This is a genomic window from Microbulbifer maximicatervae (SeqCode), assembly GCF_056231245.1.
In genome coordinates this window covers 3075054-3132724 of record NZ_CP174334.1, presented here as the reverse complement: position 1 = coordinate 3132724, position 57671 = coordinate 3075054, and the positions used below count along the sequence as shown (strand labels likewise).

Below are 57671 nucleotides of genomic sequence, written 5' to 3'. Positions count from 1 at the left end.
GTCGTCTTTGCTGTGAAATACTGAGCTTTTTGTGGTGTCTGTCAGGTAATCATCGCACTCGCTCAGCCAGTCCAACCTCTGTTCAAGAAACTGTATTGTATTGCGAATTCCCCCGGTGTATTCGGGGTTGAAGTTATGGTTGATATACTTGTCGAGGCTACGCATGCCCGAGCCGACAAATTGTTCAACCACATCGCCACAGTATTTTTCTGACAGATAGGATGGATGAGACTTTGCGCTGCTTAAATTGCTGATGAGCAGTAGAGAGGTAAGCAATAGGGCGCGCTGCATCACTGCATTTGGGTATTTCATATTATTGCCCATAGGTTTTGCTCTTATTAATGACTGTTATTTTATCCGCCTCAGGTTTTTTTGTTGTGCAATTTCCTCTGGCGGGCTGATATCTGTGACAGCAGTCACATGAATATCCAAAGCGAAGTCAAGTGTCAACGGTTATTAAGTAAGAATTGTCAGCTTGAGATGGTTGTTCACAGAAAACTTATTGTCGGGCTGTTTAAAAATTATTCGAAGCATAGCTGAGTGGGAGTTTATTTTGGCTGAGTATGATTTTGATCTGTTTGTTATTGGTGCCGGCTCTGGTGGCGTGCGTGCAAGTAGGATGGCTGCTGCACAAGGAATGAAGGTCGCTGTGGCTGAAGACCGCTATATGGGGGGGACCTGTGTAAATGTAGGTTGTGTTCCCAAAAAATTATTTGTTTATGCGAGTGGCTATTCCGCAGGCTTTTCTGATGCTCGAGCCTATGGCTGGAATAGCGCGGGAGTTGAGTTTGACTGGCCAACGCTGCGGGATAACAACGCAAAAGAAGTTGCTCGACTCAATGGGATTTATCGCAATTTGCTGGATAACTCTGGGGTGGAAACCCTAAATGGCAGAGCCAGCATCAAAGGTCCTCACAGTGTTGTTGTTAACGGCAAAGAAATTACTGCAGAGCGTATTTTGGTGGCGACAGGCGGATGGCCATTTATTCCGAATATTCCGGGACGGGAATTTGCGCTGACTTCCAATGAAGTTTTCTCAATGGAAAACTTTCCCAAGCGAGTTTTGGTTGTTGGTGGGGGTTATATTGCCGTCGAATTTGCAGGCATCTTTGCTGGTCTCGGCGCGAACGTGCACCTCTCTTATCGAAGAGATTTATTTTTGCGAGGATTCGATCGGGATATTCGCACTTTTGTTCGCGATGAGATGCAGAAGAAAAATATCGATCTAAAGTTTAACCACAACGTTGTTTCTATTGAGAAGCTTCAGGATGGCAGCTTGCTCGCTCATGCCGATGATGGTTCCAGTATTAATGTAGATATGGTGCTTTACGCTACTGGGCGCGTAGCAAATGTTGAAGGGTTGGGGCTAGAGGAGCAGGGTGTTGTCTTGCACAAGGATGGCACAATCTCTGTGGACGATAATTTTAGAACTAGTGTGCAGTCAATCTATGCACTGGGAGATGTAACGGGTGAGCCTCAGCTTACTCCTGTTGCCTTGGCGGAGGCTATGGCCTTGGTTAAGCATTGGCGCACTGGAGAGACGGCTGAAATTGACTATAACAACATTCCTACAGCGGTATTCTGTCAACCGAATATCGGAACTGTGGGGTTGTCCGAAGAAGAGGCGCGGGGCTCTGGACTCGACGTCACTATTTATAAGTCGGAATTCAGACCAATGCGTCACACTGTGAGTGGGAATACAGAGCGGACATTGATGAAGCTGGTTGTAGATGCGTCCAACGACAAGGTGATTGGCGTGCATATGGTTGGCGATGACGCAGGGGAGATTATTCAGGGGATGGCCGTAGCACTTAAGGCAGGAGCTACCAAAAGCACCTTTGATTCAACGATTGGAATTCACCCCACCGCTGCTGAGGAGTTTGTAACTATGAGAACTCCAGTTGCAGGTTAGGTGCTGTTGTTACGCTGTAGATATAAGTTGCAGTTGTGAATAATGAAAAAGGCGGCATTTTGCCGCCTTTTTTGTGACTCCCAGTTTTTAGCTGGGTTCTTCTACAACCTCTTGTAGGGCTTGGTGCCGCCGTGTTTTCTTGCGTTCACTACGCTCTTTCAAGCAGCGCTCGGCGGAGGCGAATGTGTCGTTTACCGCTCGGTGTATGGATTCGTTCTCACTACTAATAGTCACGGGATTGCCACTAATCGCAAGCTCTAGTGATGCCTTGAAGTGTCTGCCTTTAGTTTTGTGTTGATGGGGAGCTTCGAGGACTACGCGACTATGTATGATGTCGCCACAATAACGTTCCAGCTTGTTTAACTTCTTGGATACGGTAGTCGCCAGGGCGGCTGACTTGTCGATGTCGCGGAACACAATGTTATCGTTAGGCGCTGATTTCATGGGCACATACCTCCGGTTAAAAGAAACCATGCAGGCCGCTGTTGCGGTTTGCTGTAAAGAAGGTAGGGCGCCCTAGTGGGAGGGTTCGAGGCTGCAGTTGAAGCGCCGAGCTGCCGGAATCGCAACGATTGTTTGCTGACAAAGCAGCTTAGGGTGTTTTACGTCCGGGTCGGGTTTCCGCTGAGTTCAGCGATCTTCTCCCTGGTATCCATAATGCTTCCGCCAAAAAAAAAATCAAGCGCTATCGCAGAAAAATTTCATATAAATTTTGGAGTGGTGTCACTGTGGTGACTCAATATTGTGGATTTGAAGGTTTATTGATCAGCTAGTTGGCTCAGGTGAACGCAAGGTCATTGCTCATAGCTTGCTCCCTGCGTAAAATTGACCATATTGCGCAGTAGCTTCACTCTGTCGTAGATTCAGAGTCGCTGCGCTTCCAAAACACGAAACACATCAATTCGAGAAATGGGTTCACGACGATGGCGGTAAAGCGGTGTTGCTCGCTCCTTTTGGCGGGCTTAGTAGTTATGGGTGGGGCAGTGGCACAAGCACAGACGCCCCTCACGGCGGAGAAGAACCGTCTTGCGCGATTGGAGCAGTCTCTTGAAAATAGGAGTGTTGGGCTCGAGGATGTCGAAAATGAGCTGCTCTCCTATGAATATAAGCTCGAGCAGGCCCAGAAATCTCTCGATGACCTGCGCTTGGAATACGAAGCGAGTCGCCAGGAGCTCAATCAAGCGACCCGGGCTCATGAGTCAACCCCCAATTCAGATACTGAGCGTCGCCTGAAGAAGGCTAAGCATGCCTTCGCTATGGCGGAGAGAGGTGTCGATAGCCGTTCACGTCGTCTCGAGTTTATTAAAGAAAATCATCAGCAGCTTCAACAAAAACTGGCTGAAGAGAAACAGGCAATTGCTGATGCCAAAGCTAAGATTTCTGCCCAGCAGGATAAAATTAGCAAGATGGTTGAGGATATGCTGGCAAAGGCTGAAGCATCCGAGAGAAGGGCGGCTATGGCGCGAGCTGCTGCTACTAATGAGAAACCAAAGCCCCCGCAAATTAAAGCTCAGGTCGAGCCGCCAAAGCGCGAGGAGCCCGCAAAAGTGGAAGCCGTTGCTAAACGTGAGATCGATGCCGACTTATTCGATTATGTAAAGCGGGAAACAGCACGTCTGAGTGATCTCCTGGCTGACGAAGAAGGTAACGATAGAAAAACGTTCCGGGATCTTGAGTTGCGGCCAATTGGGGGGGAAAGAGTGCCCTTTGAGTTTTTGGGGGAAAATCAATATCGCTTGGTAACTACCGTTGAGTCAGGTCGCCAAACTTATAAAATTAACACTTGGAAATTCCGCCGTACAATTCCGGCTGAGGATGATGGGGCTCGCTATGTCTTTATTTTTGATGCGCGTCGTCTGTCTCGACCAAGATTGGTTATGTATCCGGAGTATGTGCTGTCAGAGTTGAATTAATTGTTCAGTGAACAAGTAAATAAAAAAGCGAGCCTTAGGCTCGCTTTTTTGCTTTTGGGGTTCCAGAAAATAGATTTTACCAATGGGGGGGAGTTTTACCGCGACTGTAGAATAGTTGTTAATAGGGGGGTGTAAAGGCTTCCAGCCGGGCTTGGTTGACTTTGGTAGAGAGTAATATTGTTAATTGTTATTGGGTGTTCTAGGTCGACTGGAGAAAATCCGTGAAATTGTTTCCTGTTTCTGCACAGGGTGATATGTGGGCGATAGCACCGATTTTCTGTCGGTATCGATAGGCTCTCTGCGAGGCGTTTGACGGACATATGCAAGGTCGCCAATTGTTTGGTGACTGTGATTTCTGCGGCGATTAGATGAGCATCATTGCCTGGGAAGGTATCAAGTTTAAATAGGCGAGTTTTCGTCTCAGTTGTGTTTCGAGCGATTGAGGTCAGGCCGGTTTTTAGCGGCGGTATTGTTTTTATTGGAACCTGGCCTAAAAAACAAAGAGTGATATGACGATTCTTACAGGCTATCCAGTGGGCGCTGGCTAAAGATGGGACGCTTAGTTTGTTCGTGATGAGGCTCGCTAAGTAATTCAAAAATTCTTGTGTTGTTTTATCCAGCTGGATGCCAATAAAGATTCGACAAGTGGGCTCTTTAGGTTTTTTGTAATTTTTTGGCATAAAATTTATCTGTCACCCTTGAATAAGAAACCTCTGCCCATATCTCTGTAGTACAGGTGGTAGCTTCAATGAAAAGTGCCTCTGAATAGAGTCCGGTCATTTGACGGACGTGGTTTTAAATATTGCTCTGAATTGAGGATATGATAATGCGTAATTTTGATTTCTCTCCACTTTATCGCTCTGCAATTGGTTTTGACCGTATGGCCAGTCTGCTCGATGCAATGACCACAAGCGAGCAAAAGCAGCCTTCCTACCCCCCTTACGATATAGAGCTGACTGGTGAGGATAGCTACAGAATTTCCATGGCTGTCGCTGGCTTTGAGCAGTCTGAACTCGATATTCATGTGGAGCAAAATCGTTTAGTGATTAGCGGTACTAAGCCAGAAAGTAATAGCCAGGGAAATTATTTACACAGGGGTATCGCCGCAAGAAATTTTGAGCGACGCTTTCAGCTTGCCGATCACGTGAAAGTGACCGATGCAAAACTGGCTAATGGGTTGTTGCATATAGAATTGGTACGCGAAATACCCGAAGCGATGAAACCACGAAAAATTTCGATTACAGAAGGTAATGTGCTGCAGCACAGAGAGAATGAGACTAAGTCCACTGCCGCAGTAGCGTAAGTTGTCACTTCATTGCCCGCTGTGCCGCCAAAGTGCGGTACAGCTTTACCATCAGGATAAATTCCGCAGTTATCATCAGTGTGATAACTGCGCGCTCGTTTTTGTGCCGCAGCAATACCATCTGACACCTGAAAAAGAGAGAGCTTATTACGACCTCCATGAGAATTCGATGGAGGATGACGGTTACCATCAATTTCTTAGTCGTTGCGCGCAGCCGTTACTGAAAGAGTTGAATGGAGCCTGTCATGGCCTGGACTTTGGTTGTGGCCCGGCGCCTTTATTGGCCAGAATTATGGCGGAGAGTGGGCACCGGGTGGACCTGTATGATCACTTTTACATACCGGCCAGAAAGGCGCTGCATAGGAGCTACGATTTTATTGTCGCTACAGAAGTGATCGAACATCTTGTGAGGCCGGGAGAGGAGCTTGAAAACCTTTGGCAAAGGCTTCGCACGGGGGGGGTTATGGCCCTGATGACGAAACTGGTTATTTCTGCAGAGCGCTTCGCCAATTGGCACTACATCAGAGACCCTACACATATTTGCTTCTTTAGCGTGAAGACATTTGAATGGTTGGCTCGGTCACTCGGTGCCGAGCTCCAGTTTGTTCACAGCGATGTTATTTTTCTAAGAAAATTAAGTATTGACCCTGAATAGCTTGGCTCGCACCGTGGTGCGGTATTCACTTGGAGTTGTTGCCAGGAATTTTTTAAATAGCGCTGTGAAATGCCCCATATCCTGGTAACCAACTTTTTCAGCAATTTCATTGACCGATAAATTGCTTGATTGTAAAAGTTCGCGCGCCATGTCAACCCTGACATTTTGCAAATACTGCAGCGGTGTCTGTCCTGTAGCAAGTTTGAATCGGCGATTGAACGATCGCACACTCATATCGAAAAGTTGTGCCACTTCGCTAAGGCGTACCTCGGTATTACAATGTTCTTTGAGCCAGGCCTGGGCTTGAACGATATCTTCGTCTGGGTGTAGGTGAACAGATCCTTCTGAGTAGGCTATCTCTTCAAATGGGCGGCGAATTTCGTGAGAGAAATTGCGCTCCACATGACTGGCGATGGCCGGTCCATACAGTTGACGGATCATATGAACCGTTACGTCGGCGAGGGCATTGACGCTGGCCGCACAGAAAAGTTTGTCTGCCTGGGTAATAAAATACTGACGTTTTAACTTTACCTCTGGATAGTCTGAGCTAAATTGATCAAAATAATGCCAGTGGGTGGTTGCAGGTTTTCCGTTAAGGAGGCCCGCTTCGGCCAAAAAGCAAACTCCGGTACCCACAGCACTAATTGCAGCTCCTTGTTTTTCCTGTTGGCGCAGCCATTCCAATATTTTTCCGCCTCGCTTAAGGGCGGGGCGGGGGTTGCGCCACATGGTCGGGATGTAGATTAGGTCGCTATCTGGTGCATCGCTAAGAGCGACGTCCGGTTGAAGGGTAAACCCGCAGCGGGTATTTACTGGTGCCCCATCCAAACTGGCGGTCACCAGTTTTAGGCTGCCCTTGATGCCCTCAACCCTGGCGCGACTCTCCGCACCGCGGAGCATCTCAAGTGGGAGAACGGTACCGGTTGCCAGCATCTGGTCGATAAGTAGAAAAGTTACTGTTCGCATTACACATCTATGCGCACTTGCGCTATTGGCCAAAACACTCAATTTTGCTGGCCAGTATGCCCATAACTGGACAGAATCGCCACCCCCTACACTCGCATCTCTTATTTTTATAGTGTTAAGTGCTTGGCTGGAGGTCAGGATGCAGCGCCTTCCCGTAATCACCGCATTCGGTGGATTCAACCCTGCTGGACGTAGTTCTTTCCATAGGGGGTACTCTCGCCTCGTGCTAGATAAGCTGGGTAAGGAAGAAAGGGATAGCACTCTTTCCGACCTGGCTGCCCTGATGGGCTTGCGTACCGGAGACAACGCTGAAGGCATTTTGGACCCTGCCCTTGAGCAGCAGGTGTTGGATGGTACTTTGGTGCGCGAGCTAGAGAGTCGCTATTACGACTACCGCAAGTGCCATTTCCATCAGTCTGCCCAACTCGCAAACCCCCAGGGCCTGACATTCGAAATTTCCACCCGGCAGCTTCCGCAGCCTGTGCCCGCTCATTGGCACTTGGAGCATATCCAGGGCGGCAGGGTTCGGGTCACCACAGCTGAGCTGTCAGTTTTGTTGGATAGCCACCGCGAGATAAGTGTGGCTGCTGCCGGCCAGCTCCCAACCGGATTTGAACCGGGCACTAAATATAACTCTCGATTTCACCCGAGGGGACTGCAGTTGGCCCTCTTGGGCGCATCAGATGCTGTGCAGTCTTTGGGGGTTGATTGGGATACCGTTGTATCTGCGGCTGGGCCGGGAAATATTTCACTCTATGCTGCCTCGGCAATGAGTCAACTGGACCCATTTGGCAACGGTGGTCTATTGCAGTCCCGCCTGCGAGGTGGTCGCGTAAGCTCTAAACAGTTAGCGCTTGGTCTAAATAGTATGCCAGCGGATTTTGTTAACGCTTATGTGCTCGGAAATGTCGGTTCTACTGGCGCTGTTGCCGGTGCTTGCGCAACCTTCCTGTACAACCTTCGCGCTGGCGTTGAAGATATTCGCTCGGGTAGGGCGCGGGTCGCTGTAATTGGTGCGGCTGAGGCGCCCCTTGTGCCTGAAGTTGTCGATGGCTACTCAACGATGGGTGCTCTTGCCACTACCGAGAATTTACGCAAGCTTTTCCCTGGTGAAATTGATTATCGACGCACCAGTCGCCCGTTCGGTGAGAACTGTGGTTTTACCTTGGGTGAGGGTACCCAGTGGGTCATCTTAATGGATGATACTCTGGCGCTTGAGTTGGGTGCTTCCGTATATGGTTCGGTTGCCGGTGTGTTTACCAATGCTGACGGTACAAAGAAATCGATTTCTGCGCCGGGTCCCGGGAATTACCTGACGATGGCCAGGGCAATGGCGGAGGCGCGGGCAATTGTGGGCGAGGATAGTTTGCGGCGTCGCAGCTTTGTGCAGGCCCATGGCTCCAGTACGCCGCAAAATCGGGTTACTGAGTCCGCTATTTTTGATCGTTTGGCCGGCGCATTTGGCATTGCCGAGTGGCCGATTTGTGCGGTCAAGGCCTTTTTGGGGCATACCGTCGCTTCAGCCAGTGGAGATCAGTTAGTTACAGCGTTAGGTGTATTTGATCGCGGCATACTCCCGGGAGTGACCACCGTTGATCACATCGCCGATGATGTTCATTGTAAGCATCTGGATATTTCCCTTGAGCATACCGATAGGGGCAGGGGTGCGCTTGATTTAGCGTTCTTAAACTCGAAAGGTTTTGGTGGAAATAATGCGACGGCAACAATTTTGTCCCCGCAGATCACAAAATCAATGATGGAAAAGCGTCATGGCAAGTCGGCCATTGTGGCGTCTCAAGCGTTGAACGAGAAGGTTGTAGAGCAGAGCGAAAAGTACAACACCAAGGCTTCTCGTGGTGAGCTTGATGTTATTTATCGATTTGGTGAGGGCATGATCAATGAAAGTGAGATCACTATCTCAGAAGAAGAAATTTGTTTACCCGGAATGCCGCCGGTGAAGCTGCCAAATGGAAATCCCTTTGAAGATATGGTGTGATTGGCTTTTACATAATGCCTCAACTTCGGTGATTTTTACCTGAGGGAGATTGCACAAAAGGAGCTAATGGGGAGCATGGATGATCCTGAAGAGGATGTTGGCGCCCGCTTGAAAATGGTGCGCCACATTTACGGTATCTCACAGAGGGAGTTGGCGAGACGGGCTGGGGTAACCAACGCAACAATTTCTTTTATTGAATTGGGAAAGGTTAGCCCTTCCGTAAGCTCCTTAAAAAAAATATTGGGCGCCATTCCTATGCCGCTAACCGATTTTTTTTCCTTGGAAATATCGGGCGCAAAGCAAATTTTTTTTCGCGGAGATGAAGTGCCTGAGGTCGGTCACGGCTCTGTGTCCTGCCGTTTGTTTGGAGGGGCAAAAGCAAACTGCGGCATGTCGCTATTGTGGAAAGTATTTCCGGCTGGGGATGACACCGGCTTTTCTCTCGAATCTGCTGAGGGGGAGATTGGTGGGGTGGTTGTCAGTGGTGACCTGGAGGTTACGGTTGGCTCCGACTTTGCCCTGCTGAGTGCCGGTGATGGGTATTATTTTGATGCTCAGCGTCCGCACCGCTTTCGAAATACAGGTCGCTGTGACTGTGTAGTTGTCAGCGCAATGATGCCGGCTTATGGGCATCCCGACCTTCAAGAGCCCAATTCCTGAAAGGTGGTTTAGAAAAGAGGGAGTTCGTGCCAAGTGGCTGATAAGGCAGCACGATCCGAGATAGACTAGCCCAGCTTTAATTTCTCTCTGTTCGCAAACTGGCGAATTTCTGTACTTTGGCACTCCTGGTGCCACTCCATTTGTAAGAAATAGTATTCAAACAATCGTTTGAATCTGGCTATACTACGGCTGACCAAATTGGGCCTAAGTGTCACCGCGCTGTGCGGGGCGGCCCTTGGTTGCACAAAAATTCCGACCCCGGGCCCAGGATCGCGGCCCAGAATAAAAGAGGTCAATCAATGTTATTTAGTGGCAAAGCGCTCACGGTACAGATGCTGGACAACGGCATCGCCGAGCTCAAATTCGACCTGCAAGGCGAATCCGTCAATAAATTTAACCGTCAGACGGTTTCTGAATTCTCCCAAGCGCTGGATGCTATCGAAGCAGCGGATGGTGTAAAAGGTGTACTGCTGACCAGCGGTAAAGGCGTCTTCATTGTTGGTGCTGATATCACTGAGTTTGGTGGTGCCTTCTCTGCAGGTGCAGAGGGCGTTGCTGATCTGATGAATCAGAACAACGAAAATATCAACCGCCTGGAAGACCTTCCGGTACCGACTGCGGTAGCAATTAATGGCTACGCGCTTGGCGGTGGTTTTGAGGTATGTCTTGGCTGTGACTTCCGCCTGATGGGCGAAGAGGCCAAAGTTGGCCTTCCGGAAGTTAAGCTGGGTCTGATTCCGGGCTGGGGTGGCACTGTTCGCCTGCCGCGTGTAGTGGGTGTTGATGTTGCTGCTGAGTGGATTGCAGCGGGTAAGGAGCAGAAGCCTGCCGCCGCTCTGGAAGCTCACGCTGTCGATGCGGTTATCCCCACTGCCAAGCTCAAAGATGCAGCGGTCAAGCTGCTTGAGCGCGCTATTAATGGCGAGCTGGACTACAAAGCCATTCGCGAGCTGAAGAAATCTCCAATCCCCTTGAATGATACTGAAGCGCTAATGGCCTTCTTTACCACCAAGGCATTTGTGGGTCAGCAGGCGGGTAAAAACTACCCCTCTCCCGTAGCTGCGGTTGAGTCAATCGAGCAGGGCTACAAGCTGAGCCGTGATGAAGCGCTGAAAATCGAGCAGGAGAAGTTCATTTTCTGCGCGCAGACCGGCACTGCGAAGTCTCTGGTAGGGCTGTTCCTGGCTGACCAGGCAATTGGTAAAGTTGCCAAAGGTTGGGAGAAGAAGGCCGATAAGCCGATTGAGCGTGCGGCAGTATTGGGTGCTGGCATTATGGGTGGCGGTATCGCTTACCAGTCTGCCTACAAAGGCACTCCGATCAAGATGAAGGATATCGACCAGAAGGGTATCGATCTTGGTCTGAATGAGGCGAACAAGCTGCTGTCCAAGTTGGTTGATCGCAAGCGCCTGACCCCCGTCAAAATGGGTGAAGTGCTCAACCGTATCGAGCCTACCTTGAGCTACGATGGCTTCAACGATATCGATGTTGTTGTGGAAGCCGTGGTTGAAAATCCCAAGGTGAAGCACGCAGTATTGAAAGAAGTGGAAACCAAGGTAAGCGAAGACACTGTGATCGCTTCTAACACCTCCACTATTTCTATTAACCAGCTGGCTGAGCCGCTCTCTCGTCCGGAGAACTTCCTCGGTATGCACTTCTTCAACCCAGTGCACAAAATGCCGCTGGTTGAGGTGATTCGCGGAGAGAAAACTTCCGACACAGCTGTAGCTCGCGTTGTTGCCTACGCAAATAAGATGGGCAAGAAGGCTATTGTTGTACGCGACTGTCCTGGATTCCTGGTTAACCGCGTTCTCTTCCCTTACTTTGCCGGTTTCTCCATGCTGGTGCGCGATGGCGCTGACTTCCAGGCCGTTGACAAGGTGATGGAGCGTTGGGGTTGGCCGATGGGCCCCGCTTACCTGATGGACGTTGTCGGTATCGATACCGGTGTTCACGCAGAAAGCGTAATGGCTGAAGGCTTCCCCGATCGCATGGGTAAAACCTTTACCGCTGCTTCCGACGTTATGTATGAAGCGGGTCGTTACGGCCAGAAGAATAACAAAGGCTTCTACAACTACGAGCAGGACAAAAAAGGTCGCCCGAAGAAAGTGGCTACCGAAGAGTCCTACGAGCTGCTTAAGCCGCACGTTGCTGAACGTCGCGAGTTTGAAAAAGACGAAATTATCGAGCGCATGATGGTGCCTATGGCAACCGAGCTGGCTCGCTGCCTGGAAGAGGGTATCGTGGATTCCCCAGCTGAAGCTGATATGGCGCTGATCTACGGCATTGGCTTCCCTCCGTTCCGCGGTGGAATCTTCGCGTGGTTGGACAGCATTGGTCTGGATGAATTCGTGAAGATTGCCGATAAGTACGCCGATCTGGGTGAGTTGTACAAGCCGACCGATCGCATGCGTGAAATGGCCGCAAGTGGCAAAACCTACTACGGCGACAAGTAAGGAGAATAGCGATGAGTTTAAATCCTAGAGATGCCGTAATCGTCGACTACGCGCGTACGGCCATGGGTCGCTCGAAGAGTGGTGTATATCGCCATGTTCGCGCCGATGATATGTCCGCTGAGCTGCTGAAAAAGTTCATGCAGCGCAATGATAAGCTCGATCCCGCCGAGATCGATGACCTGATCTGGGGCTGTGTTATGCAGCGCGATGAGCAGGGCTTTAACGTAGCTCGCTTTATCCTGCTGCGCGCTGGTCTGCCACACACTATCCCGGCGCAAACCGTCAACCGCCTGTGCGGCTCCTCTATGTCCTCCCTGCATACTGCAGCTGCCAACATCCAGGCTGGCGTTGGCGATGTGTACGTTGTGGGTGGTGTTGAGCACATGGGTCACCTGAACATGATGGAGCATGTTAGCCCCAACCCAATGCTGGGTCGCTATATGGCTAAAGCTGCCGGCTCCATGGGTATGACTGCTGAATACTTGGCGATGATGCACGGTATCCAACGTCAGCAGATGGATGAGTTCGGTGCACGCTCTCACCATCGCGCTGCTGAAGCTACCAAGGCTGGCAAGTTCAATCGCGAAATTATCGCTATTGAAGGTCATGACGATGACGGCGTACCTTTCCTGGTTGAGACGGATCAAACCATCCGTCCGGACACCACCGTGGAAGGTCTGGCTCAGCTGAAGCCGGCATTCGATCCGAAGCACGGTCAGGTAACAGCTGGCACCTCCTCTCAGATCACTGACGGTGCCTCTGTGATGCTGGTAATGTCTGCTGAGCGCGCTCAGGCTTTGGGTATGACTCCTATTGCCCGCGTGAAAGAAATGGCGCTGGCTGGCGTTGATCCGTCCATTATGGGTTATGGCCCGGTGCCCTCTACCAAGAAGGCGCTCAAGAGAGCGGGTCTAACTGTTGGCGATATCGACAAGTTTGAGCTGAATGAGGCATTTGCGGCGCAGGCGCTGCCGGTGCTGAAAGACCTGGATCTGCTTGAGCAGATGGATGAGAAGGTCAACCTGTACGGTGGCGCTATTGCCCTGGGCCACCCCTTCGGCTGCTCTGGCGTGCGCATTACTGGCACCCTGCTGAGCGTTATGCAGAATGAGGGCGGCAACCTGGGTGTGTCTACCATGTGTATCGGTCTGGGGCAGGGTATTACCACTGTTGTAGAGCGAGTCTAAGGAAATTAGACCCCGAAAAAAGGCGCCTTTGAGGCGCCTTTTTTTATTTTATGAGAAAAGTGTTCAGTAAAGTGTTGAAGACCCCAAAATGCTGTGGCACAATCTGCACCCCTTGTCGCGATGGGCTCTAAAAAAGTAGCGAAAGCGCTTAAATATCAAAGAGTTAGCGGCAGGTTCGATTTGGGGACGTGGTGAAATTGGTAGACACGCCAGATTTAGGTTCTGGTGCCGAAAGGTGTGGGAGTTCGAGTCTCCCCGTCCCCACCAAATTAAAAGCCTTGAAGTCCGTGTGACTTGCCCTGGAGGGGTGGGTGCGGGCTTCTTGTGTATTTGGCGGCAGCACAAAAGTATTGTTTTGGTGCTGGGCCACGAGGTTGCTGACTAAGTCTCGGTGACCCGGTATTCGTTGGCGCTGCGGCGCGATTACAGAGATAGTCTCACGAGGATAAACATGCAGGTTTCCATCGAAACTACTTCCGGTCTGGAGCGTCGCTTAACGGTCAACTTGCCGGCAGAAATTGTCGACAAAGAAGTGGATAAGCGTCTCCAGCAGGCTGCTAAGACTGTTCGCATCAATGGCTTCCGCAAAGGCAAGGTGCCGATGAAGGTTGTTCGTCAGCGCTTTGGCGCCGGCGTTCGTCAGGAAGTTCTGGGTGAGGTAATGAGCCGTTCTTTCTACGAAGCGGTACAGAAGGAAGAGGTTAAACCTGCCGGCCAGCCTAGCATCGAAGCTAAGCAGACTGCTGCTGGCGAAAATCTGGAGTACGTTGCTACTTTCGAGGTTTACCCTGAAGTTGAACTCGCTGATCTGGCTGAGATCGCTGTAGAGCGTCCTGTTGCAGAAGTTACTGATGCTGACGTGAAGAACATGATCGATGTTCTGCGTAAGCAACAGTCTTCCTGGAAAGATACCAAGCGCAAAGCTCAAAAGGGCGATCGTGTTGTTATCAACTTTGTTGGTCGCAAAGACGGCGAAGAGTTTGAAGGTGGCAAGGCCGAAGGTCACCAGTTGGTACTGGGTTCCGGCCAGATGATCCCTGGCTTCGAAGAAGGCATTCTGGGCATGAAGCCCGGTGAAGAGAAAGACATTGATCTGACCTTCCCGGAAGATTACCAGGCAGAAGAGCTTCGCGGTGCTGCTGTTACCTTTAATATCAAGGTGACTTCTTCCGAGAAGCCTGAACTTCCCGAGCTGAACGAAGAGTTCTTCAAAGCTTACGGTGTTCAGGAAGGTGGCGAAGAGAAGTTCCGTGAGGAAGTTCGCAACAACATGCAGCGTGAGCTGAAAAATGCCGCTCTGAACAAAGTTAAGACCCAGATCATGGATCAGCTGTTCGAGAAGCATCCAGTTGAGCTGCCGTCCGCTCTGGTTGCCAGTGAAGTAACTACCCTGCGTGGTCAAATGGTTCAGCAGTTTGGTGGTCAGATCAAGGCTGAAGATGCCGAGCGCATGTTGCCTGATACTATGTTCGAAGAGCAGGCAAAACGCCGTGTAGTTCTCGGTCTGGTAGTCGGTGAGATTGTTAAGCAGAATGAACTTTCTGTTGATGCCGATCGCGTAAAGGCGAAAGTTGAAGAGCTGGCTTCTACCTACCAGCAGCCGCAAGAAGTGGTTGACTATTACTACAGCAACCGTGAGCTGCTGTCTGGTGTTGAGTCTGTTGTACTGGAAGACCAGGTTGTTGATCACGTACTGGCTTCAGCTAAAGTATCTGAAGTTGACAGCAGCTACGACGAAGTGATTAAGCCGCAAAAACAAGGCTAATCTCTCACTTCATTCAGGTGTAAGGTGGCGTCCGCTCAAGCGTGACGCCCCTACATCTCCTTCCTTTTTACCGGCTGGCTTTCTCTCGCCTGACCGGTTAAGCTCTGAAAACCAAATTTTTCAGCATGGGCATATGATGCCTATTCGCTGGCCTGCCGAATACGCCACAAAAGGAAGCAATGGTACCTATGGCACGAATTGATTTTCCAAAAGCTTCGATAGAGCCCTCAGCATCAGGTTTAGTTCCCATGGTGGTAGAACAAACCGCCAGAGGGGAGCGCTCATTTGATATTTATTCTCGCCTGTTAAAAGAGCGTGTGATCTTCCTGGTCGGGCCTGTAGAAGACCACATGGCCAATCTGGTTGTTGCGCAGCTGCTTTTCCTCGAGGCAGAAAATCCGGATAAGGATATTCACCTCTACATTAATTCACCGGGCGGCTCGGTAACTGCCGGCATGTCTATCTATGACACCATGCAGTTCATTAAGCCTGATGTCAGCACTATGTGCATTGGGCAGGCCTGTAGTATGGGCGCCTTCTTGTTGACTGCCGGTGCTGAAGGCAAACGCTTCGTAACACCAAACTCCCGTGTGATGATTCACCAGCCCAGCGGTGGGGCCCAAGGGCAGGCGAGCGATATCCACATTCACGCCCAGGAAATTCTCAAGATTCGTCATCGTTTGAATGAGCTCATGGCGCATCACTCTGGACGTCCAGTCAGTGATATTGAGAGGGATACAGAGCGCGACAACTTTATGAGCGCCGATGAAGCCAAGGAATATGGCTTGGTCGATGATGTATTGTCTCGCCGACAGGCATTCGATAAGTAGATTTTTCTACATTAAAAGTTTGCCGGAGGCGGATTTCAGCGAAAGTTGGTTTTTTTGACAGGCTGGCTTTCGTTGGGACTTGAAAATCACGCCAAAAGGCAGCATCTTGCTGGGTAAGCTGAATTTAGGGCCCTGGCCGGCCAGTGACGACGGAGTATTTTGATGACCGACAAAAGCAGCGGAGAAGACAGCGGAAAATTGCTGTACTGCTCTTTCTGTGGCAAAAGCCAACAGGAAGTGCGGAAGTTAATCGCTGGGCCGTCAGTCTTTATCTGCGATGAATGTGTCGAGCTGTGTACCGACATTATTCGTGAAGAAGTACAAGAGACTGCGGAGGGGCCTGAAGGGCGCCTGCCGACACCCCGTGAGATTACTGAAATCCTCGATCAGTATGTGATTGGGCAGGAGAGAGCCAAGCGTGTGCTGGCTGTCGCCGTATACAATCACTACAAGCGTCTGCGCACCAAGTCTGGTGTTAAAAGTAAGGATGAAGTAGAGCTCAGCAAGTCTAATATTTTACTGGTAGGCCCAACCGGTAGTGGTAAAACCCTTCTTGCCGAGACCCTGGCTCGCCTGCTCAATGTTCCTTTCACTATTGCCGATGCAACCACCCTGACCGAAGCTGGTTATGTGGGTGAGGATGTTGAGAATATCATCCAGAAGCTTTTGCAGAAGTGTGATTACGATGTAGAAAAAGCCCAGCAGGGTATCGTCTATATCGATGAGATCGACAAAATTTCGCGCAAGTCAGACAACCCTTCAATTACCCGTGATGTGTCCGGTGAAGGTGTGCAGCAAGCACTACTGAAGTTGATTGAAGGCACTGTGGCGTCTGTGCCGCCGCAGGGTGGACGCAAGCATCCGCAGCAGGAATTCTTGCAGGTCGACACCTCCAATATCCTGTTTATTTGTGGCGGCGCTTTTGCGGGGCTGGATAAGGTTATCCGCGATCGCTCGGAGAAGGGTGGAATTGGTTTCAGTGCAGAGGTTAAATCGAAGGATGGCACCAGTAATTTTGGTGAGATCCTGCGCGACCTGGAGCCTGAAGATCTGGTTCGTTACGGACTGATCCCGGAGTTTGTTGGCCGCCTACCGGTGACCGCAACTTTGGAAGAGTTGGACCGTGAGGCTCTGGTGCAGATTCTCACCGAGCCACGCAACGCTTTGACCAAACAGTACGCAAAACTGTTTGAGATGGAAGATGTAGAACTGGATTTCCGCCCCGATGCGTTGGATGCAGTTGCCACCAAGGCAATGGAACGGAAAACAGGCGCCCGTGGCCTGCGCTCTATCATGGAGTCTGTATTGTTGGAGACCATGTATGACATCCCGTCCACAGATAATGTGGTGAAAGTTGTGATTGACGAGGCGGTCATTAAAGGCGAATCAGCCCCGCTGCTGGTTTATGAGAGTGAGTCCCAGCCGCAGAAGGCGGCGCCGGAAGAGTAGCTCAAATCCCACCTCAAAAAGCCCCAATATTGGGGCTTTTTTTATAATTTTTTCTGATTACCCGGGTATCTAACTACCTGTCTGGGTATTCCTGGCTCGAATAGCACTCTTAGCTCGGCACAAATTGGTCGCGAGATTAGACTTGTATTTCGGGCCCTTCCCCCCCATTACTAGCATCTGAAGGGCGGTGGCCCAGGTTAAGCTGTCAATTCCAACAGCAGCATGATGCCGCGCCAAATACCCAGTGATAGGGCCGAGAGGAGTTCTATGGATCAGTCATCCGACACCACACTTGAATATCCGTTGTTGCCATTGCGCGATGTTGTTGTTTACCCCCATATGGTGATCCCGCTTTTTGTCGGCAGGGAAAAGTCCATAGAGGCCCTGGAAGAGGCCATGCGCAGGGATAAGCAGGTATTGCTTGTGGCGCAGCGAAAGGCATCTGAGGATGACCCAGGTGCAGACGATATCTATCGCGTGGGCACTATTGCCAGTGTCTTGCAGTTACTCAAACTCCCCGATGGCACTGTGAAGGTGCTGGTAGAAGGGGGGGAGCGCGTAAATATCCACGAAGTGATGGAGAGGGAGAACCATTTCGAGGCGACCGTTTCGCCGATGGAAACGCAGGAGTTGCCGGAAGGCGAAGCAGATGCCCTTGTGCGCTCTGTGATGTCTCAGTTTGAACAGTACGTTTCTGTAAGTAAGAAAGTCCCCAATGAGGTTATTACCTCTCTGTCGGGAATTGATGAACCTGGCCGCTTGGCAGATACCATTTCTGCGCATATGTCCCTTGAGTTGGCTCAGAAGCAAGAGCTTCTGGAGACTCTCAGTGTTAAAGAGCGTTTGGAGCATTTGCTGGGCCTTATGGATGCTGAAATCGACCTGATCCAGGTGGAAAAACGCATTCGTGGGCGTGTGAAAAAGCAGATGGAGAAAAGCCAACGCGAGTACTATCTCAATGAGCAGATGAAGGCGATTCAAAAAGAATTGGGCGAGATCACCGAAGAGCCCAATGAAATTGAAGAGCTGGAAAACAAAATTGCCGAATCCGGCATGAGTGCGGAGGCAGAGAAGAAAACCCGCGCTGAGCTGGCTAAATTGAAAATGATGTCGCCTATGTCTGCGGAAGCTTCGGTTTTACGCAGTTATATCGACTGGATGTTGAGCCTGCCCTGGAAAAAAGCCAGCCGGGTGAGACACGATTTGGTTAAAGCCGAGGAAATTCTCGAGAAAGAACACTACGGCTTGGAAGAGGTTAAAGAGCGGATTCTGGAATACCTCGCAGTACAGAAGCGAGTGAAGAAAGTGAAAGGGCCGATCTTGTGCTTGGTTGGGCCTCCCGGGGTGGGTAAAACCTCCCTCGGTCAATCTATCGCCCGAGCAACAAATCGTCAGTATGTGCGTATGGCCCTGGGCGGCGTTCGTGATGAAGCTGAGATTCGCGGGCATCGACGCACTTATATTGGCTCATTGCCGGGCAAGCTGATTCAGAAAATTTCGAAAGTTGGAGTGAAGAATCCCCTGTTCCTGCTCGACGAAGTCGACAAAATGGGGATGGATCAGCGCGGCGATCCCGCCTCAGCGCTTCTTGAGGTTTTGGATCCGGAGCAGAATAAAACCTTCAATGATCACTACTTGGAAGTGGATTACGACCTTTCCGATGTGATGTTTGTCTGCACCTCTAACTCAATGAATATTCCAGGCCCGTTGCTGGATCGTATGGAAGTTATTCGAATCCCCGGTTATACCGAGGACGAAAAACTGAATATTGCTCAGCGTTATCTTGTGCCGAAGCAGCGCAAGGCCAACGGCCTTAAAGATGATGAGCTGGATCTCTCTGATGACAGTATCCGAGATATTGTCCGCTACTACACCCGTGAAGCAGGTGTGCGTGGCCTGGACCGGGAGATTGCCAAGATCTGCCGCAAGGTAGTAACGGAGCACGTTCGCAATCCTTCAGAGAAGAAGGCTGTAATACAGCCAGAGCAACTTGAAGAGCTTCTCGGTGTTCGCAAGTTTGATTTTGGCCGCGCAGAAGAAGAGGACAAAATCGGAATTGTTACCGGTCTCGCCTGGACCGAGGTGGGTGGTGAGCTTCTTAACATTGAGGCTTCAGCTGTGCCGGGCAAAGGGCGCATGATCAAAACGGGCTCCCTTGGCGATGTTATGCAGGAGTCTATCCAGGCGGCCTTGACGGTTGTGCGTTCGCGCTCCCAGGCACTGGGAATAGGTCCGGACTTCCACGAGACTCGCGATATTCATATCCACGTGCCTGAAGGTGCCACCCCCAAAGATGGCCCTTCGGCGGGTATTGCCATGTGCACCGCTTTGGTGTCTGTACTGACGGATATTCCCGTTCGCTCAGATGTGGCGATGACTGGAGAAATTACTCTGCGTGGAGAAGTTTTAAGAATTGGTGGTCTTAAAGAAAAGTTATTGGCAGCGCATCGGGGCGGTATAAAAACTGTACTGATTCCTGCTGATAACGAGCGAGACCTGAAGGATATTCCCGATAATATTCTCCAGGACTTGGTAGTTAGGCCCGTTAAGTGGATCGATCAGGTACTTGAGCTGGCGCTCGAACACAAGCCTGAATCCCTGTCTGATGAAGAGTATTCCGCCTTACAGAAAAAGGCAGAGGAGCGCTCGCAGCGAGGAATCCAAACTCACTGACTCTTGTAAAGGGGTGACTTTTGTCGCCCCTTTACAACTTGCAAGGCCAAAACTTCGCCAATCAGGCTATCTACGCTGCTTGAAAAGTGTGCATCTGCCCGGAAACCCGCATGGTTCCTTGACCCGCTTCTGGGCAGTTGGTATAAAACGGGGCTTATTGCCCGGCGCGTAAATTGCCGAAGGCTAAAAAATTTAAAGTATGGGTGTCTTTTGTAGACCACCCGAAGCATATTTAAAAAGAACAGAGGGATTAAGCGTGAATAAGTCCGAACTGATTGAAGCAATTGCCGCATCTGCAGATATTCCAAAAGCAGCAGCTGGCCGTGCTTTGGACGCAATGGTTGATAGCATCACTGATGCCCTGAAAAAAGGTGATCAAGTTGCCCTCGTTGGCTTTGGTACCTTTGCTGTGAAAGAGCGTGCAGCTCGTACTGGTCGCAATCCTCGCACTGGCGATCCCATTGAAATCGCTGCGGCAAAAATTCCTAACTTCAAGGCCGGTAAAGCCCTGAAAGACGCTGTAAACTAAGTTTTCAGCAGGCTTTGAGACTTTGTAAAAGAGTCTGAATGTCAAAGAGGCGTGTCAGTTGGGATGCGCCTTTTTTGTATCTGATAGTAGTTAAAAACAATTAATTTTCGGAGCTGAGCATGCTTCAGTCCATGCGTGACAACCTGAAAGGGACAGCCGCGATTATTGTCGCAGCCTTTTTCGGTTTTATTATGGTCATTGGGGGAATTGATTTCTTCACCGGTGCCAGTGGAGGTGCTGCCGATGCGGTAGCCGAGGTTAATGGCGAAAAAATTACAAACTTGGACTTGCAACGCGCAATTCAAAATCGCCGCAATATGATCATTAGTCAGTACGGCGAAGATGTGCCCGCTGATTTAATCAGCGATGAGCAGTTGCGTGAGCCAGTTTTACGCCAGTTGGTTTCCAGTGCTGTGATGCGCCAAGCTGCTCAGGACAGCGGTATGGTGATGAGCTCTGCGGCGGTCGACAGAGCGATCGTGGGAATTCCGGCTTTTCAGGTGAACGGCAGTTTTGATCCGCAAATGTACCGCGATGCTTTGCGTCGTATGGGGTATAGCCCTGCAGGCTTCCGCCAGATTATGGAAAATGATATGGCGCTGGAGCAGTACGCAAACAGTGTTGTTGAAAGTGCTTTTACTACCCAGGCGGATGCAGAGCAGATTGTTGCGGCCTCTATGGAAGAGCGTGATTTTGATTACGTGGTGATGCCAGTTGAAGGCCTGCTAGCAGAGACTCAGGTTTCGGATGCTGAGATAGAGCAGTATTACCAGGAGAATCAAGGGCAATACCAGCGTCCAGAGCAGGTGGCGGTTGAGTATATTGAGCTAACTCCTGAAGTATTTGCCGGTAACATTGATATTTCTGAAAGCGATGTTCGCGCTCAGTACGAGCAAGAGCTGAAAGGTTTCGCATCGGAACTTCGCCGTCGTGCTGCACATATATTGCTTGAAGAAGCTGACGCAGAAAAGATTGCTGAGATTCAGAGCAAACTGGATGCCGGCGAAGATTTTGCCGAGTTGGCAAAGACTTACTCCCAAGACGTAGGCTCTGCGGAGGAAGGTGGTGAGTTGGGTTACACCACGGGTGATGTATTCCCAGAGGCATTCGAGCAGGCCTTGGCCGCGCTTGAAGTGGGTCAGGTTTCTGCTCCAGTGACCACCGATAGTGGAACTCACTTTATCAAGCTGCTGGAAGTAGAGCAGAGTGAACCGCCGAGCTTTGAAGAGCAAAAAGTGGCGATCGAAAAGCGACTGCGTGCGTCCGTTGCCGAGCGCGAGTTTGTTGATGCCTTGTCCCGTCTCGCCGATCTGGCATACAACGCGGATAACCTGGCTGAGCCCGCTGAAGAGTTGGGTGTTCCCCTGAAGACTGCCGATCTGTTTTCTCGTGAGAGCGCATCTGGCGTGCTTTCTAACGGGCAGGTTATCGAGGCTGCCTTCTCTGTGGAAGTGAAGGAGGATGGCAATACTTCAGATGTGATCAACCTGAACAATGAGCACTCTGTCGTTTTGCGGGTCACCGACTCTAAGCCCGCAGGTACCTACCCTCTGGAAGAGGTTCGCCAGCAAATTGTTGACCGTTTGAAGCGTGATAAGGCCAGTGAGCAGTTGGCTAAGCAAGCGGAAGAGCTGAAAGAGAAACTCGCTACTGGTACTAGTTTTGCGGAACTGGCGGAAGCGCAAGGTTTAACCCTGGAGACCAGTGATAAAACTCGTCGCGGTGGTTTTGCTCAGCGCGGCGAGATTAATGCCAAGGCATTTGCATTGCCTGCACCATCTGCTGGCAAAGATGAAGTGACCAGCTTCGCTACAAATAATGGTGACCTGGTAGTTCTCGATCTGCGCAGCGTGCGCCCGGGCGAACTGTCCAAGCAGAGCAAAGAGCAGCGTCAGGCACTGATGCAGCAATTGGCCTCTGTAAATGGCGGGGCTGAGTTAGCAGCGATCCAGCGCTACTTGTCCGATCAGGCAAAAATCGATCTGGCCTCTTCTGCCGAGTAACGGTTGTTATCAAGCCATAAAAAAACCCGGCAATTGCCGGGTTTTTTTATGGCTAACTCCCTGTAGGGAAGTGGGCGCTTTAAGTGTTGCTGGCACTATCCACAAATAAGGTTAAGCGCTGTCCGGGTTGTAAATACTTGGACTTGTTTATCTTATTCCAGCGGAGAATATCATCGATTTCAATACTGAATTTATTGGCTATCCGATATAGAGAGTCGCCGCTGCGTACCCGGTAAGAAACCTTGCGGGTAGTGCGGTTGTTCTCTGATACTGCGGGGGAGCCGTTGTAAGCCACCAGGGTGCGTCCAGGGCGCAGGGTGTCTCCCGGTGCCATGCTGTTCCAGCTGGCCAGTTGCTTTACGGTCACATCCAGCTTGCGTGAAATCCCCCAAAGGCTGTCGCCAGGGCGTACAGTGTAATTAACTTTCTGGCCCTTGCCGGAAGACTGCTTGCGTTTAACTCGCTGATCGAGTGCGTAGGCATACTGTCCCGCGGGGCCCGATGCGCTGGGGATTAACAGTGTTTTACCGGCGCGAATATTATTGCTGCGCAGTTTGTTTGTCTCGCGTATCGCTCCGACGGTGGTCTGGTAGCGTCGAGCGATAGTGGAAAGGGTGTCGCCTCGGGCAATGGTGTAGCGCTGCCAGCTTACCCTCTCTTCCTTGGGAAGTTGTGCCAGGGCGCTCTCAAACTTTTCCTGGGTCTCTATTGGAATCAGTAGTTGGTGGTTTCCGTTGGGGTCGGTTGCCCAGCGGTTATAGCCTGGGTTCAGTAGGTACAGCTCTTCTATCTCAATTTCTGCAAGTTCCGCAGCTTGGGCCAGATCGATCTGACTGCCTACATCGACACGGGCGTAGTAGGGCTCATTGGAGACATCATGCAGTGGGATTTTGTAATGGTCCGGGCGGGATATAACCTCCGCCAGAGCCAGCAGCTGGGGTACATAGCGCTTGGTTTCCCGCGGCAGTTTGAGATCCCAATAACTGGTGCCAAGCCCGTTGCGACGATTGCGCTCTACGGCTCTGCGAACCGTTCCCTCACCGGCGTTGTAAGCAGCGAGTGCCAGCTCCCAGTCCCCATCAAAGCGATCGTGTAGGTAGTTGAAGTACTTTGCCGCAGCCTGGGTGGATTCATGGACATCGCGGCGTCCGTCATACCACCAGTTTTGCTCGAGCCCGAAAGAGCGCCCGGTGGCCGGGATAAACTGCCACATACCGGAAGCCCGGGCGTGGGAGTAGGCGAAGGGGTCGTATGCACTCTCGACAATGGGGAGCAGCGCTAATTCAAGTGGGAGATTTGCCTGTTCCAGCTGTTCTGCAACATGGAAAATATAGCGACGAGAGCGCTCCGTTACCCGAGCCATATAGCCCTCGTTGCGGGCGAAGTAAGCAATATATTCCTTAACCTTGGGGTCGCTGGTGTGGTGATCCAGGGCGAACCCCTGACGAAGTCTTGCCCAGATGTCTACGGGGGGAGGGACCGCTTCAGAGGGTTCGTGTTTTTTAACAGCTCGGTCACTCGCGACAGAGGTTTCCTCTGCAGGGATATTTTCAGTTTCAGGCGCAGAGGCCTGTTCCGGTAATTGCGAGCAGGCCCCTACCGTAGCGGCTAGTAATGCTACGGCAAAATTCTTGTGAACCATGTGTGATATCCGCGAGTCTTTCTTGTAATTCATCCTGACGCATTTCAGAACAATTATTGGTAAAGCGCCAGGCATTTGGTCAATTACTTTCGATTCTAATTAGGCAAATTAGTTTCGGTCAATATTGACGGTTAAAAAGTATGCGAATTGCTAGTTTATCACCCAGCCTGAGGGGAGTTTAGGTGAAGTTGGGCGTTTAGAAGTTGTCCTTCCAGCCGCGCAAGCTCGCAAAAATATCTACGTTATCGCTTCCGTCATTTAACTCCGGTCTCGAATTGATAGCTGTCTGCCTAACTTCCGGATACTGACAGCGAAGAAATGGGTTGGTGTCTAGCTCAAGGGCGATAGTTGAAGGCAAAGTTGGCTTGTTTTCTACTCTCAAGGCTTTGCACTGAGCAACCCTTGCCTCAATGGCTTGATTGTTAGGCTCTACCGCTTGGGCAAACTTCAGGTTGGCGAGTGTGTACTCGTGTGCAGGATAAACAAAAGTTGCGGCGGGTAATTTACTGAGCTTTTGCAGAGAATGGTACATCTGCTCTGGAGTGCCTTCGAACAACCTGCCGCAGCCAGCGGAAAAAAGAGTGTCACCACAAAAAAGGTGTAATTGTTCACCGCCTGCTGCTGTGGTTTCATTCAAAACCAAAGCTAAGTGGTCTAGAGTGTGCCCCGGAACAGCGTGTACCTTGAAGGGCATGCCAAGGACCTGTAAGGAATCTCCACCGGCAATGGGGTGAGTGACACCAGGTATGTGCTCGGGGCCATAGACAGGGCACTGGTACTGGTGGCAAAGCGTTTCGATGCCACCGGTATGGTCATAGTGGTGATGAGTAATGAGAATGCCGCTGAGCCTGGTCCCCTCTAGGGCCTTTTCTACTGGCACAGCATCACCAGGGTCGACTACCCAGTGCTGGCCATCTTTTTGCAGGTGCCAGATATAGTTGTCATTAAAGGCGGGGATTGGCGTGATGGATAGCATAATCGAATCGTCTTTTCGCTGAATAGCAGAACAATATCATGGAAGGCGTGAGACGGTGTGAATTGTTACCTGAGGACTGGTTTACTTAGAGTAAGGCCCTGGAAACATCGCCCGAGTGTAGAATTGAATAGCTGTTAGATTGATCAATGGAGATATGATGACCGGAAAGAGCAGGCCTGGTAATGATGAGGAGCAATCCCCTCTTGGCAAGGTCTGCCCAGCGCTATCCCATTGGTTTTCCAGTTCGCTGGGAGAGGAGATTCTCTCGCAACAGCTGGCGTTGGCCCAACCCTTAGTGGAGGGCTTTTTCGGTTACCACTTTCTACAGGCCAGTGTGACCCAGTCCGTTGACTTTGGCGCCTCCAGCCGTATCAATCATCGTTTTCGATTGGGGGCAACTTCTGAGCAGGGCGGGGCTGCGATAGTGGAGTTCGAGCAACTGCCCCTCCCCGCCGATTCAATCGATGTAGTACTGCTGCATCACCTTTTGGACTTTTCCAGTCATCCCCACCAAGTATTGAGAGAGGCGGCCAGGGTTTTGATACCCGGTGGTCATATGCTGCTAATCGGGTTTAACCCGTTTTCCTTGCTCGGCTTGTCCCGCCTGCTATTTTCCAGGGGGGCTTACCAGCGCGGAAATCAACTGCGTGCTGCTCGAATTGCCGACTGGATGAATCTGTTGGACTTGCAGGCTGAGAGGGTAGATCGCGGCTTCTTCCGCTTGCCATTACAGCAAAAGGAATTGCTTTCCAAGACGGCTTGGATGGAGCGCCTTGGCTCCCGCTTGCACTTGCCATGGGGGGGCTTTTACATCATAGTCGCCCGCAAAGAAGTGGCACGTGTTCGCACTATTAAAATCAATTGGCGGGCCGAGAGAAAGCCCGCTTTGGTTGCCACCCCGTCGAGCCCTCGCGTTGCAGCACGCGGGAAGCATCAAAAGCGCTGATTTCGCTGAAAATCGGCCCCATATCTAATTTTGGCGTAAGTTTTGAAACAAATTACTATCTATACAGATGGCGCTTGTCGTGGTAATCCTGGTCCCGGCGGTTGGGGTGCCCTGTTGGTGTACGGTGAGCGGGAGAAAGAGTTGTTTGGTGGGGAGGCGCATACCACCAATAATCGTATGGAATTGTTAGCTGCAATCAAAGCTCTGGAGGCTCTTAAACAGCCGTGCAAAGTTGATTTACATACTGACTCACAGTACCTGCGCCAGGGCATTACCGGCTGGATTAACAACTGGAAAAAGAACGGTTGGAAAACGGCGAGTAAGAAGCCTGTCAAAAATGCAGACCTATGGCGGCAGTTGGATGAGAGCGTCTCCCAGCATGATGTGGAGTGGCACTGGGTTAAAGGTCATGCCGGCCACCCAGGCAATGAGCGGGCCGATCAGTTGGCAAATCGCGGCGTCGATGAGCTGGAGTCCTGAGGGGAATATTGCATATGCGTCAAGTGGTTCTCGATACAGAGACAACAGGTCTCGATCCCAAAAGCGGCCATCGTATTATTGAAATTGGTTGCGTAGAGCTGGTTAACCGGAAGTTGACTGGCCGTCACTATCACCAGTACATCAACCCGCAGCGACAAGTGGAAGATGGGGCTATTGAGGTCCATGGAATTACTAATGAATTCCTGGCGGACAAACCCGTATTCGCTCAGGTCGCCGATGAATTTATGACCTTCTGTGAAGGTGCAGAGCTGGTTATTCACAACGCGCCCTTCGATGTCGGTTTTATTGATGCTGAGCTGAGGCTGCTGGGTAATCCGCGCTGGCGCAATGTCAATGCGCATTGTGGGGTTTTGGATACCCTGACAATGGCCCGGGAAAAGCACCCTGGGCAGAAAAACAATCTGGACGCCCTTTGTAAGCGCTACTTTGTCGATAACTCCCAGCGGGATTTGCACGGCGCATTACTGGATGCGGAGATTCTTGCCGACGTCTACCTGATGATGACCGGTGGCCAAACCGATTTGGTGTTGGCACAGGGTGATTCCTCGGAAGGGGAGGAAGGTAAGAAGGCGGAAAATGATGTGGCGGGTGAAGCCATTCGTCGCCTATCGGCAGATCGCGCGCCCCTGCTAGTAGCGCGTGCTACGCCACAGGAAGCTGAAGCGCATCAATCGATGCTAGGTTTGCTGGAGAAATCAGCGGGTAAACACTTCTGGTAGCACATCAATGAAGAGGTGTTCTCTTTAACCTTGATGTTTATTGTGCTTTTCTTTTTCTGAGTGGGTGGGAATTATCAATCCCCACCCATCCAGATAGTCTCTAATACAAGCTCTCTTTAGATCGCGTAGACCACGCAAATCAAAGCAACAATACTCAGTACGATGGTGTAGGGCAGAGCCATGATCACCATGCGGCCATAAGATAGGCGTATGAGAGGTGCCAGGGCCGATGTCAGCAGGAACAAAAATGCAGCTTGTCCATTGGGAGTGGCAACGCTGGGTAGGTTGGTTCCGGTATTGATGGCAATGGCCAGCTTGTCAAAATGTTCTCGGGTAATGTCGCCTGCAGTGAGGGCAGCTTTAACTTCGTTAATATAAACCGTTGCCACAAAAACATTGTCGCTAATCATCGACAAGATACCGTTTGCCATGAATAGCAATCCTGGTTGCTGTTCGGGCTTTTGTGCGAGAACGAAGTTGGTTACAGGCTCGAATAGGTGTTGCTGGTGAATCACTGCAACAATTGCAAAGAAAACCACGAGCAGTGCAGTAAATGGCAGTGCCTCTTCAAACGCGTGGCCGATTCTAGCTTCTTGAACAACGCCGTTAAACGAGGTCAGAAGTACAATAATCATCAGGCCAATGATACCGACTTCGGCAACATGAAATGCCAGGGCAAAAACCAGAACCACAGCGACAATGCCCTGAATCCACAGCTCGGCAACCTGAGCCGAGGTGCGCTTCTTTTCTTCCTCTTTGGAAAAATTAACCAGTACCTCACGTACGGCGCTAGGGAGCTGGGCTCCATAGCCAAACATTTTAATTTTCTCTAAAAAGAAACAAGTAACTAGGCCGGCAAAGAATGTTGGAATGGTTACTGGGGCCATCTGCAGGAAAAACTGTACAAATTCCCACCCGGCTTTCTCAGCGATTAGTAGGTTTTGCGGTTCTCCAACCAAGGTGCAAACACCACCGAGAGCAGTGCCTACGGCGCCATGCATGATCAGGCTGCGAAGGTAGGCTCGAAACTGGTCCAAGTCTTCGCGGTGATACTCCACGACATGCTCATCGTTGGAGTGGTCGTGGTCGTTGTGATGGTGTGGCTGCTGGGAGGCGACCCGGTGATAGACTGAGTAAAAGCCTACGGCAACCGCAATCAGAACAGCAGTTACGGTCAAGGCATCTAAGAATGCTGACAGTACTGCAGATACAGCACAGAAAAGTAGTGACAGCAGAGATTTTGAATTCACATTAATCAAAATTTTAGTGAATACAAATAGAAGCAGGCTCTTCATGAAGTAAATGCCGGCCACCATAAACATTAGCAGCAGAATAACTTCGATATTCTCAACTACCTCGTGGTAGACGGCATCGGTGCTTGTCATACCCATCAATACGGCTTCAATTGCGAGTAGTCCGCCGGGTTGAAGTGGGTAACACTTCAGGGCCATCGCCAGGGTAAAAATGAATTCACCAATAAGGACCCAGCCTGTTACAAAAGGCCCCGATACATACAGTATTAATGGGTTGAGAAGCAAAAAGGCGGCTATGGTCAATTTGTACCAGTCAGGCGCTTCGCCGAGAAAATTTTCGGCAAAGGCGCGACCAAATCCGCCGCCGGATGCCGCAATGGTGTTGTTGTAAGTGTTCATCATTTACTTCCTTGGTTAACCCATTGGTGTGGGTCAAAATGGAATCTTTGGGAATCGGCGGTGTATGCGAAATAGATACCTGAGCTCAATTATCGCTGCGTGCTTCCCCGGGTTTATTGTGCACAGATTGATTGGTTTTTGTTCTTTAACACAAAAAAACGTACAGCTTTAAACTTGAAAGTAGCAAACGCTACTGGGTTTTCTGGAAAATTCAAGTAATTTAGGGGCTTCAGCCCCGCCGCTAGGTTATTTGTCGATTATTCGGTGGAAATTGTTTGGCGAAAGGTGGACTCTTTTATTTATTGGGGTAAATTGCCCTTAATGAGGCCAGAATCATCCTGATCTGGTTGTTTTTTGTTCGATTATAGGAAGAATGCAGCGGTGCAGCCAAAGACTGAATTGCGCAAGATCAATATCACTTCTGTCAATGTAGTGAAGGATGAGCTGGTAGCTACCATCGATAATGCCGCCTCACACTTGGATAAATTTGCCGCGGATACTTCCCAAAAGCAGGCTCTTGAACAGAGTTTGGCTGCACTCAGGCAGGTCAGTGGAGTATTGCAGATGGTGCAGCTCCAGGCAGCTGAGCTCCTCGCCCAAGAGAAAATCAAAGCGCTTACAGAGGTATTAGAGGAGAGACAGAGCGCCTCAGAAGAACTGATGGAAGCGCTGGGTACAGGTTTTTACGTAATGGGACGCTACTTGGAATTTGTTCAAAGTCGTGCCATTGCCCGTCCAGAATTGCTGATCCCCTATATCAATAATTTGCGCGCGGCCCGGTCCCAGCCCCCTGTGCCGGAAAGTCATTTTTTCCGTTGTAACTTGGAGGGAGCTGTGCCTGGTGCAGGGGCTTCTGCGGTTATGTCGGAAGACTTGAATAGTTTTGTTCGCCGATTCCGTCATATGTACCAGGTTGGTTTGTTGGCTCTGTTGCGAGGTAAACCTCGGGGCCCAGCGTACACGATGATGTCTCGTGCCCTTGAGAGAATCGCAAGCATCACCATGGGGCGCCCAAACGGGCGTTTATGGGTGGTAGCAGGGGCGGCACTTGCAGGCATGGCCTCCCAAGAAATGCGCATCAGTCGATCCCGGGTGATGGTTTTCAGTATGTTTGATCGCTGGCTGCGAGCATTACAAAAAGAGTGCGACACAGCTTTAGATCAGCCTGCGCCACCAATTTTGCTGAAAGAGTGCCTCTATTGGCTGACTCTTTCCAAGCCCGAGGGCTTTGGTGGCAAGTTGCTGGAGGCTTTCTCCGCAGAGCCTCTTGATTACAGTGAAGAGGAATTAGAGCGGGAGCGAGCCACCCTTGGAGGCCCCGGCGCCACGGCAATTACCGCAGTTGCTAACGCCTTAGAGGAGGAGTTGTCCGGTGTGCGCCGAATGTTGGATGACGCTGAGTTAATTGGTACTACTTCCTTGGATGCAGAAGATGGCCTCGCTTCTTCTCTACAGAGAGTGGCCGGTACCTTGCAGATGCTCAACTTTAAGCGGGTTGGAGAGAGTCTGCGCAGCGCGGTTGCGGAATACCAGAGTGCCTCCGGCGCGGGCGGATCCATAGCGGACAGCGCACTGCAGAAACTGACAGGCCAGGTGTTGATGGTCGATAGCACGGTAAGAGCGCTCAAGCAGAGTACTTCTATTGATCTGGATGAATACGGTCATGCGGATATTGCCTTTGAGCACAGCCAACTGGCGGAAGCGGAAGTGGCTGTACTTAAAGAGGCTGAAGCCGGTTTGGCGTTGATTAAGCGAGCGCTGGCGGCCTATGCAGAGTCCGACTTTGATCATGGCCATATTCGCAATGTTTCCACTACTTTGAACTCAGTGCGCGGAGGCTTGATTGTTCTCAACTTAAGTAGAGCGGCGGCCGTAGTTGAAGGCTTGCTGAACTTTGTTGAGACTGTTATCGACCGCCATGATGCCGGTCCTGAAGTAGAGCAATCTTTGCATATTTTTGCCGATGCGATTATCAGCCTTGAGTACTATCTGGGAGAGGTAAAGCTGCATAGGCAAGCAGATATTCAATCCCTCAGTCTCGCTATCGAAAGCTTGACTGCTCTGGGTTATCCCGTTGAGGCCGTATAATTAAGGAGGTCTCCTTGGTAGATAAGTTTGTCCCAGCGGGTAATGTGTGGGCAGTTCCGGAATTTTCCCAGCATATCCTGATTGCTGATGGACTGATTCTCTGCCGAGGAGATTTTTTCCTCCACGACGCCCAGGTGTTGGTAGCGGAGGCTGTTCAATCCAGCCACTACTTGGGAGAGTTAAGTGGGCGGGCGTGTGGTGTCCACGTTTTGTCTCGCCAGGTTGAAATTGCCGGCTATGAATGGCGAAACCTACGCAGCCTGCTGACTTTGGTTGAGGAGCCGATGTTTGCATTGGCTGGGCGGGCGCTACAGATTTCCCATTGGGATAGCCAACATCGATTTTGCGGTCGTTGTGGCACTCCCACCATCTATCACTCTAATGATCGCGCTCGCACCTGCCCGGCTTGTGATCTTACTGTCTACCCCAGAATCTCCCCCTGTGTAATTATGCTTGTTACCCGAGGAGATGAGTGTCTCTTAGCTCGTCACGCCTCGCGTCGAAATGCAACTTATACGGCCCTCGCTGGGTTTATAGAGCCCGGTGAGAGTGCTGAGCAAGCGCTGGTGCGTGAAGTCTATGAGGAAGTGGGGCTCAAAGTGGGTGCCCTGGAGTATGTGGGGAGCCAGTCCTGGCCTTTTCCCGGGCAGTTGATGATCGGGTATTTGGCGGAGTGGCAAGGTGGGGGATTGTGCTTGGACCCCAATGAGATAGAAGAGGCAGACTGGTTCCACTACAGCTCATTGCCAGCTATACCGCCCATACAAACCCTGTCCGGCCGCTTGATCCACACTTTTGTCGAAAAGGCTGCAGCGAAGAACCGCCCGTAAGGTTGGTTTAAAGATGTTGCGCAGTATCAGGGAGTAGAAATCATAATGTATATAGCAATTACCTTTATTATTGCCATCCTGGCGTTGTTGTTTGTGTTTTGGGGGGCGCGAGTCCTGCTATCGGGAAATTGGTTCCTGGGGTTTATACGTGGTTCCGCCGGTCTTTTTCTTTTTGCAACTGCTCTTTGGATTGTTCTGATTGCTGCAGATGTTTACAGCTATAGAAACCTGGCTGAAGAGCATAGTGTTGGCATTGTTTCGTTTCGAAAAATTGCCGAGCAGCAATTTGAAGTCAAGTTTTCTGATTCGGATGGTATAGCGCAAAAGTTTGAATTGCTTGGGGATCAGTGGCAGTTGGATGCCCGAATGCTCAAGTGGCAGGGTCCATTAGCCCGCTGGGGAATTAAGCCCGCTTATCGTCTAGATAGGTTGAGTGGTCGCTATCTCACGCTACAGGATGAGCGAGCTCGCGAGCGTTCTGTCCATGAAATAGAGGGGGCGAACTATGGCGTGGATGTTTGGCAGTTTGTACGCGGTGTTGATCGCAAGTTGCCCTTTGTTGATGCGGTATATGGCAGTGCCACATTTCTACCTATGGAGGACGGTGCGGTTTACGAGGTGCGTATTAGCCACAGCGGTTTGTTGGCTCGCCCCCTTAATCAGCGAGCAACTTCCGCCCTGGAAGGTTGGCAGTAAAATACTGAAGCTAAATAAAAATTAGTTAAGACGGAAAATGGAGTCTAAGTGGAATTTTTAATTGAATACGGCCTTTTTCTAGCCAAAATTGTTACGGTTGTCGTGGCCTTAATGGTGTTGATAGGTTTTATTTTTGCAAATCGAGAGCAGCTGAAAGAGCGTGTTCAGGGTCATATCACAGTTACACATTTGAATGATCGCTATGAGCAGTTTAAAGAAACACTGCTTGAAGCTGTGATGGATAAGCACGAATTCGCCCGTCGTAAAAAGCAAATGGCGAAAGAGAAGAAAACTCAGGAAAAAGCCCTAGCTAAAAAACATAAAGCTGAGAGCAAAAAGCAGCCTGAAAAAAGTGCTGCTACTTCTTCCGACGTTGCTAAAGAGGAAGGAGAGCATGAGTCCAAGAGTATAAAAGGGGAGTTGGTCTCCGAGCGCAAGCGTGTCTTTGTTATGCAATTTAATGGGGATATCAAAGCGAGTGCTCTTTCCCATTTGCGTGAAGAGGTGACGGCCATTCTTCAAGTGGCAGAGTCCGGAGATGAAGTTCTCCTTTGTCTTGAAAGCCCTGGGGGCATGGTGGCGAACTATGGTTTGGCCGCCAGCCAGTTAACCAGGATTCGCAGTGCAGGTATTCATTTGACTATTGCTGTCGATAAAGTGGCTGCCAGCGGAGGCTACATGATGGCCTGTGTTGCAGATCGTATCCTGGCAGCACCCTTTGCGATGTTGGGCTCTATTGGTGTTTTAGCTCAGATGCCGAATTTTAACCGCCTGCTGAAGCGCAATGATATCGATTACGAACTGTTTACTGCGGGCCAGTACAAGCGCACTGTAACCATGTTTGGTGAAAATACTGAGGAAGGTAAACAGAAGTTCCAAGAAGATTTAGATGAGATCCATATTCTGTTTCAGCACTTTGTCGGGGAGTACCGTCAAAAACTCGACGTCGACAAAGTTGCCACGGGCGAGGTTTGGTTCGGGCAAAAAGCCCTATCCTTGGGACTGGTCGATGAGCTGAAAACATCAGATGAGTACTTGACCAGTTGCGCTAAGGACTGCGACTTATATCAGGTGGAATTCAAAGAACGGAAAAATATAGCTAAGAAAATAGGGCTGGCGGCAGAAGCAGGTGTGGAATCGGCGGTCACTCGTCTCTTTTCAAGGCTGGCAGCTCTGCGTCATCAGGCTCAATAGTTGTAACGTTACAGGTTGATAGTGCTGCGGGATATACCCCATGGAAATAGAAAAGGATGAGAGATTTCGGGCAATTCAGGTTGCTGAAGTAGCTGCGGGAAAGTTTGACCAGTCTGTTGTTGAGCGTCAACTTTCTGAGCTTCCCGATAACCCCTTGCTGTTGGCCGTAAGTTATTCATCCTTGAATTTCAAAGATTCTTTATCTGCGTTTGGCAATCGTGGGATTACTAATACCTACCCCCATACTCCGGGCATTGATGCGGTGGGCAAAGTGCTGTTCGATCGGAGCAAGACGTTTCAACCGGGTGCTGAATTATTGGTCAATGGCTACGATTTGGGCATGAATACTTCTGGTGGACTTGCAGAGCGTATTGCCGTTCCTCCGCAATGGGCCTTGCCAGTCCCCGAAGGCCTAACAGCTTGGGAGTCTATGGCACTGGGTACGGCGGGTTTTACCGCCGCGCTTTGTGTTGAAAAGCTCCTGGAGTCCGGCGCATCTCCTGAGGATGGAGAGATTCTGGTAACAGGTTCAACGGGGGGCGTCGGCTCTGTTGCCGTCGCCTTGCTGGCGAAGCTAGGCTTTCGTGTCGCAGCAGTGACGGGAAAGTTGGAGTCTGCTGATTATTTGGCGAGATTGGGCGCATGGAAGGTTCTCGACCGGGATACACTGGCCCCTTTTGCCAATAAAGCGATGGCCAAGCCATTGTGGGCTTGGGCTGTAGATACTGTGGGCGGGGAAACGCTTTTTAATGTCATTAAATCCCTGCGCTACGGCGGCGGAGTGGCTGCTTGTGGTATGGCTTCAGGTGCTCAATTTCACGCCAATGTATTTCCATTTATCTTGCGCGGTATTAGTTTGTTGGGTGTGGATAGCGCTGTTTTACCAATAGAAAAGAAGGCAGAAGTATGGAAGCGGTTGGCCAGTGAGTGGTATATCGGCGATAAGCTCGACAGTATTGCGGAGAATATTAGCCTTGATCAGGCTCCAGAGTTTCTTGCGCGCTTAAATAGAGGGCATGGAATAGGTCGTTACGTTGTAGATATGGCTCTCTAATAGATCTATCGATTTAGAATAATAAGTACACTTAAAAGATTCTATTTATCTTACCAAATATCCCCGACAACTCTGAATCTGAGTTGTATATGGGCTTTTTTCTCAATAGCCTTTAAGCGGACTCTGTTGTTTGCGGGCTTGTTGTATTGGAAGAAAACTTTGTCGACAAGTAACAGTGAAAGTAACAAACCTGGCCAGCGTAACGCTCTGGTTCTTTCTGGGGGAGGTGCGCGTGCTGCCTATCAAGCGGGCGTTTTAAGGGCGCTTGCGGAACTGGTTCCAGAAGATAATCCTCGGCCCTTTCAAATAATCTGCGGCACCTCTGCAGGAGCTATGAACGCGATGCTTCTCGCCTCTCATACAGGTACCTTTAAAGAAGCTGTCGACAGAATGTGCTCTGTTTGGTTGCAGCTTAGTGTTGAGCAGGTTTATCGCACCAGTTGGCGTAGTTTACTTGGGAACCTGTTTTCTATCAGTCGTTCGCTCTTGAACCAAGGTGTGGGTAGACAAAAACCTTTGGCACTCCTGGATAACAGTCCGCTGCGCAGCTTGGTTGAGCGCGAGATAAACTTTGACAATATTCAAAAAAATATTTCGGCTGGGCATTTGCATGCCACAAGTGTTAATGCACTTTCTTATAGTGAAGGGCAGTCCGTCAGCTTTTTTCAGGGAGCGGAGAATGTTAAAGGATGGCAGCGGTTTCGTCGCTTTGGAGTACCCACTCAATTAACCTCGGACCATCTATTGGCGTCAGCAGCAATTCCTGCCATTTTCCCGGCGGTCAAATTGGATGGAGTTTATTTTTGCGATGGTGCCATTCGTCTGATGGCCCCGATTAGTCCGGCACTGCATCTCGGTGCCAAGCGTGTATTTGTGGTGGGTGTGTCGGACAACCGTTCTCCAGCCCATTGGGGGAGTCGAAACAGTCCTGCGCAGATGGAGTCCCCTTCGATGGCGCAAATAGCTGCTCAGTTATTCAATGCCGCATTTATCGATAGCTTGGAGGCAGACTTGGAGCATCTGGATCGAGTAAATATGTTACTTGACTATGTGGATCCAACAGATCATTCGGATTTGAAACTGTTGCGTTCGGTAGAGTCGGTTGTTATTGAGCCCTCGCAGAGTTTAGGGCGTCTTAGTGGCAGAAAACTTGGTCACCTTCCCTCGGCGCTACGCTGGTTATTCCGCTCTACGGGTGCGACCAATCCCGGTGGCGGTGTTTCTGCAGCCAGTTATCTATTATTTGAAAGGCCATATATCGAAGAACTTATCGATCTCGGCTATCAGGATGCCATGTGGGAAAAAGATAAATTGCGCAGTTTTTTGCAGCCGGAGCCGGAGGGTATAGCTGAGCGCAAGGGGCTATTTGGGATTCGCAGTAAATCTCAAGAAGAGGCTTCTCACGGTAATTCTGAACACTAACTTTAGTTTCTGCGCCCCTCATTTGCGTGACTAGCGCCTTTCATCTCAGTGAATATTTTTGCATCAAGTTTCTAAAGGGCGTTAAACGCCCTTAAATCCAATATTGTTCCGCCAAGACGGCGGAAGCCTTTAGCATTTATTTTCGCGCTTTCTTATGATTTTCTTGGGCTGTGTGTGCTCTCACTCACCTGAACAAGTAGCTTCTATATTTAATAGTGATGTCAATGCTGTCGGGTATTATCCAAGATGTTTTCTGTGTTTTTACTCGTGACTCTTTTTTCATTTAGTACAGGTAATCAGGATTTCGCCCAGATGATCGGTAGGGTTGATCGGGTTGAATATTTGGGGGGAGGCTTGGTTGTTTCTGGGTGGGCGTGTCAGAAAGGAGTATTCAAGTCAGTTTCTGTTGGTCTTTATCTAGGTGGAGACAGTAGAAGCGGGTTTCCATTAAAAGTTTCCAGAGCTGATCAGAAGTCGTCAAAGGGAATTGCCAATATATGTGATACCCAGGGCGTTCCCCATGGATTCAAGTTTTATTTGAATTATGAGGAAATGAAAAAGTTTGTAAGAAAGAAGATCTATGTACATGGGTTCTCATCAAATCAAGGCAGATTCAGAGCAATTTCAAATTCTGGTAGATATCGGGTTGGGATTCCCTATATGAAATATACCGATATTACCTTGTTGCGAAGAACTTTTGATTTACAACCACTGGCTACGTTTGATGATCAGCATTTAAATTTAATTCCAATGCCCGGTGATGGCTATGCTCTGGAAGCTCAGTATATTCCTTATGAAAAGGGTTCGGAGAGAATTAGTACATCAACCCAATTAGCCAAATCTGTTTCATCGGCAACTCTCGCTTACGATGTGAAGTTTCATCGGAACTTCGAATTTGTTAAGGGCGGTAAGCTACACGGCCTTGCTGGTGGGGGACAGGCTTCAGGATGCGTACCTATTGATCCGAAGAGTTGGAGTGTGCGGGTTAAGTTTGGTGCGGAGGGTAGGGTTGGGCTCTATACCTATCATCAGGATAGAGTCGCTCGGTGTGGAGATGGGTATCAAGGGAATGACAGTTTTAGATTTGAGCGGGATACCTGGTATCGGATTGAGTTGTTTGTGCAATTAAATAGCAGCGCAAATAATGCTGACGGATATATCGAGCTATTTATAAATGGCAAAAAAATTGTAGAGGAACAAGGGTTGCGGCTGACGGGTAGTGATAGGGTGGCTATTGATAAATTTCAGTTCAGTACTTTTCATGGCGGTAGTTCAGCTTTGTGGTCACCCTCCAAAAAAGTCTATGCCTACTTTGACAATATTTCAGTGAAACAAGGGAGAAAGATATATGGCCTTAAGGGGGCTGTATGCGAAAATGAGAAAGCTGGAATATACAATGGGTCGGGAGCTTGCTGTTCCAGCTCGTGTGGGGCCTGTGGCGGCTCCGGATGTGGCCAATTAAATGGCGGAAGCTCAGCCTGTTGCACATCGGAAATTATTAATTCAGCGCCATTGTGCTCTTATCCTGGGCAAACCGCCCCGTGCACTATGTAAGGCTTGGCTTGAGGGGTTCTGAGTAAATCAGGAGCTTTATAATTTAAAGTTGCCATTTAAATCGCTGAATTAATTGCAAGAAACTTCCCTGTATTTCGCATTGTATTTTCAGCTGAGAACCGCTCACCGGATGTTCTAGCTTGAGTTCAGATGCATGCAAAAGCAGTCGAGAGCACTCGAGCCTGCTGGCAAAGAAACGATTATGGGTTGACTTTCCATATTTCGGGCAGCCAATTAGAGGGTGGTGGAGATGCTTGAAATGCCTTCTTATTTGATGGCGTCGCCCTGTTTTTAATTGGATTTCTACTAGGGAATACCGGCTGGTTGGGTAGCGATCAACCTCATAAGGTAACTCAATAGTCTCCAAGCGTCGGTACAGTGTAACAGCCTGCTGACGTGGCAGATCCGTTTTAGGTCGCTTCCTCTGGTGTTTGAAGTCGGCAACGGGGGGGAGGGCATAGTCAACGACACCTTCTTCTGGGCTATATCCTCTACATACAGCAATATATTTTTTTGATGATAAATCACTTTCCAGCTGCTGCTGTACCTGCGCAGCAATCTCGCTGCTTTTGGCAAAAATAATAACACCGGAGGTAGGCTTATCCAGTCGATGTACTGGATAAAGAAAGCTGCCACATAGGTTCCTCAAATATTGCAAAAGTACACGCTTTTCATGGCGGTCTATTTCTGACCTGTGAACAAGCCACCCCTCTGGTTTATAAGCGGCAAGTAAGTAGTCGTCTTCAAAGAGAATGGTAGGTTCTTGAGTGGTCATTTTGGGGGTGTGGCGACTGGACTGTAATTTCGGTAACACGATTTTATGGCATAGCGAGCCCTCAAGCTATGTTGAAAAGTAAAAGTTGGTTAGTGAATTCAGGGTAGAATTTTTATCGATAGACAAAAAACAGGCTTGACATGGTACCAAATGAGAATAAACTGCACCTAAATTCCATTGCTGATCTAGTTTCAAGGTTGGCATTCTAATTGGCAGTATTTTTGAAGTGGATCGCACCACTAAGGAGCCGTGAAATGCGAAATGTAGATATTAAGAGTTTATTTGTTTAATCGCTTTTCATGCGCTTGAGCTTGGAAAGTGATATTGCTTTCCAAGCCAGACCTTCCAAAAGCCCTGGCAAATGCCGGGGCTTTTTTGTTTTAGCTTGGATTGCCGTTTCAGTTAAGTGGATTAATCCAGGGATAAAATATGCCTGTAAAAACAGTATTAAATCGAAATGCACCGCCTGGCACGGTACCGGTAAAAATCTATACCGATGATATTGAGCCCAAGGCAATGCAACAGTTAAAGAATATTGCCCAGCTTCCTATTGTGCACTCCCATGTTGCTGCTATGCCGGATGTGCACTTGGGAAAGGGGGCAACGGTAGGATCGGTAATCCCAACGGTAAGTGCGATAATTCCTGCTGCCGTTGGGGTGGATATTGGTTGTGGAATGTATGCGGTGCGAACTTCGCTACAAGCCCATCAGCTGCCAGACAATCTGAAAGCACTGCGGGACGCCATTGAGGTGAAAGTGCCGGTTGGTCAGGGACGACATAAACTGATCAGCGCCAGGGAATCTGCCTGCAAACTATTAGCTCCCGGTGTGGATAGATTGTTTTCAAAGCATCCAGGGCTACTGAAGAAGCTGCATCAGCCACAAAAAACCTGGGTGACCCAAATGGGTACATTAGGGGGTGGCAATCACTTTATCGAAGTTTGTATTGATGAGAGTGGTGCTGTCTGGGTGATGTTGCATTCAGGGAGTCGAGGGATTGGCAATGCTATTGGTCAGCATTTTATCCAGTTGGCCCGACGGGATATGGCTGGGCATATGCACAATCTTCCGGATAGGGATCTGGCCTATTTCTCAGAAGGCTGCCAGAATTTTGACGATTATATTGAAGCGGTTAATTGGGCGCAGGAATATGCTCGCTGGAACAGGCAGGAAATGATGAAGCTTGTGCTTGGATGCCTGAAGGTAAGCTTACCAAAGTTTACTTTGACCACAGAGGCAATTAACTGCCACCACAATTATGTTGTTCGCGAGCGCCATTTTGATAGAGATGTATTCGTGACTCGCAAAGGGGCTATTAGTGCTCAGAGAGATCAGTTGGGAATTATTCCCGGCTCTATGGGGGCTAAGTCATTTATCGTGCGTGGGCTTGGCAATAAGGAATCTTTTTGTTCCTGTGCACACGGAGCTGGTCGAAAAATGAGTCGTACAGCGGCTCGCCAGCGTTTTACCAGAAAGGACTTGGAAGATCAGACCCGAGGTGTGCAATGCCGTAAAGATAAGGGTGTTCTGGATGAGATTCCTGCTGCTTATAAGGATATTGACCAGGTGATGGAGAACCAGTCCGATCTTGTGGAAGTGGTGCACACGCTACGCCAGGTAATTTGTATCAAGGGGTAAATAAGGAGGTATCAATACAAGTTTTGAGCGAGAAGATATCTGGAAAAGTGGATCTACTATTGGAAAGTAAAGGTGAGGTTTTATGAAAAAGAAAGAAAAAATTCGTAGTTACGTTGCGCGTAATCCGCTGATGAGAAAGGGCGGTGCCCACGTAAAGGCAAAATCTTCGGGTCGTTTCGCTAGCAAGCAGAAGCTGCGTAAAGAGGTGCGGGAGTGCGACTCCCGCCCCCAGGCTTTTGCTGCTATTTTTTCGTTGATATCGCCTCTTTAGTTAGCCGTGTTCTCTGCTAGCCTATTTCCCATCAGGCCAGTTGGGTAGAGCTTCCAAATATACCCAGCGCTTCTTAAATAACTTAAATAGTGAAATTTCGTGAATCAGGTGTTCTTGGTCATTTTCTGTATACCAAGCCTTAAATTCCACAATCGACTTTTTTAGTCCCGCCTTACTCTTAATAACTTCCAATCGTGTCCACTGGGTTTCAATATCCTCAGCTTGCAGTTCTGGGCAGGTGTCGGGATGCCAGGTTTTTTTCAGGTACCGAAAATTTCCGGTTGCAAAGGCCGTATAGCGACTGCGCATAACCGCTTCTGCATTATTGGGGTAAGCCTTTCCCGACAAATAGAGTCCGCAGCAGTTATCAAGGGGCTTGCCCGATCCACAGGGGCAGTACCGATCCGTCATAAATCATCTCTCCAGCGTGAACTTAACGCTCTCGTAACACTTTTTAACCATGTTTTCTGGTGAGGGAGCGTAGCATAGCTTGACCTTTGAAATGTTGCCGCTAAGATACCGACCAACCGGTTGGTTTTGATTGATGATGCCCAGGAGGTCATGTGTCGAGAGTCGACAAAGCTGCCATTGTTCGAGCAGCAGAAGAAGTAGTCCGGGATCGCGGGGCGCGCAAGTTGACCCTGGATGCGGTGGCTGCACAGTGCGGGCTCAGCAAGGGCGGTTTGATTCATCATTTTCGAACTAAGCAGTCACTCCTGAAGGCGATGCTGGAGGCGGCAATAGCTCGTGAAGATGACAGTGTTGCCACTTTTGTGTCCTCGGGGGACAGCTTGTTGGTGTCGCGCTTGAAGAGCATTTTTGAATTGATGGAGGACGACAAGGGGCTGCCTCGCTCACTGATCGCCGCCGTGGCCGAAGACCCCATGTTGCTGGGGCCGGTAAAAGACAAAGAGGAGCAGCAGCGTCGCGATATCTGCGATGCGTATCGTGACCCGGAAATGGCGGAACTGCTAATCCTGGCGGCCCAGGGCATGTTCCTGGGTCGCGTACTCGGTGTGGTTGAGTCTGAAGACCCGATTATTGAACGTTTACAGGGACGTCTGCTGGCGCTCTCTGCCGACCTGAACTAAAGGTCAGCCCCAGTTAATAAAGTTTGTGGATGATGAATATGAATATATCGCCAAGATCGCGTTTCTCATTGGCCGTTTTGATCGCAGCAGTTGCAGTTCTGGCAGGATGCTCCGAATCGAAGACGGAGCAGGCGCAGGCAGAGCACGTCTGGCCCGTGAAAGTAGCTACCGTTGCCAGTAATAACCAGGTCAAAGATCGACAGTTTGCCGGTCGTGTTAAGGCAGTGCAGAGTGTCGACCTATCTTTCCAGGTTGGCGGGAAGCTGGACAAGCTCACAATTCGCGAAGGTGAAATTATTCCAAAGGGAACCCTGATCGCAGAACTTGATCAGCGGGATTACCTGCGCAGGGTAAAAGAAGCCCGATTAAATGTAGAGTTGCTGGAAAAAACCCTCAATCGTCAGCGCTCTCTGGCAGGGTCAAAAGTTATTTCACAGCAGCAGCTGGATGAAACGAAAAGTAACTTTGACTTGGCTAAAGTTACCCTGGAACGTGCTGAGCAGGACCTGGCTTATACCCAGCTAAGGGTTCCTTTCGATGCTTTGGCAACTCGCCAGCTGGTAGAGAATTACACCAACGTCCAGGCCGGCCAGGCAATTGTCCGTTTGCAGAATATTTCTGAAGTTCGAATTCAAATCTCCGTGCCTGAAAAGCTGTTGGCCACGGTTAATGAAGAGCAAGTCAACTCCATGACCGCCGAGTTTGAATTTCTGCCGGGCAAGGAGTTCCCACTTACTTACCGTGAGCACCAGGCTGAGGCAGATAGCGTTACCCAGACTTACGTTGTCGAGTTTGGAATGCCCCGCCCCGAAAATGTACAGATCCTTCCCGGCATGACCGCTCGCGTTAGTGTGAAGTTGAATAAAGCGAGTGGTGACCTGTGGGTTCCCCTTTCAGCAGTGCAGACTGGCCCGGAAGGTAAGCCCTATGTTTGGCAAATTAATGCAGACCAGTCTGTCTCCAAAGCTTCCGTGACCCTCGGGCGTACTGATGGTGAGTCGGTTCAGATTAAAGATGGCATTAGCCCTTCTATGAAACTGGTTGCTACCGGCGGCCAGCACCTTTATGACGGTGCAAAAGTACGCAATTACGCACAGCACTAATTAGTGTGTTAGCTCTGGCCCTGTTAACAGTAGGGAAAATGTTGTGAAGATTTCTGACATATTTATAGAAAAGCCAGTTTATAGCTGGCTGTTGATGCTGATTTGCTTAATCGGTGGTCTTTGGGGGCTTTCAGATATTGGTCGCCTCGAAGATCCTGCGTTTACGATCAAGGAAGCCCGTGTTTACACCTTCTACCCAGGCGCCAGCGCCCAGCGTGTAGAAGAGGAGGTCACCGAAAAGCTTGAGGTAGCCATCCAGCAAATGGGACAGCTGGACAAGGTCTCTTCCACTTCAAGTCCGGGAATGTCTGAAATTCGGGTGGAAATCAAAGATCAGTATGCCTCGCAGGAACTTGCCCAGGTTTGGGATGAATTGCGGCGCAAGGTTAATGATGCTCAAAGTGACCTGCCCAGCGGTGCTTTACCCTCCATTGTGAATGATGACTTTGGTGAGGTTTACGGTATTTATTATGCGATTACCGGAGAAGGGTTTTCGCTGACTGAAATGCGTGAAATTACCAAAGCGATTCGCCGGGAGTTACTGGGAGTTGAGGGGGTTGCCAAGGTTTCCCGCTCAGGCATTATCGACGAAGTGGCTTACCTGGATATTGATGAATCCCGCCTGGCCCAGTTTGGTTTTTCCCTGGATGACTTAGCGCAGGTACTGCAATCTGAAAGTTCGACCCAGAAAGTCGGCGAGATTGGAGGTCAGGATTTACGTACCCGCATACTGGTTGATAATCCTGCAAGTGACCTGGAATCCATTCGTAATATTCTCGTCGGCGTGCCCGGTTCTACTGCGATGCTGGCCGTCCGTGATATCGCCGATATTTCTCTCGGTTACGATGAGAGCCCCAGCTTTATTGCCCGATTTGATGGTAAGCAGGCCATTCTGCTGGGTGTGGCCGGTGCGGAAAATACCAATATCGTGAACGTTGGCAAGGCGGTAGAGGCCAGGCTGGAGCTGATTAAACAGGCATTGCCCCTGGGTGTAGAAATCCATCCTATTTACGAACAGCACCAGGTAGTAGAGGAGAGTGTTGACGGTTTCCTCTTTAACCTGGTTTCCTCTGTCGTGATCGTTACTCTAGTACTTTGTGTATTTATGGGCTGGCGATCCGGTGTTGTGGTTGGCACTGTCCTCGGTTTGACCGTTTTGGGCACCGTGTTAATCATGAACCTGTTTGGCTTGAATTTGCAGCGGATCTCTCTCGGTGCCCTGATTATCGCCATGGGTATGTTGGTTGATAATGCCATTGTGGTTGCCGAAGGGATGCTGATGGGGGTTCAGAGAAAAGAAGAGCCTAAGAGTGCTGCCAGGCGCGTAGTCCGCCAGACTTTCTGGCCACTGCTGGGTGCGACCATTATCGGTATTATGGCGTTCTCCGGTATCGGTCTGTCCGATGATGCTACTGGCGAATTCCTTTTCTCCCTGTTTGCGGTAATTGGTATCTCCCTGCTACTCAGCTGGATACTGGCAATTACTATTACTCCTTACTTGGGCTATCACCTGTTTAAGCCGGGTAAGCAAGCCGACTCAGATGATCCGTACGATGGCCGCTTCTACAACATGTATTCCGGTGCTTTATCAGGAGCGTTGATGCGCAGGGGCCTGACCATTGCAGTACTTATTGTGGTGACCCTGGCCAGCTACTTTGCTTTCGGGTTTGTGAAGCAGGGGTTCTTCCCCAATTCAAATGCTCCTCTTTTTTATGTTAACTACTTCATGCCTCAGGGCAGTGATATTAACCGTACAGACAGGGCGCTTCAGGAAGCGACTGCATTCTTCCAGGAACAGGATGAAGTTGTCTCCGTAACGGCGGTAGCTGGTCGCGGGGCTGATCGCTTTATGCTGACCTATGCTCCCGAGCCACCCAATGCGTCTTATGGCCAGTTGATTGTTCGCACTGAAAACCGGGAGCAAATCCCCCAGTTGATTGAGAGTGCCAAGGCGAAGTTGCGTGTAGCGCAGCCGGAAGCATTGATTACTTTCAAGCGCCTGGTGTTTGGTCCCGGTGGCGGATCGGATGTTGAAGTGCGTATTTCAGGTCCGGATTACCAGACACTGCGTACCTTGGCGGTCAGTGTAGAACAGCAGTTCCGTGAAAAAGGACTGGAAGATATTCGTCACAACTGGCGCAGCAGAGAGCCTACTCTGCACGCACATCTGGATGATGAGCGGGCGCGAGTTGCCGGGGTTACCAATGCTGATGTCAGCCGTATGATTCAGTTTGCCACTGCAGGTTACACCGTTGGCGACTTTGAAAGCGGTGACCGTATTATCCCTATTGTTGCCCGTATGCCAGAGGGAGATCGCAATCAAGTGGGTTCACTGGAAGACCGCTTGGTGTGGAGCCCCAATGAGCAGGGATATATTCCGGCAGGACAGTTGATTACTGATTTCGAGTTAACCGCTGATGAAGGATTGATCCAAAGACGCAACAGGGTGCCGACTATTACCATCAGTGCGGATGCGCCTGAAGGTGTTACGGCAATGGCAGCCTTTGGTCGCATACGTCCCTGGGTTGAAGAGATGAAGTTGCCACCAGGCTTCAAGGTTGAATTCGGTGGTGAGTACGAAAGTTCTACCGATGCGCAGAAGTCGTTAGGTAAAGGTTTACCCTTGGGCTTCCTGATTATGATCCTGGTGTCGATACTGCTGTTCGGTACTGTTCGGGAGCCAGTGATTATCTGGCTGGTTGTTCCTATGTGTCTCGTCGGTGTTGTTGTCGGGTTGTTGGCGACGGGATTACCATTTGGATTTATGTCTCTTCTCGGTGTCCTCAGCTTGTCTGGTATGTTGATTAAAAATGCCGTGGTATTGGTGGATGAGATTGAGGTTCAGACCCACGCGGGCCTACCGAGATTGACAGCTATCCAACGGGCCAGCGTTAGCCGTTTGCGTCCGGTATTCCTTGCCGCTGTCACTACTATTTTGGGAATGTCCCCGCTTCTGTTCGACGCTTTCTTTGCGGATATGGCGGTGACAATTATGGGTGGGCTTGGATTTGCTACGGTGTTGACACTGATTGCAATCCCTGTGTTCTATGCGGTATTCCACAAAGTGAGACCCAACGAAGTAATCGGCGGGGAAACTGAAACCAAGGAGCAACGCAAAGAGGCGGCTATTAGCGAACCTGTATCCGTTTAAAACATGTTTGCCCTAATTTGGGGCTGATCTAAGAGTCCCGTACCAAGTTACTATTCACTTGGTACGGGATTTTTTTTGTCTTCGTTTTTTATCCATAAATTATAGGGTTGTTTTCTGATAGGGAGATTTTCATTGAAATATATGAAGACCTTTGTGCAGAAAATTAAATTTATTGAACTAAATTATTCTTCGTCTGTAATCAAACCTTATTAAGTCTGTCATTTAGCACAACTACTCTATGCCGCCTTTATAACTGGAACTGCCTTCGGGTGGGGAATCAACGCATTGGAGTGGCAATGAAAAATCATAAATTTTTCAAAAGAGCAGCGTTAGCTATCGCTATACCGGCAATTTTGGCTGGTTGCAGTGACGATAATGATGATCCGGTAGTGGTAACTCCAGATCCGGAAGTGCCTGAGGAAGTCAGTCTATTTGAATCAGTTGCTGGTTCTGAGGCTGCTGCGCATATTGGTCCTTCAACATTGCAGGTACCACATGTTGTCGCCACAGCTGAAAACGTCAAGGTAATTAATCTGCTCAGCAATGGTTATCTCCCCACCGATTACTCCAGTGAAAACGTTCCCCAACAGGATATGCTTCCTATATTCGAGGAGCACCCAAGTCTCGATGCTGCGGATACGGATGGCCTTTATGTATTGTCTGGAGAACCCGATGGTTTGGGGTATCTGGATAATGACGACGGTACATTTACCTTGTTTATGAACCAGGAACACTACAACTTTGTTGGTGGTGACGGGGTGGTGCTGGAGAACTCAAATCGCAGTCTCCGATCGACAGGCACCTTCATTTCAAAGTGGGTAATCAATAAAACCACCGGGGAAATTGAGGGTGGTGAGGACCTGATTAAAGGTGTTTATGCCTGGCGGCGTACTCTGTATGACACGGATGGTGGGGTTGCTGAATCTCCAGGATATACCTACGTAACACAAATGAAACCCTATTTTGATGCGGATGGGGACCTTGTGAATACGGGAGCATTCGAGCGCTTCTGCTCCGCAACTCTGCCAGCTGAAACTGCTTTCTACAATTCGGAAAGCGGCAAGGGTACCCAGGTACGGATGTTCTTGACTGGCGAAGAGAGTGACGGTGGCGAGAGCCTCAAAACTTATTACGATGGTTTGGTTGAGAAGCGTGGTTATGAGGGCCTTCGATTTGATGCTTTTGGTAGCATCAGTGGTGAGGCGAAAGCCAAGAGTGAGATCGAGTCTGTCTACGAGTACGATAAATCGGAAATTTATATCGGTCGTGGTATCGCTGTTTTGACTACCGGAGACAATACTGGTGATGCTTATGAATTGCCACTACTCGGTAAATCTCGCTTTGAGAATATCGTACCCAACTATAAAGCACAGGATAAAACCATACTGCTGTCTGTCGATGATGAACGGCCTCGGGGTGGTGAAGATAATGCTTATCGCAATGGAGGTTTTCTCACAGTCTATGTTGGTGAAAAAACCAATGAAGGCAGTGAAGTTGATAAGGCTGGCTTGACCAATGGTGAGCTGTATGCGGTTCGGGTTCTGGATAGCGATGGCGCGCCGGTGGTTGATTTTAGTGATAGTAACAATCGAGCGCTGTTTGACGATAACGAATTGATGTTTGAGTTGGTACAACTCTCCAGCCAGGATACCGACGGAGATGGGAAGCCAGAAGATATTCGCGATATGAGCCAGCAGGCCTTCCGCATTCATACCACTGGAATGGAAGTCTCCCAGTGGCGTTCCCCGGAAGATGGTGATTGGGACCCATTAGATCCCAATAGCTTTTATTTTGGAGCCAAGTACGGTGTATACCAGCTTGAGTTTGCGGATATCACCAATCCAACAGATGGTGGAATCATCAAGAGAGTAGTGAGTAGCAAATCCGATGGCGATATAACTGATAACTATGAGAATTTCGACAATATGGCAGCGGTTGCTGGTGTCGATAATAAGACTCGCTTGGTGTTGCAATTTGATAAATCTAATTATTACTCACCAATCTACGTTCTCGACCCTGAAACCGGAGAGATGATCCGTGTTGCCGAATTTAACCCGGAAATTATTGGCGATAGTGAAGACGAGCTCGATCTGAAGATCGAGAAACAGCTGGCAAGTGGAGAATTGGAAGCTGAGCCTACTGAGGAGGAATACCAAATGCTGCTGGAAGAGCATGTGGCGAGTAAGCCCTACCGTCAATACTACTCACAATCCTCCAAGGTTCGCAGTGGGCTGGATGATACCGGGATAGAGGCTGCGCTCTCTACCGATGCTGAAGCATCCGGGGTTATTTATGTGGGCGATATTCTGGGTGATGGTTGGTTCTTGAGTTCAACCCAGTTTCACTATGATTTTGAAGGTCGAGTGGATAGTTACCTGAATTCCTTTAATGTGCGTGACCAAAAAAATGGTCCCACTACACAATTGATTCAGGAAATGATGGCCGGAGGACAGTTGCACGCAATCTATATCCCTCAAGCGGTAGGGCTGGACAAGTAGTAAGATCTATCGTTGATAAATTATGCCCTGTCAAGCGTTAATCAGGCAGGGCATTTTTATCAGGTGTAAAAAAATTGATCGAAATATCCTGCTCTTCATTACCCTTGCTATAGCCCTATTTTTTCATTTGGGGTGTTTTGTATAACGTTTGAACCATTTCTTATTGATTTGAACCGCCGCATACAATTGGTACACACTTTCTTGTAACCTAGCGCTCTGGTTTGATTGGTAGTTGATGTATGAGCGTTCGGTCAGTTTCTAAGCTTTTTTCCATTGCTGTAGTTTTCTCCTTCAGTTTTTCCGCTTTTGCAGCGTCCTATGATCGGGCGGAGTGGCTGCCCAAGTGGTCTGATTCCGATCAGGATTGCCAGGATACCCGCCATGAGTTGTTAGTTCGCTATTCACTGTCCCCGGTAACCTATACCCGCTCCAATCACTGCAAAGTAGACACCGGTTTGTGGCTGGATCCCTACACAGGCGGCTTCTTTGTAAAAGCTTCAGATCTTGATGTGGAACATATTGTGCCGCTGAAGTGGGCGCACGATCACGGGGGAGCTGATTGGACGCGCAAGCGAAAGCAGCGGTTTGCTGAGGACATCGAGAATTTATGGCTGGTTGATGACGGTCGTAACCAAAGTAAAGGCCACAAAGGGCCGGACAAGTGGATGCCGCCCTATGGACCGGTCAAGCAAGTTTACCTCAAGCGGTTTATGGCAATCGTAGATAAGTATGGCCTTCAGCTGAGTGTGGGCGAGCGCCGCAAATATCAATCGCTAATGGCGGATGGCTGAGGACAAGTAATCTCCGGGGGGTATAACAAGGTTCCGGCATCCGTTAGAATTTTGTTGTCCCCCAGGAGTTATTTGCAATGCAGCACCACCCCAAGAAGTTAATCGAATACTTTCGGCGCTGCTATCAAGCTGACAGTTACGACCTCTCCCTCAACAATATTCTAAATCTCAAATCGAATCGGCGTCTGTTCTTAGATGAGCGGGACTATTTGGGGGCTGATGAGTTACCACGTGTACCTGTCTCCGCTACGGCGGGAGCAAAACTGCTGGAACAAGTGGATGCTTACCGAAAGGAGCGGCGGCTGATTTATGGTTGCCTGTTTATTTGTGGTAACTACGCTCTCCAATCTGGACTAAGTGCAAAGCGCAAGCTCTGTGCACCACTACTTTATTTTCCCGCCAAGCTACATTTTGATGAGGATTGTTTTGTAGAGATCAACTCTGCAAACATTCACGTTAATCTCCCTGTTTTACGTCAACTGCTTAAACCTGATGTTGAGTCCTCCATAACAGATAGTTTCCCAGTGCTTGCCTCGCCGCTGTCCTCGACACAGCTGGCTGACGTCGGTCGCTGGCTAACCCATTACACCATTTTGGAAAATGTGGAGGAATTGGGGCGCTGGCCTAACCTGAGTGGTAAGGCAGCTGTTGAAAGTGTATCGAAGGGTGCTCAGTTGTCCCTGGTCTCGGCGGGTGCGGTAATTCTTGCGGATAGATCGAGGGGCTCTCGTGGAGTACTGCACGAATTACAACTTTTAGGCAGGGAAAAAAGATTATCTCCTCCGTTACAGGCATTGCTGGGAGAGTGCCACTGGGAAACGGCACAGAAAGCGTGTGAGCCGGATATGCTGCCAGGTCTGTTGAGTGGGGCTCAGGAGGGGGCACTGGAAAATGCGACTCGCTTTCCTCTTAGCCTTGTTTCAGGTCCGCCCGGTACGGGAAAGAGCTTTACAATCGCCGCTATGGTTCTCGATCGAGTGCTGCATGGTGAAAGTGTTTTGGTGGTGTCGAAGAACCAGCAAGCATTGGACGTGGTGAGGGATAAGTTGCGAGATGAGTACGGGCTGACTCAGGGGTATGTACATCGAGAGGAGCGGGGTTTTATCCCCAGCTTAAAAGCTCATCTGGATAGGCTGCTGAAAGAGGGGGTGGAACTTCCAGAGAGAAAGCCTGCCCAGGTGAAGAGGGAACTGAAGAGGGCTTATCGAGCCTTGAGGGGCCTGGAGAAGCGCTTCTCCAAAGAGCTGGGATTGGCGCGCGCTGTTAGTGTAGGTCGGTTTGCTCAGTGGGTAGCGCGACATGCCTGGAGCTTCTTTGCAAATCGATTGAGTGTTAAAAATCTGTGGCAATCACAAGGTGCGATTGATGATTGTCGGCGCAACTTTGAAAGCCTGGCAAGTCAGTATTTGAATACTTATCGCCGCGATACATTGCACAGACTGCTGGAAAAGAATCGAGGTACCCTGAGCCAATTCAATCAAGCCTTGCGATCTCGAACTTCAAAAGTACAGGCGGAGCGCTTTGCCCAAACTGATATGCGGGTGGTAATGCAGGCGTTCCCCATATGGCTGGTGGAGGCAGATGAACTCAATGAAGTGCTGCCGTTATCGCCCGCCATGTTCGATTTGGTAGTCTTTGATGAAGCAACCCAGTGTGATATTGCGAGTTCACTGCCGGCTCTGTTTCGAGCTGAGCGGGCAGTGATCGTCGGTGACAGTAAGCAACTGCGGCATGTTTCATTTCTTTCCCGCAACCGGCAGCAAAGTATCTGGCAGGGAGTGGTAAAAGATGCCGGGGTGCCGCCAAAACTGAGCTATAGGGATCAATCACTTTTGGATTTGGCTTCAGACGTGATTCCCACTCAACAAGCTGTTGTGATGCTGGATGAGCACTTTCGCAGCCATCCAGAGCTGATCGCATTCAGTAACCATGCTTTTTACTCCGGCCGCTTGAAAGTTATGAGGGTCAGGCCCAAACCATTACCAGAGTCGGCGCTAGAATTTTATCAACTGCCAGGGCGCCGGAGGAAAAATGGGAGAAACACCGTAGAGCGCGACTGGGTTATTGCGCAATTGAAAGCGCATTTCGAGCGCTATGCCGATGCTGCAATTCGGCCGTCGGTCGGTGTTTTGTCTCCCTATCGGGATCAGGCCGATTATTTGGAAGGGGAGTTGATTAAGGTTTTCTCCTCTCAGAAGTTACAGAGTTTTTCTGTACGCGTTGCCACGCCCTATGGTTTTCAAGGAGAGGAGCGAGATTTAATGCTTATCTCCATGGCTATTGATAATCAATCGTTGCGGGCAGCCAGCTACTTAAACCGGGCGGATGTGTTTAATGTCGCAATTACCAGGGCAAAAGAAAAGCAGTTGGTTGCATTGTCGATTGAGCCCCAAGCTCTCCCTACGGATCATCTCTTGCGTCAATATGTTGAGTTTCCACACTCCGTTGGCAGTCATTTGCAGGGTGATGAAATCGTATGTCGTTTTGCGAGCGAAGTTAGCCATTTATTAACCCAGCACGAAATTCCCCATTGGGTAGGCTTTCCTGTGGCTGGGCAGATTGTAGATGTGGTTTGTGCTGTGAGCGGGCGTTTTATCGGTATTGACCTGATTGGGTATCCCGGCGACTACGAGTCTTACTTTAGTGTAAAGGTCTACAAGGCATTGTATCGGGCGGGCATTCCGGTCTTTCCCCTGCCGTATATTAACTGGCGAAAAGACCGGCAGGGCTGCATCGAGCAGTTATTGACGATCCTTCAGCAGGAAAAAGTGCCTGTATCTGAAGCTGCTATTCCTGACGGTTAGTGCCGCTGCTTAGGGCTCAGAGATGAAAGTTACGCCGCAGCTGCTAGTCTTCAAGGAGATTTGAGCAAAATTCCAGAGTAGATCTATGAAATCCTGGTTGCTGATTCTCTCCCTCTCTGTGGTTGCAATTGCCGGAGTGCAAGTTTCTTTGGCTGATCCCCAGCAGGTTCAAGGGGTGCGAAGTCCCACTTTAAGTTTCTGCCAGGCGCGGTTCTATGAGGAAGAGAACGGACGCCTCTACTGTAACTGGGCAGTCAATTTCAGGTATGCCTGCTTTGTTTGGTGGCCAACGAATAAGATTATTCCTGCGGGGGCCAAGCTCTCAGAGCCTGAGGTTGTCGGAAAGTGCGGTAATGGTGAGCCGGTCGTCAAATTGCATCACTACTAACTCACCTGTAAAGGAGCTGTGCAGGTGAGTCGTGGATACCCCGGTTTTTCAGCGGGTAAGCTTGATTACTGACGACGGAGTCAAAGTGTGATCGCGTGTACTGGTGTCCAAGGAGATGGCGTGTTAGCTTTTCTCCTGCTCGGCATAGAGTCCTCGATCTTGCAGCTCACGGGCCTGTTTGAGGATTTCAAGCATGGCGCTGTCCTCCACCGACATGGCATCGATGATGGCTGCCAGCAGATCTGCTGAAAACATGCACTTGCTGACTTTGCTGCGCAGGTTTTCCGGTGTCATTGAAATTCCTCTCTCGGCCAGTGCTTGGGCGAGATCCCCGTAACGCATGCCCTTTAGTGCCATTGATGCGCGCACATAGCGAGCAATTGCCTGCTTGTAAGGGGTCAGTGCTTGCTGGTTGCTCAGGCTTTGCTTGTGGTCCATGGGCTCTACTCCGTCCTATTCACTATCACCAATGTGGTAAATATTATCTTTGTGTGTATTATTTGCAACATTAGTTTGTAATAAGTTATTGACCGCAGATTTTTTGGTGCTATATTTGTGACCAATATTCCACAGCGAGGGAGTTGAGATGACCTGGAACAATGAGAACCTGCGCCAATTGGCGGAAAACCACTCCGGATGGGTGGTCGAATCTGAGGGGGATTGCCTCAGTATTTCCAACGATGAAGGCGTCGATGCGTTTGTCTATGTTGGCGAGAAGCAGATAGTTGTAGAGAGCATTCTGTTTCCCGTGAGCCAGGTAGATGATGTGGCAGCGCTCAATGAAATGGTTCTGCAAACACATCAGCTGGTGCCCCTGACAGCCATTGCGATCAAGAATATTGGTGGTGAGAACTACTACGTCGCTTTCGGTGCTCTGTCGGTGTCCAGCAAGGACGAAGTTGTTATCGAGGAGGTTGAGACCCTGTTTTCCAATGTGGGTGACTTCCTGGATTTATTTGCCGATCATTTTGAAACGGAGGGTGTAGCATGAGCCTTAAGAGAATCTGGACTGCTTTGAAAGGCGCAGTTAACGAAGGAACAGAAGCAGTAGCGGATAGCCAATCGATTCGTATTCTTGACCAAGAATTGCGCGAGGCGAAGGAAGAATTGAAAGCTTGCGATGAAAACCTGACCAAAATCATGGCGAAGCGCAAACTTACTGAGAGTAAGGTCCAAGCGCTGCAAGCCGACGTTGAAACCTATAGCACTCACGCAATCAACGCGAGTGAAAAGGGCGATAACGAACTCGCTCTTGAGTGTGCAGAGCGTGTTACCGAGCTGGAAAGCCAGCTGGAAACTGAGCGCAGCATCCTGGACGGATTCCTGAGTTCAGAGAGCACCCTGAAAGGTAACATTACCCAGGCAAAAACCAATGTGCGCCGTATGGAGCAGCAGATTGACCAGATCAAAGCGACTGAGTCTGTTCAAAAAGCACAGGTAGCGGTTTCTTCCCGCCACATGGGTGCGAACAGCAAGATCAAAACAGCGCTGGACAGCCTGGATCGCATCAAAAACAAGCAGGAGCAGCGTGCTGCTGAGCTTGAAGCTGCGGAAGAGCTGGCTTCAGAGGAAACCGGTTCCAGCCTGGATGCCAAGCTGAAAGCGGCGGGCATCAAGCCCGGCGGCCAGAAAAGTGGCAGCGATAAGTTGGCTCAACTGTTAGCGGGCCGCGAAAAGGCTTAACACAGTGCTGCTTTATCGAGTGCGACGCCTTCTGGCGTCGCTTTTCATTCGGGCCAATGTAACCACAATTCTCATAGCTGTAGGCAGCTATGTTTTCATCTCCTATTGGCTGCTCAAAATTGCCGGTGAAACTGATATTGTCGCGGGCGAGAATTTCTTTTACTGGTTAGTCGTTACCGCATCGACAGTAGGATACGGCGATTTCTCCCCGGTAACCCCTGAGGGTAAAGTCGTAGTTGCCGCTTGGGTGATCCCAGTGGGCCTCAGCCTGTTTGCCATGGTGGTCACAAGAATTGGCTTTGCGGTTTCAGAATTTGTGCATCGCGGCAAGAAGGGCTTGCGTATGACAAACCATATTGATCACACAGTAATTATCGGCTGGAACGGTACCAGAACGCTCCGCTTGATTGAGTTGCTACTCTCCAAAACAAATGGTAGCGCAGCAGAGATTGTCCTCTGTGTTGAAGCCGATATCGAAAATCCGATGCCGGGTAAGATTGATTTTGTCCGGGTTGAATCGTTTTCCCACGGGGAAAGTATGCAGAGGGCAGGGTTGGCCGATGCCGCTCGAATTATTATCGACAACCCTCTGGATGATGTAACCCTTACAACCGCCTTATTCTGCGACAAGCTCAGCCCGAACAGCCATAAAACGGCTTATTTTCAAGATGAAAATGTGGGTGAATTGCTCCGTGCCCACTGTCCCAATATTGAATGTATTCCCTCTGTCGCTGTAGAGATGTTGGCAAAATCCTCGCTTGACCCCGGTTCCGCAAGGTTGCACCGACAGTTGCTCGATAGCACTTACGGCATGACCCAATACAGCGTTGAATATCGGGGTGAGAAGCCTCTTCCTGTCGGTGAATTATTTGACCATTTTAAGCGGGATCTCTCCGCGACCTTAATTGCGGTACGTAGAAAGGGTGTGGTTAAAATTGACGTGAACCCGGGGCTTACCGATCAGGTCACCGAGGGCGACATGCTGTATTATATCTCTGCAAAGCGGCTCGATGAAAAAAGCTGTTTCGATATAAAAAGTAATGAGGAAGGTGTTGGTACATGTTTACCAAACTGATAAATAAAATAAAGGGAAAGGACGCTCCAAAGGTCAAGACTCCAGAAATTATGGGCTTGCGAATGGGGGCGAGTTTTGAGCTGGACCCTTTGGCCATTCGTCTGATACTCGATGAACTGACCATTGAATCCTGTTCACCGACCCAGATTATTAAAGCAGCTGGTGTTGTCGAACTAGATAGTACCTGGATTTATCGCTTTTACACTGATGATGATGCCTGGCTGCAAGTGATTGCTGAGGGCGGTCAGCGGGATGAGCATGTTGTCGATGTAAAGCTGTTCCATTTTTACGACACACTGGATGTCGGTTCGGAGCAGGCTTGGAATAAATTGTTAAAGAGTGATATTGGCGCACCCAGTTATCACCTGCAGGATCGCTCTTATAGCCGTGTATGGACCGCAGCAGGGGACTACCATAACCCAGTGCATATGGCCGAGAAGACTTACGATGAAGATGGTGATTATTCAGTAACGGATCAATTTACCATGCTTTTCGAACGCGAATTGTCTGATCAGCAAACCGAATCCCTTTTTCTCTCAGCTGAAGAGAAAGAAGAAGATGCAGGCTACTTAAGCCGCAGCCTGGTGATTAGCACCGGCATTACTCTGACCCCCTCGCAAATAACAATACACGGATAATAAGGAGATATTTAATGGACCAGCCTTATGATTTACTGACTGGTATCTTGCATTTTGCGGCCTACTTCGGCCTGTCGCTGGTACTTTTGATCGCGTTTAAATTTTTATACGCACTGGTGACGCCTCACGATGAGTGGAAGTTGATCCGCGAAGATAAGAATACGGCTGCCGCTATTGGTTTTGGTGGTGCTGTTTTGGGGTTTGCAATTGCCGTTGGTGGTGCTGCCAGTAACTCTATTTCTATTGTCGATTTCGCCATCTGGGCCCTGGTTGCATTGATCGCCCAGTTAATTGCTTTTGCCATTATCCGCTTTGGGTTTATGCCGCGTATTGTTGAGCGTATCGAAGATGGAGAGGTGAGTGCCGGTGTTATGTTGGCTGCAACTACAATCGCTGTTGGCGTATTGAATGCGGCTTGCATGAGCTACTAATTGGGGGTGGTAATGAAGCGTACCAAGAATATTAACCTGGCAAGGATGCGCAAGGGCGGTGGCTCCAATTTTTTACTGCGCCCACTTGCCTTAGGTGTAGCGGCTGCCCTGGTCGGTTGCTCCTCAGATGAGGAAGTTAAAGTTGTCTCTTCAGTAGATGACTGTGTGGCCAATACCCAGCTGGACGAAGCTCAATGTGAAGCAGCTTATCAGCGCGCGGTTGAGGAAGCGGAGCGCACCGGGCCCAAGTATTCCCGTCTCTCTCAGTGTGAGGCTGAGTTCGGTAGCTGCCAAGAGACCAGTAGCGGTGTGTGGATGCCTCTGATGGCGGGCTTTATGGTTGGCTCCATGCTCAACGACAGGGATCGCCACTATAACTATGGCTACTACAATCCGGTCTACCGCTATTCAGGTTCCCGTTACCGCGACAAGCTGATGACTGCTGACGGCGGTATCATTGGCAACTATGGCCGCTCATCTTATAAGGTGGATAAAAGCGCTACGGCGCCTAAGCCTAAAGTTACCAAAACTGTTTCCCGTGGAGGCTTTGGTGCAGTGGCATCGGCCAAATCCAACTGGGGAGGAGGCCGCTCCAGCAGTGGCGGTTCGCGCGGCTGGGGAGGCTGATTTGTGCTGAGGTTGCCGATTGGTGAGCGCCCGCGTTGGCAAGAGCGAGCGCAGGAGTTCGGGTTTCACTTCCATACCATGTATGGCGAACCCTACTGGGATGAAAGCTCCTACTATCAATTCTCCTTGGAGCAGATAGAAAAGCACATTGAAGATCCCACCGAAGAAATTCACCAGATGTGCCTGGATGTCGTTGCCCGTGTGCTTGAGGATGAGGAGTTGCTGAGGCGGTTCTGTATACCCGAGCAGCACTGGGACTTTGTGCGAACATCCTGGCGTAATGGCGACCCCAGTCTCTATTCTCGCCTGGACTTTGCCTATTCCGGACAGGGGCCGGCAAAGCTCTATGAGAACAATGCTGATACTCCCACTTCTCTGTATGAAACCGGCTTCTGGCAGTGGTTGTGGCTGCAGGACAATGTCGATCGCAGGTCTCTGCCGCTACAGTCTGATCAGTTCAATAGCCTGCAGGAAAAGCTGGTTAACCGCTTCCATGATTTACAATTCCTGACCCCGGGGAGGGAGTTGCATTTCGCCTGCTGTAAAGATACGGAAGAGGACCGGGGCACGGTTCAATATTTACAGGATTGTGCCTACGAAGCGGGGATCAATAATCATTTTGTCTTTATCGAAGATATTGGCCGGGATGAAGCGGGTCAGTTTACCGATTTGAATGATCAGGTAATCACCTGGATGTTTAAGCTGTACCCATGGGAATTTATGCTCCGCGAGGAGTTCGGGACCCTGTTGGCAGGAAGCAATGTCCGTTGGTTGGAACCGCCCTGGAAGGCGATTATTTCCAATAAGGCGCTTTTGCCAATGTTGTGGAAGCTTTTTCCAGAGCACCCGAATCTGCTTCCCTCTTTTTTTGAGGATGAGCTGGACAAGGCTGCGGATTTCCCGGAATTAGTTAAGAAGCCAATCTTTTCACGAGAAGGGGCGAATATTTCGGTAGTAAAAGGGGCGGATACCACCTTGCTGTCCGATGGCCCCTATGGGCAAGAAGGGTTTATCTATCAGGCTCTGCATCCTCTCCCCAAGTTTGGAAAGAACCATACTCTGGTGGGAAGCTGGCTCGTTGATGACCTGGCAGCGGGAATGTCCATCCGGGAAGATTCAAACCTGATTACCCAGGA

The 57671-nt window shown here is 49.8% G+C and carries 50 protein-coding genes and 1 tRNA gene (2 of these 51 cut by a window edge); 41 read left to right on the top strand and 10 right to left on the bottom strand.

What is annotated here, in order from left to right:
- Positions 1-312 carry the 5' portion of a hypothetical protein gene (locus ACJJIS_RS13495; RefSeq protein ID WP_413665163.1) on the bottom strand. The gene continues 189 nt to the left of window position 1, outside the view, so the window shows 312 of its 501 coding nt (coding positions 1-312); its start codon is at positions 310-312; its stop codon lies off the left edge, out of view.
- Positions 313-553: 241 nt separating this feature from the next.
- On the opposite strand from ACJJIS_RS13495, the gene gorA reads away from it, so the two are divergent.
- Positions 554-1912 (top strand): glutathione-disulfide reductase, encoded by a 1359-nt coding sequence (gene gorA, locus ACJJIS_RS13490; protein ID WP_475708325.1) that lies wholly within the window; start codon positions 554-556, stop codon positions 1910-1912.
- 87 nt (positions 1913-1999) lie between these two features.
- Here the strand turns inward: gorA and ACJJIS_RS13485 are convergent, their stop codons facing one another.
- Positions 2000-2356, bottom strand: coding sequence for an HPF/RaiA family ribosome-associated protein (locus tag ACJJIS_RS13485; protein WP_413665165.1), 357 nt, complete (start codon positions 2354-2356; stop codon positions 2000-2002).
- A gap of 539 nt (positions 2357-2895) precedes the next feature.
- Here ACJJIS_RS13485 and ACJJIS_RS13480 point away from each other — a divergent pair.
- Positions 2896-3825 carry a hypothetical protein gene (locus ACJJIS_RS13480; RefSeq protein WP_475708324.1) on the top strand — a complete coding sequence of 310 codons (930 nt, stop codon included), beginning with the start codon at positions 2896-2898 and terminating at the stop codon, positions 3823-3825.
- A gap of 95 nt (positions 3826-3920) precedes the next feature.
- Here ACJJIS_RS13480 and thpR read toward each other — a convergent pair whose 3' ends face one another.
- Positions 3921-4505, bottom strand: coding sequence for an RNA 2',3'-cyclic phosphodiesterase (gene thpR, locus ACJJIS_RS13475; protein WP_444942160.1), 585 nt, complete (start codon positions 4503-4505; stop codon positions 3921-3923).
- 146 nt (positions 4506-4651) lie between these two features.
- Between thpR and ACJJIS_RS13470 the strand changes: the two genes are divergently transcribed.
- Positions 4652-5128, top strand: coding sequence for an Hsp20 family protein (locus ACJJIS_RS13470; RefSeq protein WP_444942159.1), 477 nt, complete (start codon positions 4652-4654; stop codon positions 5126-5128).
- Between the two features lies 1 nt (position 5129).
- A complete protein-coding gene (locus ACJJIS_RS13465) occupies positions 5130-5783 on the top strand; it encodes a class I SAM-dependent methyltransferase (RefSeq protein WP_475708323.1) in 654 nt (217 codons plus the stop codon).
- Here the strand turns inward: ACJJIS_RS13465 and ACJJIS_RS13460 are convergent.
- Positions 5763-6749 carry a GlxA family transcriptional regulator gene (locus ACJJIS_RS13460; RefSeq protein ID WP_413665170.1) on the bottom strand — a complete coding sequence of 329 codons (987 nt, stop codon included), beginning with the start codon at positions 6747-6749 and terminating at the stop codon, positions 5763-5765. The two genes, ACJJIS_RS13465 and ACJJIS_RS13460, sit on opposite strands and share 21 nt — an antisense overlap.
- 139 nt (positions 6750-6888) lie before the next feature.
- On the opposite strand from ACJJIS_RS13460, the gene ACJJIS_RS13455 reads away from it, so the two are divergent.
- From ACJJIS_RS13455 to ACJJIS_RS13405, 11 genes are all read left to right on the top strand, one after another.
- Entirely contained in the window at positions 6889-8745 is a 1857-nt protein-coding gene (locus ACJJIS_RS13455; protein ID WP_445358667.1) for a beta-ketoacyl synthase, read from the top strand.
- A 75-nt stretch (positions 8746-8820) separates the two neighbouring features.
- A complete protein-coding gene (locus ACJJIS_RS13450) occupies positions 8821-9405 on the top strand; it encodes a type II toxin-antitoxin system RelB family anti-toxin (RefSeq protein ID WP_445358666.1) in 585 nt (194 codons plus the stop codon).
- A 299-nt stretch (positions 9406-9704) separates the two neighbouring features.
- Positions 9705-11861, top strand: coding sequence for a fatty acid oxidation complex subunit alpha FadB (fadB, locus tag ACJJIS_RS13445; RefSeq protein ID WP_444942155.1), 2157 nt, complete (start codon positions 9705-9707; stop codon positions 11859-11861).
- Positions 11862-11872: 11 nt separating this feature from the next.
- Positions 11873-13048: an acetyl-CoA C-acyltransferase FadA gene (fadA, locus tag ACJJIS_RS13440; RefSeq protein WP_475708322.1), complete on the top strand. Its 1176-nt coding sequence runs from the start codon at positions 11873-11875 to the stop codon at positions 13046-13048.
- Positions 13049-13230: 182 nt separating this feature from the next.
- A tRNA-Leu gene (locus tag ACJJIS_RS13435) sits at positions 13231-13315 on the top strand.
- 184 nt (positions 13316-13499) lie between these two features.
- Entirely contained in the window at positions 13500-14813 is a 1314-nt protein-coding gene (gene tig, locus ACJJIS_RS13430; RefSeq protein WP_444905767.1) for a trigger factor, read from the top strand.
- 188 nt (positions 14814-15001) lie between these two features.
- Positions 15002-15643 carry an ATP-dependent Clp endopeptidase proteolytic subunit ClpP gene (gene clpP / locus ACJJIS_RS13425; RefSeq protein ID WP_282933430.1) on the top strand — a complete coding sequence of 214 codons (642 nt, stop codon included), beginning with the start codon at positions 15002-15004 and terminating at the stop codon, positions 15641-15643.
- Positions 15644-15805: 162 nt separating this feature from the next.
- On the top strand, positions 15806-17092 hold the full coding sequence (gene clpX, locus ACJJIS_RS13420) for an ATP-dependent Clp protease ATP-binding subunit ClpX (protein WP_282933429.1): 1287 nt from the start codon (positions 15806-15808) through the stop codon (positions 17090-17092).
- Between the two features lie 267 nt (positions 17093-17359).
- The gene (gene lon / locus ACJJIS_RS13415) at positions 17360-19765 is read left to right on the top strand and encodes an endopeptidase La (protein WP_413665176.1); all 2406 of its coding nucleotides are present in this window, start codon (positions 17360-17362) and stop codon (positions 19763-19765) included.
- Between the two features lie 199 nt (positions 19766-19964).
- Positions 19965-20294, top strand: coding sequence for a non-specific DNA-binding protein Hbs (gene hbs, locus ACJJIS_RS13410; protein WP_255422880.1), 330 nt, complete (start codon positions 19965-19967; stop codon positions 20292-20294).
- A 119-nt stretch (positions 20295-20413) separates the two neighbouring features.
- Positions 20414-22297: a SurA N-terminal domain-containing protein gene (locus ACJJIS_RS13405; RefSeq protein WP_475708321.1), complete on the top strand. Its 1884-nt coding sequence runs from the start codon at positions 20414-20416 to the stop codon at positions 22295-22297.
- A gap of 79 nt (positions 22298-22376) precedes the next feature.
- Here the strand turns inward: ACJJIS_RS13405 and ACJJIS_RS13400 are convergent, their stop codons facing one another.
- Positions 22377-23939 (bottom strand): LysM peptidoglycan-binding domain-containing protein, encoded by a 1563-nt coding sequence (locus ACJJIS_RS13400; RefSeq protein WP_444905765.1) that lies wholly within the window; start codon positions 23937-23939, stop codon positions 22377-22379.
- A 196-nt stretch (positions 23940-24135) separates the two neighbouring features.
- Positions 24136-24915 carry a hydroxyacylglutathione hydrolase gene (gene gloB / locus ACJJIS_RS13395; protein WP_475708320.1) on the bottom strand — a complete coding sequence of 260 codons (780 nt, stop codon included), beginning with the start codon at positions 24913-24915 and terminating at the stop codon, positions 24136-24138.
- A gap of 157 nt (positions 24916-25072) precedes the next feature.
- Here gloB and ACJJIS_RS13390 point away from each other — a divergent pair, with 157 nt between their 5' ends.
- From ACJJIS_RS13390 to dnaQ, 3 genes are read left to right on the top strand one after another with little or no spacing between them, the layout of a single operon-like run.
- Positions 25073-25861: a class I SAM-dependent methyltransferase gene (locus tag ACJJIS_RS13390; RefSeq protein ID WP_413665180.1), complete on the top strand. Its 789-nt coding sequence runs from the start codon at positions 25073-25075 to the stop codon at positions 25859-25861.
- Between the two features lie 42 nt (positions 25862-25903).
- Positions 25904-26341, top strand: a complete 438-nt coding sequence (gene rnhA / locus ACJJIS_RS13385; protein ID WP_413665181.1) for a ribonuclease HI — start codon at positions 25904-25906, stop codon at positions 26339-26341.
- Positions 26342-26355: 14 nt separating this feature from the next.
- Complete coding sequence (dnaQ, locus tag ACJJIS_RS13380) at positions 26356-27081, top strand: DNA polymerase III subunit epsilon (protein ID WP_444916099.1); 726 nt, start codon at positions 26356-26358, stop codon at positions 27079-27081.
- Positions 27082-27197: 116 nt separating this feature from the next.
- On the opposite strand, the gene nhaB is transcribed toward dnaQ, so the two are convergent.
- The gene (gene nhaB / locus ACJJIS_RS13375; RefSeq protein WP_444913384.1) at positions 27198-28733 is read right to left on the bottom strand and encodes a sodium/proton antiporter NhaB; all 1536 of its coding nucleotides are present in this window, start codon (positions 28731-28733) and stop codon (positions 27198-27200) included.
- Between the two features lie 381 nt (positions 28734-29114).
- On the opposite strand from nhaB, the gene ACJJIS_RS13370 reads away from it, so the two are divergent.
- The 7 genes from ACJJIS_RS13370 (at position 29115) to ACJJIS_RS13340 (ending at position 37571) form a co-directional block, all read left to right on the top strand.
- Positions 29115-30821: a FimL-related protein gene (locus ACJJIS_RS13370; protein ID WP_444916100.1), complete on the top strand. Its 1707-nt coding sequence runs from the start codon at positions 29115-29117 to the stop codon at positions 30819-30821.
- Between the two features lie 14 nt (positions 30822-30835).
- Positions 30836-31651, top strand: a complete 816-nt coding sequence (nudC, locus tag ACJJIS_RS13365; protein WP_444916693.1) for an NAD(+) diphosphatase — start codon at positions 30836-30838, stop codon at positions 31649-31651.
- Positions 31652-31696: 45 nt separating this feature from the next.
- Entirely contained in the window at positions 31697-32347 is a 651-nt protein-coding gene (locus ACJJIS_RS13360) for a cation/multidrug efflux pump (protein ID WP_444916102.1), read from the top strand.
- Between the two features lie 48 nt (positions 32348-32395).
- Entirely contained in the window at positions 32396-33541 is a 1146-nt protein-coding gene (gene sohB / locus ACJJIS_RS13355) for a protease SohB (protein ID WP_282933417.1), read from the top strand.
- A 40-nt stretch (positions 33542-33581) separates the two neighbouring features.
- Positions 33582-34595 (top strand): YhdH/YhfP family quinone oxidoreductase, encoded by a 1014-nt coding sequence (locus tag ACJJIS_RS13350; RefSeq protein WP_444916103.1) that lies wholly within the window; start codon positions 33582-33584, stop codon positions 34593-34595.
- Positions 34596-34754: 159 nt separating this feature from the next.
- Positions 34755-36017: a patatin-like phospholipase family protein gene (locus tag ACJJIS_RS13345; protein WP_445356077.1), complete on the top strand. Its 1263-nt coding sequence runs from the start codon at positions 34755-34757 to the stop codon at positions 36015-36017.
- A 660-nt stretch (positions 36018-36677) separates the two neighbouring features.
- Positions 36678-37571, top strand: a complete 894-nt coding sequence (locus tag ACJJIS_RS13340) for a polysaccharide lyase (RefSeq protein WP_444916105.1) — start codon at positions 36678-36680, stop codon at positions 37569-37571.
- Between the two features lie 43 nt (positions 37572-37614).
- Here ACJJIS_RS13340 and ACJJIS_RS13335 read toward each other — a convergent pair whose 3' ends face one another.
- Positions 37615-38385 carry a pseudouridine synthase gene (locus tag ACJJIS_RS13335; protein ID WP_475708319.1) on the bottom strand — a complete coding sequence of 257 codons (771 nt, stop codon included), beginning with the start codon at positions 38383-38385 and terminating at the stop codon, positions 37615-37617.
- Between the two features lie 390 nt (positions 38386-38775).
- Here ACJJIS_RS13335 and ACJJIS_RS13330 point away from each other — a divergent pair, with 390 nt between their 5' ends.
- Positions 38776-39984, top strand: a complete 1209-nt coding sequence (locus tag ACJJIS_RS13330; RefSeq protein ID WP_475708318.1) for an RtcB family protein — start codon at positions 38776-38778, stop codon at positions 39982-39984.
- Between the two features lie 82 nt (positions 39985-40066).
- The gene (locus ACJJIS_RS13325) at positions 40067-40255 is read left to right on the top strand and encodes a hypothetical protein (protein WP_413665191.1); all 189 of its coding nucleotides are present in this window, start codon (positions 40067-40069) and stop codon (positions 40253-40255) included.
- 21 nt (positions 40256-40276) lie between these two features.
- On the opposite strand, the gene ACJJIS_RS13320 is transcribed toward ACJJIS_RS13325, so the two are convergent.
- Entirely contained in the window at positions 40277-40666 is a 390-nt protein-coding gene (locus tag ACJJIS_RS13320; protein WP_444916108.1) for a YchJ family protein, read from the bottom strand.
- A 152-nt stretch (positions 40667-40818) separates the two neighbouring features.
- On the opposite strand from ACJJIS_RS13320, the gene ACJJIS_RS13315 reads away from it, so the two are divergent.
- The 7 genes from ACJJIS_RS13315 to ACJJIS_RS13285 all read left to right on the top strand — a co-directional run bounded on the left by ACJJIS_RS13315 (position 40819) and on the right by ACJJIS_RS13285 (position 52081).
- Positions 40819-41346: a TetR/AcrR family transcriptional regulator gene (locus ACJJIS_RS13315; protein ID WP_282933409.1), complete on the top strand. Its 528-nt coding sequence runs from the start codon at positions 40819-40821 to the stop codon at positions 41344-41346.
- 38 nt (positions 41347-41384) lie between these two features.
- Positions 41385-42449 (top strand): efflux RND transporter periplasmic adaptor subunit, encoded by a 1065-nt coding sequence (locus ACJJIS_RS13310; RefSeq protein ID WP_444894309.1) that lies wholly within the window; start codon positions 41385-41387, stop codon positions 42447-42449.
- A 43-nt stretch (positions 42450-42492) separates the two neighbouring features.
- Positions 42493-45600, top strand: a complete 3108-nt coding sequence (locus ACJJIS_RS13305; protein ID WP_475708317.1) for an efflux RND transporter permease subunit — start codon at positions 42493-42495, stop codon at positions 45598-45600.
- A gap of 296 nt (positions 45601-45896) precedes the next feature.
- On the top strand, positions 45897-48098 hold the full coding sequence (locus ACJJIS_RS13300) for a hypothetical protein (protein ID WP_475708316.1): 2202 nt from the start codon (positions 45897-45899) through the stop codon (positions 48096-48098).
- Between the two features lie 239 nt (positions 48099-48337).
- A complete protein-coding gene (locus tag ACJJIS_RS13295; protein WP_475708315.1) occupies positions 48338-48889 on the top strand; it encodes a GmrSD restriction endonuclease domain-containing protein in 552 nt (183 codons plus the stop codon).
- A gap of 77 nt (positions 48890-48966) precedes the next feature.
- The gene (locus tag ACJJIS_RS13290) at positions 48967-51693 is read left to right on the top strand and encodes a DEAD/DEAH box helicase (RefSeq protein WP_475708314.1); all 2727 of its coding nucleotides are present in this window, start codon (positions 48967-48969) and stop codon (positions 51691-51693) included.
- An 85-nt stretch (positions 51694-51778) separates the two neighbouring features.
- The gene (locus tag ACJJIS_RS13285; RefSeq protein ID WP_444927394.1) at positions 51779-52081 is read left to right on the top strand and encodes a hypothetical protein; all 303 of its coding nucleotides are present in this window, start codon (positions 51779-51781) and stop codon (positions 52079-52081) included.
- A 123-nt stretch (positions 52082-52204) separates the two neighbouring features.
- On the opposite strand, the gene ACJJIS_RS13280 is transcribed toward ACJJIS_RS13285, so the two are convergent.
- Entirely contained in the window at positions 52205-52519 is a 315-nt protein-coding gene (locus ACJJIS_RS13280; RefSeq protein ID WP_108732688.1) for a DUF6471 domain-containing protein, read from the bottom strand.
- Positions 52520-52667: 148 nt separating this feature from the next.
- On the opposite strand from ACJJIS_RS13280, the gene ACJJIS_RS13275 reads away from it, so the two are divergent.
- The 7 genes in view from ACJJIS_RS13275 to ACJJIS_RS13245 are tightly spaced (at most 14 nt apart) and all read left to right on the top strand, a layout consistent with a single transcriptional unit that may run on beyond the window.
- Positions 52668-53072, top strand: coding sequence for a DUF2170 family protein (locus ACJJIS_RS13275; protein ID WP_108732689.1), 405 nt, complete (start codon positions 52668-52670; stop codon positions 53070-53072).
- On the top strand, positions 53069-53764 hold the full coding sequence (locus tag ACJJIS_RS13270; RefSeq protein WP_282933401.1) for a PspA/IM30 family protein: 696 nt from the start codon (positions 53069-53071) through the stop codon (positions 53762-53764). Before ACJJIS_RS13275 ends, ACJJIS_RS13270 begins: the two co-directional genes overlap by 4 nt.
- A 4-nt stretch (positions 53765-53768) precedes the next feature.
- Positions 53769-54839 carry a potassium channel family protein gene (locus ACJJIS_RS13265; RefSeq protein WP_444927395.1) on the top strand — a complete coding sequence of 357 codons (1071 nt, stop codon included), beginning with the start codon at positions 53769-53771 and terminating at the stop codon, positions 54837-54839.
- Positions 54824-55477 (top strand): YjfK family protein, encoded by a 654-nt coding sequence (locus ACJJIS_RS13260; RefSeq protein ID WP_475708313.1) that lies wholly within the window; start codon positions 54824-54826, stop codon positions 55475-55477. The genes ACJJIS_RS13265 and ACJJIS_RS13260 overlap by 16 nt, the downstream gene beginning before the upstream one ends.
- A gap of 14 nt (positions 55478-55491) precedes the next feature.
- Entirely contained in the window at positions 55492-55908 is a 417-nt protein-coding gene (locus ACJJIS_RS13255) for a DUF350 domain-containing protein (protein ID WP_282933398.1), read from the top strand.
- A 12-nt stretch (positions 55909-55920) separates the two neighbouring features.
- Positions 55921-56535, top strand: coding sequence for a DUF1190 domain-containing protein (locus ACJJIS_RS13250; protein ID WP_444927396.1), 615 nt, complete (start codon positions 55921-55923; stop codon positions 56533-56535).
- 3 nt (positions 56536-56538) lie between these two features.
- Positions 56539-57671 carry the 5' portion of a glutathionylspermidine synthase family protein gene (locus ACJJIS_RS13245; protein WP_475708312.1) on the top strand. The gene runs 34 nt beyond the window's last position, so only the first 1133 of its 1167 coding nucleotides appear in the window; it begins with the start codon at positions 56539-56541; its stop codon lies off the right edge, out of view.

Coding starts and splice junctions, on each gene's coding strand:
- ACJJIS_RS13485 (WP_413665165.1), bottom strand. CDS start 2,356: ATGAAATCAGCGCCTAACGATAACATTGTGTTCCGCGACATCGACAAG.
- thpR (WP_444942160.1), bottom strand. CDS start 4,505: ATGCCAAAAAATTACAAAAAACCTAAAGAGCCCACTTGTCGAATCTTT.
- ACJJIS_RS13470 (WP_444942159.1), top strand. CDS start 4,652: ATGCGTAATTTTGATTTCTCTCCACTTTATCGCTCTGCAATTGGTTTT.
- ACJJIS_RS13460 (WP_413665170.1), bottom strand. CDS start 6,749: ATGCGAACAGTAACTTTTCTACTTATCGACCAGATGCTGGCAACCGGT.
- ACJJIS_RS13455 (WP_445358667.1), top strand. CDS start 6,889: ATGCAGCGCCTTCCCGTAATCACCGCATTCGGTGGATTCAACCCTGCT.
- ACJJIS_RS13450 (WP_445358666.1), top strand. CDS start 8,821: ATGGATGATCCTGAAGAGGATGTTGGCGCCCGCTTGAAAATGGTGCGC.
- fadB (WP_444942155.1), top strand. CDS start 9,705: ATGTTATTTAGTGGCAAAGCGCTCACGGTACAGATGCTGGACAACGGC.
- fadA (WP_475708322.1), top strand. CDS start 11,873: ATGAGTTTAAATCCTAGAGATGCCGTAATCGTCGACTACGCGCGTACG.
- tig (WP_444905767.1), top strand. CDS start 13,500: ATGCAGGTTTCCATCGAAACTACTTCCGGTCTGGAGCGTCGCTTAACG.
- clpP (WP_282933430.1), top strand. CDS start 15,002: ATGGCACGAATTGATTTTCCAAAAGCTTCGATAGAGCCCTCAGCATCA.
- clpX (WP_282933429.1), top strand. CDS start 15,806: ATGACCGACAAAAGCAGCGGAGAAGACAGCGGAAAATTGCTGTACTGC.
- lon (WP_413665176.1), top strand. CDS start 17,360: ATGGATCAGTCATCCGACACCACACTTGAATATCCGTTGTTGCCATTG.
- hbs (WP_255422880.1), top strand. CDS start 19,965: ATGGGTGTCTTTTGTAGACCACCCGAAGCATATTTAAAAAGAACAGAG.
- ACJJIS_RS13405 (WP_475708321.1), top strand. CDS start 20,414: ATGCTTCAGTCCATGCGTGACAACCTGAAAGGGACAGCCGCGATTATT.
- ACJJIS_RS13400 (WP_444905765.1), bottom strand. CDS start 23,939: ATGGTTCACAAGAATTTTGCCGTAGCATTACTAGCCGCTACGGTAGGG.
- gloB (WP_475708320.1), bottom strand. CDS start 24,915: ATGCTATCCATCACGCCAATCCCCGCCTTTAATGACAACTATATCTGG.
- ACJJIS_RS13390 (WP_413665180.1), top strand. CDS start 25,073: ATGACCGGAAAGAGCAGGCCTGGTAATGATGAGGAGCAATCCCCTCTT.
- dnaQ (WP_444916099.1), top strand. CDS start 26,356: ATGCGTCAAGTGGTTCTCGATACAGAGACAACAGGTCTCGATCCCAAA.
- nhaB (WP_444913384.1), bottom strand. CDS start 28,733: ATGAACACTTACAACAACACCATTGCGGCATCCGGCGGCGGATTTGGT.
- ACJJIS_RS13360 (WP_444916102.1), top strand. CDS start 31,697: ATGTATATAGCAATTACCTTTATTATTGCCATCCTGGCGTTGTTGTTT.
- ACJJIS_RS13350 (WP_444916103.1), top strand. CDS start 33,582: ATGGAAATAGAAAAGGATGAGAGATTTCGGGCAATTCAGGTTGCTGAA.
- ACJJIS_RS13340 (WP_444916105.1), top strand. CDS start 36,678: ATGAAATATACCGATATTACCTTGTTGCGAAGAACTTTTGATTTACAA.
- ACJJIS_RS13330 (WP_475708318.1), top strand. CDS start 38,776: ATGCCTGTAAAAACAGTATTAAATCGAAATGCACCGCCTGGCACGGTA.
- ACJJIS_RS13325 (WP_413665191.1), top strand. CDS start 40,067: ATGAAAAAGAAAGAAAAAATTCGTAGTTACGTTGCGCGTAATCCGCTG.
- ACJJIS_RS13320 (WP_444916108.1), bottom strand. CDS start 40,666: ATGACGGATCGGTACTGCCCCTGTGGATCGGGCAAGCCCCTTGATAAC.
- ACJJIS_RS13310 (WP_444894309.1), top strand. CDS start 41,385: ATGAATATATCGCCAAGATCGCGTTTCTCATTGGCCGTTTTGATCGCA.
- ACJJIS_RS13300 (WP_475708316.1), top strand. CDS start 45,897: ATGAAAAATCATAAATTTTTCAAAAGAGCAGCGTTAGCTATCGCTATA.
- ACJJIS_RS13295 (WP_475708315.1), top strand. CDS start 48,338: ATGAGCGTTCGGTCAGTTTCTAAGCTTTTTTCCATTGCTGTAGTTTTC.
- ACJJIS_RS13290 (WP_475708314.1), top strand. CDS start 48,967: ATGCAGCACCACCCCAAGAAGTTAATCGAATACTTTCGGCGCTGCTAT.
- ACJJIS_RS13285 (WP_444927394.1), top strand. CDS start 51,779: ATGAAATCCTGGTTGCTGATTCTCTCCCTCTCTGTGGTTGCAATTGCC.
- ACJJIS_RS13280 (WP_108732688.1), bottom strand. CDS start 52,519: ATGGACCACAAGCAAAGCCTGAGCAACCAGCAAGCACTGACCCCTTAC.
- ACJJIS_RS13275 (WP_108732689.1), top strand. CDS start 52,668: ATGACCTGGAACAATGAGAACCTGCGCCAATTGGCGGAAAACCACTCC.
- ACJJIS_RS13270 (WP_282933401.1), top strand. CDS start 53,069: ATGAGCCTTAAGAGAATCTGGACTGCTTTGAAAGGCGCAGTTAACGAA.
- ACJJIS_RS13260 (WP_475708313.1), top strand. CDS start 54,824: ATGTTTACCAAACTGATAAATAAAATAAAGGGAAAGGACGCTCCAAAG.
- ACJJIS_RS13255 (WP_282933398.1), top strand. CDS start 55,492: ATGGACCAGCCTTATGATTTACTGACTGGTATCTTGCATTTTGCGGCC.
- ACJJIS_RS13250 (WP_444927396.1), top strand. CDS start 55,921: ATGAAGCGTACCAAGAATATTAACCTGGCAAGGATGCGCAAGGGCGGT.